This is a genomic window from Streptomyces sp. NPDC029164 (assembly GCF_055563995.1).
Map to the genome: position 1 here is coordinate 1 of NZ_JBVHWW010000022.1, position 57,498 is coordinate 57,498.

Sequence of the window (57,498 nt, forward strand, 5' to 3'; positions counted from 1 at the left end):
CCCCCCCCCCCCCCCCCCCCCCCCCCCCCCCCCCCCCCCCCCCCCCCCCCCCCCCCCCCCCCCCCCCCCCCCCCCCCCCCCCCCCCCCCCCGGCCGCCTTCCCACCGCCGCCCGCCTCCCCCGAACAGCACGGCACGGCACCGCGGCACGAACCGAAGGGGATCGCCCATGGCACGGATGCCGTCGGCCGACCGGCGCCGGCAGCTGACCGAGGCCGCCATCCGAGCGATGACGCGCGACGGGGTGGCCGGGACGACGACCCGGTCGATCTCCGCCGAGGCGGGCGTGTCACTGAGCGTCTTCCACTACTGCTTCGACTCCAAGCAGGCCCTGCTCGAATCCGTGATGACGGCGATCACCGAGCACAGCATCACCGTGGTGAAGGAGGCGATCCAGCCGAAGGCCACCCTCCGCGAGACCGTCCGGGCCGGCTTCCAGGCGTACTGGGACCACGTGTCCGCGCACCCGGGCGAGCACATGCTCACGTACGAACTCACGCAGTACGCCCTGCGCCGGCCCGGCTTCGAGCACCTGGCGCGACGCCAGTACGAACGGTACGCCGACACCTACACCGAGCTCGTCGAGGGGCTCCGCCACCACATGGGCTTCGAACTCCGCGTCCCCGTCACCGTACTGGCCCGCTATCTGGCCGCCATGACGGACGGGCTGACGCTCAACCACCTCGTGCTCGGCGACGCGACGATCTCCACGGCCATCCTCGACACGGTCACCGACCACGTCGCGGGTCTCGTCGGGGACGAGCGCGCCGACGGCGCGCAAGGATCTGAGCCAGCCATGGCGTGAATTGCGTCACCAAGGCGTCGATTGCGTCCCCGTTGTCCGTTTCCGAGATCGAACTTCCTGGTCAGAGCGCTACGTTGCTCCTCTCACACCTGGAGCACCGGAGCACCGGGGCTCACCGACAAGACCGGGGAAGTATGGCCACTCGTTTCTCCGCGGCGTCCCGGTGAGGCCGGGACCGGCCCTGCGGGCCGCCCTCGTCTGCGTGCCGGCCCTCGGCGCGCTGACCGCGTGCTCGGCGGAGCGCTACGCCGACGACGTGGAGTACGCCGGGGACTACAGCAGCCACGCGCCGCTCGCCGTCGTCGGGTATCCGTCCAGGGACACGTTGGGGATCACCCAGCAGGTGGTCTGGCGGATCGCCGACGGCAAGGCCGGCGAGCTGGCGGCCCTGGGCGACGACCGGCAGGACAAGGCCGCCACCCGCAAGACCGCCGAGAACTGGATCACCGCGTTCCGTACGGGCGCGGCCGGGAGGGTCACCGCGGAGTTCTACGACGAGGGTTCGTACCGGCAGACCGTCGTGCTCTACCTGCACGACACCCACCAGATCAAACAGCTCCACGTCCTGCCCGTGAGCGTGGACCGCGAGACCGCCTACCGGGTGAGCATGGCCGAGCCCGACCCGGGTGAGGCCACCGCCGTGGCGCCGTGGGTGCCGAAGACGCCGGGTGAGCTCGGTTCGAAGTCGGTGCCGGTCCGGTGACCTGACCGGGTCCCGGCCGACGGAAAGGGCGCCGCAACCCGCGGATGACGCGGGGGCGGCGCGCTTTCCCGTTCCGGGCCCGGCCGTCAGTACCGGTCCAGCAGGGTGGTCAGGACCTTGTAGAGGACCGATTCCTCGTCCGCCACGGCCTCCTCCGAGCGCCAGGCCACGAAGCCGTCCGGGCGGACGAGGACGGCCCCGGCCGCGGTCGTGCCGTGCGCCTCGGCCCAGTCGCCGCCGCTCGCGGGGATCAGGTCGGCCTCCGGTCCGGTGCCGATGGCGTAGGCGTCCAGGCGCACGTTCATCCGTTTGGCGACGGATCCCGCGGCCCCGCTCCACGGCGTGCCCTCGGAGCTGAGCAGGACGAAGGACCGCTCGTAGAGGTCCACGGTGGACTTCGGCTGCTCCTCCCCGGGGACGTGGAGCCACATGTGCGGCGCGCGCGTGCCCGGTTCGCCGCACAGGCGCATCCGTTCGGGCACCACCGGCTGGTCGGGATCGGTGCCCAGGACCGCGCCCTGGTTGTAGCGGTAGCCCATGGCCACGGACAGGACACCGCCCTGCCGTCCGCCCCCGCCCTGGGCGGGCTCGGGCTGGGCCCCGGGGACGGTCTCGGGGTCGGGCTCGTACCCCGGGTGGCTGTGCTCGGCGGAGCGGGCCGAGGCGCGCTCGCTCGTCGCCCGCGCCACCGGAAGCCGCTCGGCCTCGTACGTCTCCAGCAGCCCGGGGCCGGCCGCGCCGTCCAGTACCGCGGCGAGCTTCCAGGCCAGGTTGTGCGCGTCCTGGATACCGGTGTTGGAGCCGAACGCGCCGGTGGGGGACATCTCGTGGGCGGAGTCACCGGCCAGGAAGACCCGGCCGGCCACGTACCGCTGCGCGACCCGCTCGGCCGCGTGCCACGGGGCCTTCCCGGTGATCTCGACGTCCAGGTCGGGCGCTCCGACGGCCCGGCGGATGTGCTCGACGCAGCGTTCGTCGGTGAAGTCCTCCAGGGTCTCGCCGCGGTCGGGGTGCCACGGCGCGTGGAAGACCCACCGCTCGCTGTTGTCCACCGGCAGCAGGGCCCCGTCGGCGTCGGGCTTGGTCAGGTAGCACACGATGAAGCGCCGGTCGCCGACCACGTCCGCGAGCATGCGGGACCGGAAGGTGATGCTCACGTTGTGGAAGAGGTCCCCGGGACCGGTCTGGCCGATCCGGAGCGCTTCCCGCACCGGGCTGCGCGGCCCGTCGGCGGCGACGAGGTAGTCCGCGCGCACCGTGCTGTGCTCGCCGGTCTCGCGGTCCTTCACGAGAGCGGTCACACCGCCCGGGTCCTGTTCGAAGGAGAGGAGCTCGGTGGAGAACCGCAGGTCGGCTCCGAGCCCGGGGGTCACGGACATCAGGACCGGCTCGATGTCGTTCTGGCTGCACAGGCACCATGCCGACGGGCTGAAACGGGCGAGCGCACCCCCCGGGTCGATCTGCTCGAACAGCCACTCCTGGTCCTCACCGGTGAGGGAGCCGCCTTGCAGGATGCCGTGGTTGTCCGCCAGGACCGAGGCGGCCTCGCGGATCCGGTCCTCGACACAGGCGACGCGGAACAACTCCATGGTCCGTACGTTGATACCGCGTCCTCGCGGGTGCATCGAGGTACCCGCGTGCTTCTCGACCAGCATGTGGCTGATGCCGTGCCGGCCGAGGAACAGCGAGGTGCACAGGCCCACCAGCGAGCCGCCCACGATGAGGACAGGGACGCGGTGGTCGACGTTTTCCTTCATGGCTCTTCCATGCCCTGTACGAGGGCGCTTCCCTCGCTCGTTCACCCGCTTGGTTCTCTCCTCTCGCGCCGAGCGGACTACGGGACAACGATCGGTTCGGGTGGCGCCGCCCCGTGGCGACCGTGTGGTCTCGAAGGAGTGTGAACGATGACAACCTTGTCGGAACGGATATCCCAGTCCGCCTTCGACGGCTCGAGGCTTCGGGTCGTGCTGCTGCTGGATCTGTACGACGGTGCGCAGAACCAGTTCCTGGAGGTCTACGAGCATCTCCGCAAGCAGGTGTCCTCCGTCCCCGGACACATCAGCGACGAGTTGTGCCAGTCGATCGAGAACCCGTCGCAGTGGCTCATCACCAGTGAGTGGGAGAGCGCACCGCGGTTCCTGGCCTGGGTCAACAGCGAGGAGCACGTCGCGTCGGTCCAGCCGCTCCACGGCTGCGTACGGGACACGCGCTCGCTGCGATTCAGCGTCCTGCGGGTGACCGGCAAGGGCTCCGTCCCCGTCGGCTCCCCCTCCCCCTCGGCCGCAGGCGCCGATCCCGGGTTCGGCCCCGACGCCGCCACCGCGCACTTCGGGAACCGGTCCGGGGACCGCCTCCAGGTCGCTCCGCGGCGCGGGGACGGAGTGGTCCGCCACGCCCTGACCTTCACCGTGAAGCCGGGCAGCGAAGCCGTCGTGGCGGAGCTGCTCGCCGGCTACACCTCCCCGCAGGCGCGGGTCGACGAGAACACCAGGCTGCGGCGCACCTCGCTCTTCATGCACGGCAACCGGGTCGTACGGGCGGTCGAGGTGGAGGGCGACCTCCTCGCGGCACTGCGCCACGTGGCCCTGCAACCCGAGGTGCGGGCCCTGGAGGAGGCCATCAACCCGTATCTGGAACAGGACCGGGACCTCAGCGACCCGGGATCCGCCCGGATGTTCTTCACCCGTGCGGCGCTCCCCGCGGTGCACCACGTGGCGGGCGGCGGCCGCGAGCACGCGGACGTCCGGCGGCACGCGCTGTTCTACCCCGCCAAGAACGGGTGCGGCATGGAACTCGCCCGGCTGCTCGCCGGCCAGGACGAGGCGGCCGTGGACGACCCGGCCAACCCCATCGAGGCCAGCACCCTGTTCGAGCGCGACGACATCGTCGTCCGGCTCCTCGACATGCGGGGCCCGCTCGACGCCCGGCCCGCCCTGACGCTCGGCGTCGAGGGCGGCCACAAGGCGGCGGTGCTGGCCCGGCTGCTCGACAGCGCCAAGGACGGCGTCCCCACCACGGACCAGGAGATCTCACGCTTCCTCGCGCGCTCTGAGATGCGCCTGATCACCGACCGGCGTACGCCGGACCAAGCCTGAGGAGATGGCCGTCATGACCCCTCGACTGACCATGGAAGAACTGGCCGCCCTGATGAAGAAGGGGGCCGGCGTGAACGTCGACCCCGCGGCCATGGCGAGCCGCCCCGACTCGGGCTTCGACGAGTGGGGGCTCGACTCCCTGGGGCTCCTCGGCATCGTCGGCGAACTGGAGAACCGGCACAGCCGGCCCCTGCCCGCCGACGCGGACCGGTGCAAGTCGCCGCGCGAGTTCCTGGACCTCGTCAACAACGCCCTGGCGACCAAGGCCTGACGCGTTCGGACGGACGGGCGCCGCCCGTCCGCGTGCCGACGCCCCCGAGACCGGCTCATCCCGCCGGTCTCGAGGCGTTGTGGCGCCCGGGTGGTCCCGTGCCGGTGCTCCCGTGCGGGGTGGGCCGGCTCAGCCGGGCACGGTGCACTCGAACGCGTGCAGGTACGGGTTGACCGGACGGATCTCTCCGATCACCAGCCCCGCGTCCCGCATCCGGGTGCACAGACTGTCCTTGGTGTGCTTGGCGCCGCCCACGTTGAGGAGCAGCAGCAGGTCCATCGCCGTGGTGAACTTCATCGACGGGGTGTCGTCGACCAGGTTCTCGATGATGACGACCCTGGCTCCGGGGCGGGCCACGGAGACGACGTTGTGCAGGGTCCTGCGGGTGCTCTCGTCGTCCCATTCCAGGATGTTCTTGATGATGTACATGTCGGCCTCGACAGGAATGGCCTCGCGGCAGTCCCCGGGGACGATGCCGGCCCGCTCGGCGAGCGCGCCGCCGTCCCGCAGACGGGGATCCGCCTTCGCCACCACGCCCGGCAGGTCGAGCAGGACGCCGCGCACCGCCGGGTGCTTCTCCAGCAGGCTCGCCAGTACGTGCCCCTGGCCGCCGCCGATGTCCGCGACCACGGAGACCCCGGTGAGGTCGAGGAGCTCCGCGACGTCCAGCGCCGACTGCATGCTGGAGGTGGTCATGGCCCGGTTGAACACGTGGGCCGACTCGTGCGCGTCCTCGTGCAGGTACTGGAAGAACCCCTTGCCGTAGAGGTCCTGGAACACGCTCCCGCCGGAACGCACGGCGTCGTCGAGGCGCGGCCAGGCCTGCCAGGTCCAGGGTTCCGTGCACCAGAGGGAGATGTAGCGCAGGCTCTGCGGGTCGTCCTCGCGCAGCAGCCGGGACATCTCCGTGTGGACGAACTTCCCGTCCTCGGTCTCCTCGAAGATCCCGTAGCAGGCCAGGGCGCGGAGCAGCCGTTCCAGAGGCCGGGGCTCGCAGTTCACCGCCGCGGCGAGCTCGGCGGCGGCGGTGGGCTCCGCGCCGAGGGCGTCGGCCACGCCGAGGCGGGCGGCGGCCCGTACGGCCCCGGCGACGGCCGCCCCGAACACGAGCTCCCGCAGCCGCATCGCGGGCTGGGGGGTGTGCGGGGGAACGGGGACGGTGGTGGGGGTGGAGGTGGAACTTACCGTGGTCATACGGCCTCGATTCTTCCGGTGCGGTGGAGCACGGTCAGCACATCCCGGCCGGTACGGAGGTCCCGCACCGGTTGCCCACGAACCGGTTGCCCGTTCCGGTGCCCTGATTGGCCAGGTCGGCCGGCCGGTTGTCCCGCACCACGTTGTCCTGGATGACGTTGTCGGTGTTCGTCGCGCCCACGAAGCTCTTGAACAGCAGGATTCCGCCCGAGAGGGGGGAGGCGCCGACGTTGCCGCGGATGGAGTTGGAACGGATGTCCGTCTCCTCGGCCCCGGTGAGGACGATGCCGACGCCCTGGATGTCGGGGAGGCGGCTGTTGCCCTTGCAGAACTTGTTGTTCTCGTGGATCAGGTTGCCGCGGATGGTCATGGCGCCGGCTCCCGGCTCGCCCTCGTCGCCTACGACGAAGATGCCGCCGCAGTTGCCGGTGAGGGTGTTGCCGTTGACGGAGAGGTTCCGGACCCGCCTGACCGTGACTCCGATCCGGTTGCCGGTCAGCTTGTTGCGCCGGACCACCGCGCCCAGGGTGTCGGTGGCGCCGCCCTCCCGTTGCACCGTGTTGGCGATGAAGATCCCCGACTCGGTGTTGTCGCGGGCGATGTTGCCGCGGAACACGCCGCGGGTGGAGCGCTCCTGGGCGATGCCCCAGGTGCCGTTCTTCTCGGAGATCACCCGCTCGACGCTCAGCCGGTCGGTGTACGAGGCCCAGATGCCGTTCCGCTTGAAGCCCGAGACGGTCAGCGCGCGGATCTTCACCCGGTTCACGCTCTGCTCCGGCGTCCCCATGACACAGATGCCGGTGTCGGCCTGCGAGCAGGCGGTGGCGGCGCGCACGGGGGCCATGGGCGCGCCCGGCCCGGCCTGGGCCGCTCCCGTCGACGCCTCGGGTGCGGCGGGGGCCGCGGGTACGGCGGAGGCCGCGGGTACGGCGGAGGCCGCGGGTGAGGCCGGCCCGGCCTCGGCGGCCGGTGGCCTGATCACCGTACGGCTGCCGTATCCCCGCAGGGTCAGCCGCTTCGTGATCAGCACGTTCTCGTAGTAGGTGCCGGGCATCACGGTGATGATGTCGCCCGGCCGTGCGGCGTCCACCGCGTCCTGGATCGAGTCGCCCGGATGCACTCGGCGTCCGGCCGCGGCGGCGGGTGGCGCGGCCACGCCGAGCCCTGCGGCCATGACGACTGCGATGCACATGAGGGACTTGAGTTGTCGGTTCGTCACCATGCAGAAGTTATGGGCGATTAGGGCAATTCGCCACACCGAGTGAGCGGAAGGACACATGCCGTGCCCAAACGGCGCAATGTGACCTCCTCAGGAGTGGCGCTGAGGCCCGGGCCGACTCCGTCCCGACCCCACGTCGTGACGCCTCGTCACCCGGAGCCGGAGAGCGCGCCACGAGCCGTTGCCCCCGCTGACCCGACCGGGCTGGTCGCAGCGGGTTTCCCGGGCGCTCCGGCAAGGGGCAACGGGCAACCCGTCGACCCCGGAACCCGGCGGCGGCAGGCTGAAGTCGTCCGCAGGAGGCAAGAACCACCAGGGGAAACCATGCACAAGATGTTCCGCGGCCTCGCCGCCCTCGCGACCGCCGCCACCGCCGTCCTCGCGCTCAGCGGTTCGGTCGAGGCCAAGCCTGTCGACGCGTGGGCCGGATGCCCGGAGGGGGCGGTCTGCATCTACCCTCAGAACCAGAACCCCGCCGTCAAGCCGACGCACGTCTTCCACTCGTACGGGGCACACAACCTGCGCAACCAGTTCGGGAACCACTGGGTGCTCAACAATCAGTACGGCGGTGCGACCGCAAACCTGTGCACCGGCTCCAACGGCGCGGGCTGCGGCAGCCCCATCGCCGCCAAGACCGGTGTGTACGCCGACCTCACGCCGGTCAACTCGATCCGACTCAACCGGTAGCACCCCCGCGGCAAGAGCCTCCGGAGCCGCCGCGCGAGCGGCTCCCGGGGTTCCTGTGCTCGTCATACCGGCTGGAAGATCCGGCTTTCCGGCCCACCCTCGCGGTAGCCTGGGCAGCGCCATCTCGCTGCCTGGGCGCGCATTGCCATGGGGGATGTTTTGGGGGATCCGGACCGCCGGCGGAACACCGATCACCAGCACGAATCCGAAGACACCGCGGTGCACTTCCCCGCGCAGCTGAGACGTCTGCGGGTGCAACGCGGCCTGTCCCTCGCGGACCTCGCACGGCAGACGCACTACAGCAAGGGCTACCTCAGCAAGATCGAGACCGGCTCGAAGCGCGTCACCGTCGACGTCGCGCGGCGCTGCGACGACGTCCTGCGGGCGGGGGGTGAACTGCTGCGGATGGTCCGGGAGACGGGAGCGCCCGGGCCCGGCGCCGCCGCCGGCGCGGAACGGCCGGCCGACGCCGGACCGGCGGCGGACGGCGCGTGTCCGTACCTCGGCCTGCCGGCCTTCACCGCGCGGGACGCCGGGTGGTTCTTCGGCCGGGAACGGGCCACGGCCGAGTTGGTCGAACGGGTCTTCGAGCGGATCGGCGTCGGCCCGCTGATGCTGGTCGCCCCCTCGGGCGCGGGCAAGTCCTCGCTGCTCAACGCCGGTCTGGTACCGGCGTTGCGGCGCGCCGGAGGCTTCCCGATGCCGGGCGCCGACAGGTGGCCGGTGGTGCGGTTCACTCCCACCGCGCATCCGGTGGAGGAGCTGCTGGACCGCGCCGCGAAGGCGCTGGGCGGCGATCTCGGCATCACCGCACGGGAGTTGCGGGACCGCCCGCACGCGCTGCTCGAAGCGGTTCACCGGCTCTCGGACCGTCCCCCGGACGGCTCCGGGGACCGGCGGCCGCCTCCCCCTCGTCCGGTGCTGCTCGTCGACCAGTTCGAGGAGCTGTTCACGCTCTGCCCCGACGAGGACGAGCGGCGCGCGTTCGTCCGGGTGCTCTGCGCGCTGGCCGCGTCCGGCCCGGCGCCGCCGGCCGGTCACGCCCCCGCCGTCGTGGTGTTCGGCGTACGGGCGGACTTCTCCGGGAACTGTCTGGACCTTCCGGAGCTGGCCCCGGTCTTCACCGGCGGGCTGTTCGTGCCGCCCCCGATGTCCCTGGCGGAACTGCGGGAATCGATCACCCGGCCGGCCGAGCTCGCCGGTCTCACCCTCGAACCGGGCCTGGTCCCGCTGCTGCTGCGCGACGTCGGACTGCGCGACGATCCGCCGGACCGGACGCCGTCCGGCGCGCTGCCGCTGCTCTCCCACGCCCTCATGGCCACCTGGCGGCAGCGCGAGGGCGCCACCCTGACCGTCGCCGGGTACGAGCGCACCGGCGGCATCCAGGGGGCGATCGCCCGCACGGCCGAGGAGGTGTTCGCCCGCCTGTACCCGGCGGAGCAGCACACGCTGCGCCGCGTTCTGGTGCGGCTGGTGCACGTGGCCGAGGGCACGGGGGCGGCGCGGCGCCGGATGAGCCGGACCGCCCTGATGGAACAACTGGCCGACGCGGGCCCGGCCGCGGCCGCGCTCGACACCTTCGTACGGGCCCGCCTGATCACCATGGACAGCGACAGCGTCGAGATCACCCACGAGGCGCTGCTGCACGCCTGGCCACGGCTGCACGGCTGGATCCACGCCGACCGGGCCGGGCTCCTGATCCACCAACAACTGGCCCACGCCGCCGCCGAGTGGGAGCGCGAGGGCCGGGATCCGTCGGCGCTCTACCGCGGGACCCGGCTGGACACCGCACGCTCCTGGGCCGACGAGCTGGACGGCAGGAGCCGGCTCGGGCCCCTGGAGGCGGCGTTCCTCCGGGCCGGCCAGGAGGCGCACGACAGCCGCGAGCGGCAGGCCGCGCGCCAGGTGCGGCTGCGGCAGCGGATGCTGGCCACGCTCGTCGTCCTGCTGGTGCTCGCGGTGGGCGCCGGCGGACTGGCCTACCAGCAGCGGGCGGGGGCGCTCGGCCAGGAACGCGTCGCGCGTTCGCGGGCGCTCGCCCTGCAGTCGGCGGCGCTGGCCGCCGGCCAGCCGGAGGCTTCGATGCTGCTCGCCGGGGAGGCCTACCGGACCGCGCCGACGAGCGAGGCCCGGGGCGCGCTGCTGAGCACCCAGTCCCAGCCGTTCATCGCCCGCCTGGACGGGCACGGCGGGCCCGTCAACGCGGTGGCCTTCTCACCGGGCGACGGCGCGCTGGCCACGGCCGGTTCCGACGGGACGGTGACCCTGCGCCGGGTGGCCGACCGCCGCGCCCTCGCCACCTTCACGATGCCCGGGCGGGTCCGCGCGGTCGCCGTCAGCCCCGACGGGCAGACCCTCGCGGCCGCGTCCACGGACGGGCCGGCCCGGCTCTGGGACACCGTCGGCCACCGTCCGAAGGGGGTGCTCCCCGCGAGCACGGCGGGCGCCCGGGCCGTGGCCTTCGCCCCCGACGGGCGGACGCTTGCGGTCGCCTGCGCCGACGGGACGGTCCGGCTGTGGGAAACCGCCGGGGACCACCGCGCCGTCGCCTCCCTGGCGGGCCACACCGGGCGGGTCAACGCCCTGGCGTACGCCGCGGACGGCCGGACGCTGGTTTCGGCCGGTGCCGACCGGACCGTACGGCTGTGGGATCCGGTGGAGGCCCTCCCGCTGGCCGTGCTCACCGGGCACACCGACGAGGTGCTGGGGGCGGCGTTCGCCCCGGACGGCCGTACGGTCGCCACGGGGGGCGTGGACCGGACCGTGCGGCTGTGGGACGTGGCCGTCCGGCGGCCGGCGGCGACCCTGACCGGGCACAGCGACGACGTGAACGGCGTCGCCTACACACCGGACGGGACGACGGTCGTCAGCGCGGGCGGCGACGGGACGACGCGGTTGTGGGACGCGGCCGGCGGCCGGCTGACGGCGACCCTGGCCGGGCACACCGACTACGTGCTCGGGGTGGCCGTGGACCCGCGCGGCACGGTGCTGGCCACCGCCGGTTTCGACCAGTCGGTGGTGCTGTGGGACCTGCGGGGCGCGGCGCTGACCTCGCGGCCGTTCACGGAGATCTGGCACGCCTCGTACAGCCCGGACGGAAAGCTGCTGGCGACGGCGGAGGCGGATCACCGGGTGCGGCTGTGGGACGTGGCGGAGCGCAGGGTGCTGGCCACCTTCGAGGGGCACAGCGAGACGGTGTTCTCGGTGGCGTTCTCCCCCGACGGGCGGACCCTGGCCTCGGCCGGCTCGGACGGCACCGTACGGCTGTGGGACGTCGCGGCGGGCGCTCCGTCGGCCACGCTCGCGGGGCTGGGCGGCACCGTGTTCGCGGTGGCCTTCTCCCCTGACGGGCGGACGCTCGCCTCGGCCGGCTCGGACGGCACCGTACGGCTGTGGGACGTGGCGGCGCGCCGCCCGCTGGCCACCCTCACGGGGCACACGGACTTCGCCAACGACGTGGCGTTCAGCCCCGACGGACGCACCCTGGCGAGCGGCGGCGACGATCTGACGGTCCGTCTCTGGGACGTGGCGGGGCGCCGTCCGCTGGCCGCCCTGACCGGACATACGGGCGCCGTGCGCGGGGTTGCCTTCAGCCCGGACGGGCGGACCCTCGCCAGCAGCGGCAACGACGGGACCGTACGGCTGTGGGACGCGCGCGGCCACCGGTTCCGGGCGGCGCTGTCCGGCCACACCGGCTCCGCGCGGGGCATCGCCTTCGCCCCCGACGGGCGCACGCTGGCGAGCAGCGGCAACGACCGTACGGTGCGGCTGTGGGACGTGGCGGGGCGCCGGACGGTGGCGGCGCTGTCCGGCCACACGAGCGCGGTGTGGGGGGTCGTCTTCGCCCCCGACGGGCGGACGGTGGCCAGCAGCAGCACGGACGGCACCGTACGGCTGTGGAACCTGGACGTGGGGGCGCGGCTGGCGGCGATCCGGCGGGTTGCGGAAGGGCCCGACCGGCCGGGGAGTGGCTGAACGGAACCGGAGTTGACGGGGGCGAGGTGCGTACTCGGCCACAGTTTGGCCGAAATTCCTTTGCAGAAAACGTTGCTGCGAACCCCCTTGGCGATAGTACGATTTCCACCGAACATGTGCCCTTGGCAATCATCGACCCGGACCTCGACCATCCTGTTCTGCCGCCAAAGGCCCATGCCGTATTGCTGCTTGCCCACCGGCACCGTCAGGTGCACGGCCGAGGTCACACACCTTGACGGGCGGGATACGGACGACGCGCGCGACATGCGCGTCGGCCGCCCCGTCGGCAACACCTAGGGGAGTATTTTTCGTGTCTCACATGCGCAAGATCGTCGTCGCAGCCATCGCCGTTTCGCTCACCACCGTCGGGATTGCGGCCAGCGCCTCGGCGGACCCCACGAAGGACGCGAAGGCCCAGGTCCCGGCCGCCGAGGCCGGCATCACCGGTACCTGGTACAACCAGCTCGGCTCGACCTTCATCGTGACCGCGAACGCCGACGGCGGCCTCACCGGCACCTACGAGTCGGCCGTCGGCAACGCCGAGAGCCGCTACGTCCTGACCGGCCGTTACGACACCGCCCCGGCCGACGGCACCGGCACCGCCCTCGGCTGGACGGTGGCCTGGAAGAATAACTTCCGCAACGCCCACTCCGCCACGACGTGGAGCGGCCAGTACGTCGGCGGCGCCGAGGCGAAGATCAACACCCAGTGGCTGCTGACCTCCGGCACCACCGCGGCCGACACCTGGAAGTCCACCCTGGTCGGCCACGACACCTTCACCAAGGTGAAGCCGTCCGCCGCCGCCATCGACGCGGCCAAGAAGGCCGGCGTCAACAACGGCAACCCGCTCGACGCCGTCCAGCAGTAGGACGCGTCCGGGCACCCGGCGGCGATACGCCGAACCGAACGCGTGCGGGCCGTCCGGAGGATCCCTCCGGACGGCCCGTCCGGCCGCGGACCCCGCCCCGGCGCCGTCCGCGCGAGATGCGTCTCACGGGCGCGTCCCCGGCGGGCAGGCGGCGTGATCACGACGGCTCGGTACCATCGGCCGGGGGGAAGGTGGGATTGACGTGATGGTGACCATGCCCGTGGGCAGTGTGGATCTGTTCGACCAGGGGTACGCGCTCGACCCCTATCCGGCGATGGCCGCACTCCGCGCGAAAGAACCCGTGAAGTACGACGACAACACGGGCCTTTGGCTGATAAGCCGGTACGAGGACGTGCGCTCCATTCTCCTCGACCCGGAGAATTTCCTGCCGGACAATGCGATCGACGCGATCGGACGCTTCTCGGTGCCGACGCTTCGCGTTCTCGCACGGGTCAGTTTCGACCTCCCGCAAACGCTTGCAAACAACAGCTCGGACAGCCACGCCGGTTATCGGCGCATCATGACGAAGCTGTTCAACGCCCAGGCCGTCAATGCCTCGGTGCCGATGGTCGAGAGCGTCGTGACGGAGGCGCTCGACGACGTCGAGCGGCGGCTCGCCGCCGACGGTGCGTGCGATCTGGCGACGACCCTCGCACGGGACGTGCCCTTCCGGGTGATGCTGCGGCTGCTCGGTCTGGAATCGGCCATCGACGTGGACATCGACACCCTGGCCCGGTGGAGCGACGCGTCCCTGGAACTGTTCTGGGGGCGGCCGCGGGGCGAGCGCGAGGTGGCGCTGGCCCGTGAGGCCGCCGAGTTCTACGCCTGGCTCACGGCGCTGGTCTCCAAACCCGCACCCGAGGAGGCCACGCTGCTCGGCGCGCTCGCCGCGCACCGGCTGCCGGACGGGCAGCCGCTGGGCGTGACCCAGAAGGCCGCGGTGGTCTACTTCATGATCATCGCCGGTCAGATGACGACCACCCAGATGCTCGGCACCATGTATCGCAGGGCCCTCCGGGAGCCCGGCCTGTGGCGGCGGTTCGCCGAGGCGCCGGAGACCGTCGCGCCCTGGACCGAGGAGGTGCTGCGGCGCGATCCGCCCATCACCACCTGGCGGCGGGTCACCGGCCGGCCAATGACCCTGTCCGGCGTGGACCTCCCGGCCGGGGCGCCGCTGCTGCTGATGCTCTCGTCCACCGGCTCGGACACCGAGGTCTTCGAGAACCCCGAGCGGCTCTGTCCGCACCGGGCCAACGTCCGCAGGCACCTGTCCTTCGGCCTGGGCCGTCACCGCTGCTCCGGCGCCGAACTGGCCAGGATGGAGGCCGATGTGGTGATGCGGATGACCGCCGGGCGGCTCCCGGACCTCAGGCTCGCGGACCGGTCCTCGCCCGAGATGCTGGCGCTGCTCTCCTTCCGGGCCCCGCTCCAGGTCCTGGTGGAACGGGGCTGAACAGGGCGCCACCGCGACGACGGGCCGCTGTCCGTCCACATGACCTCCCGCCTCCCGTGAAAGACCGTCGAGGAGGATGCTCCGCACGCGCCCGTGGTCGGACCACGCCCTTGGGCCGGCCGGTGCTTCGGCGGCGCTCCACGCCGGGTCGAGGACCATGACGGGGACTCGGCCCGGGCCGGGCCGGGCCGGGCCGCGTCGCGTCGCGTCGCGTCGGCCCAGGACAACCCCCTTACCAGGGGCTGTGCTTGACCACCACGTCGATCGCGCGGTCGATCTCGGCCTCGGTCAGGTCCGCGCGGGAGGTGAGCCGGATCCGGGAGAACCGGTCGGGTACCGACGGCGGGCGGAAGCACGCCACCTTGACGCCGTCGGCCAGGCAGTCCTCCGCCCACTTCGCGGTCTGGGCGGCGGAGGGCCCGCGGACCGAGACCACGGCCGCCTGTGCCTCGGTCACCGGCAGTCCGGTGGCCGCGAGGCGCTCGGCGAGGGTGACCGCCACGGCCCGGGTCCGGGCCGGCCGGTCCGGCTCGGCGCGCAGCACCCGGAGCGCCGCCAGGGCGCCGGCCGCGGAGGCCGGGGCGAGCCCGGTGTCGAACAGGAAACTGCGGGCCATGTTCATGACGTGGTCGATCACCCGGCGGGGGCCGATCACGGCTCCGCCCTGTGCGCCCAGGGATTTCGACAGGGTGATGGTGGTGACCACGTCGGGGCTGCCGGTCAGCCCCGCGGCGGCCACCGCGCCCTGGCCGCGCTCGCCGATGACGCCGAACCCGTGCGCGTCGTCGACGAGCAGGCCGGCGCCCTGGCGGCGGCAGACGTCGAGGACGGCCCGGAGATCGACGAGGTCACCGTCGACGGAGAACACCGACTCGGTGACCGCCACCGCGCGCTGCTGCTCCCGTTCGGCGAGCACCCGCTCCAGCGCCCGCGGATCGGCGTGCGCGGTGTCGACCACGTCCGCGCCCGACAGCCGGTAGCCGTCGATCAGGGAGGCGTGGTTGAACGCGTCGGAGGCGATCAGCGTGCCGGGGCGGGCCAGTACGGTGACCGCGCCGAGGTTGGCGAGGTAGCCGGAGGAGAAGACCAGCGCGGCCTCCGCCCCGCTGAACTCGGCCAGCTCCCGCTCCAGTTCGACGTGGACTTCCGTGGTTCCGGTGGCCAGCCGGGAGCCGGTCGAGCCGGCGCCCCAGGTCAGGGAGGCGTCGGCCACCGCCCGGACCACGTCGGGGTGGCGGGTGAGGCCGAGGTAGTCGTTGCCGCCGAAGTCGATCACGTTCGGCCGGGCCCCGCGGACCTGGACCCGGCGGGTGAGGCCCGCCCGGTCCCTGCGCCGCGTACTGTCGTCGATCCACGCGAACACGTCGCCCGGATCGCTGTGTCGCTCTGCTTCCATCGCTTCGCTCCGAACGCTATCCGGCAGGGCCGAGGACGAGGACGCCGTTGTGGCCGCCGAAGCCGAACGACTGGGTCAGGGCGGGGCCGGGCCGCCACGTGCGGCCCTCGCCGGTCACCACGTCCACGGCGAGCGCCGGGTCGACCGTGGTGAGGCCGACGGTCGGCGGTATCAGCCGGTGGCGCATGGACAGGAGCACCGCTACGGCCTCCAGCGCACCGCCGGCGCCGAACGCGTGCCCGGTCGCCCCCTTGGTGGAGGTCACCGGCGGGCACTCGTCGAACACCGACAGGATGGCGTTGGTCTCCGCCTCGTCGTTGCGCAGGGTGCCCGTGCCGTGCGCGTTGATCTGCCGTACGTCCTCCGGGCGCACCCCGGCGTCCTCCAGGGCGAGCCGGATGCACCGGGCGGCGTCGCCGCCGCCGGGTGCGGGCATGGTGATGTCGTGGGCGTCGGCCGTGCTGCCGGAGCCGAGCACCTCGCCGTAGAGGGTGGCGCCGCGCGCCACCGCCGTGTCCCATTCCTCCAGGACGAGCACGGCGGCGCCCTCGGCGATGGCGAAGCCGTCGCGTTCCGCGTCGAAGGGCCGGGTACGGCCGGAGGCGGACAGGGCCCGCATGTTGGTGAACCCGGCGACGATGGTGGGCGTGATCGCGGCCTCGGTGCCGCCGGCGAGCACCCGGTCACAGGTGCCGTCGGCGATCATCCGTGCGGCGTGTCCGATGGCGTGGGTGGCCGCGGCGCAGGCGGTTTCCAGGCTCTCGCACGGGCCGCGCCAGCCCTGGCGCATGGCCACCGTCGCGGCGGCGGCGTTGGCCATCATCATCGGCACGAGGAACGGGGAGACCCGGCGGCCGCCGCGCTCGTGGTGGATGACGGTCTGCCGTTCGAAGGTGCTGACGCCGGCCAGCGCGGTGGCGACGACGACGCCGCTGCGTTCGGCGTCCACCTCCGTGAGGCCCGCGTCGCGGCGGGCCATGTCGGCGGCGGCGACGGCGAACTGGGTGAACCGGTCGGTGTGCCGGGCTTCGCGGACGTCCATCCAGGGTGACGGATCCCAGTCCGGCAGTTCCCGGTGGCCGTCGGGCGGCGTCCGGAAGAGGCCTTCCCAGAAGGCCTCCGCCCCGGTGCCGCAGGCGCTCACGACACCGAGTCCGGTGATCGCGACGCGTCGTGCCCCTGTCTCCTTGCCTGCCATCACGCGACCAGCGAGAGGATGAGCCGGTGCAGGTCCCCGACGGTGTGGATGTCCTCCACCGCCTCGTCGGGCACCGAGATGCCGAACTCCTCCTCGACGGCCATGACCAGCTCCACCTGGATGAGGCTGCTGGCGCCCAGGTCCTCGGTCAGGCTCGCGTCCGGGGTCACGGACTCCTGCTTGACCTGCAAGACGTCCACGGCGCAGGTGGTGAGCCGGTCGAAAACGTCGTCGTTAGCCACGGGTGGCCAACCTCCCCCAACATGAGATGAATTGTCGATGTTTCATATTTTTCAAGGTCACTTGTTGTGCGCGGGCTCCGGCAGCGCGTGGGCGGGCGTCTCGGCCCGGCCCTCGCGACCCGCGGAAACCCTCGGGAGGACGACCAGCGCCAGAGCGATCAGCTCCAGGCAGGCGCCCGCCCAGGCGAGGGCGGCCGGCGAGAGCCTGTCGAGCACCGCCCCGCCGACCGCGCCGCCCAGGGCCACGCCGAGGTACGACGCGGAACTGTTGACGGAGATGGCCACGCTCGGGGCGGTGGGGGCCAGGTCCAGCACGCGGTGGATGGCGGTGGGCGGTTCGGCCCAGTAGAGCGTTCCCCAGGCGACCGTGACGGCGAGGAAGGCCGCCACCACGACCGTCGAGTCGGAGGCGAACCAGCTCGCCAGTACCGCCAGCAGTGCCATGGCCGCCGTGACGCCCGACACCGAGGCGGTGAAGGTGCGTTCCGCCCCGATGCGGTCGCCGAGCCTGCCGCCGACCGCGTTGCCGACCGCGCCGGCGACGCCGAACACCAGCAGGACGATGCTCACGCCGGCGTTGTCCATGCCCGTGGTGGCCCGGGTGAAGGCCGCCAGGTAGGTGAAGACGGTGAAGCAGCCGGCCACCGCGAACAGGTTGGCCAGCACGGCCAGCAGGACCGGGCGCTGCGCGCCGATCCGCACCCGGTCGCGCATGCTGATCACCGGCGGCTGCGGCACCGCCGGCAGCACCAGGAACAGCCCGATGAACACGGGCAGGGCCAGTGCCACCACCAGCGCCAGCGTCAGGCGCCAGCTGCCGAGTTGTCCGACCAGCGTACCGCCGGGCACACCGAGCGCCGTGGCCACCGTGAGCCCGCCGATGATCAGGGACACCGCCCGGCCCCGGTACCGCTCCCCCGCGAGCGCCGTCGCGGTGGCCGCGGCGGTGTTCATGTAGAGGGCGGCGCTGATCCCGGCCAGGATCCTGGCCGCCATCAGCACCCCGTAGGTGGGGGCGAGCGCGCCCAGCACGTTGGCGAGCAGGAAGACCAGCATGGAGCCGCGCAGCATGACGCGCCGGGACAGGCCGGCGGTCAGGGTCATCAGGACCGGTGCGCTGATCGCGTAGCTGAGCGCGAAGGCCGTGACGAGCTGTCCGGCCACCGGTTCGGACACGTCCAGTTCACCGGCGATGCGCGGAAGAATGCCGCTGATGACAAATCCGTCGGTGCCGACGGCAAAGGAGCCGACCGCGAGAAGCGCCAGAATCACCTTGTGGGGCACGACGCCTCCCGGGGACCCTGAGCGCGATCACACATGTCAGGATCGTGAATTTCCGAGCTCCCCTTTCAAGTCGAGCCGATCTCGTGAACCGGCTGTACGAACGGGGTTGTTCCGATCAACGTACCAGCAAGCGTGTCCCGGCAAAAACGGCTTTTACGTGAGGGCGATCACGCCGACCATTGGCCGAAAAACGCCGCCCTGCCGACGACTTGATCGGCAAGGATCGCCGATTTTCAGTCACACCCTGGCCCCCACACGTAGCCGTGGCTTAAATGCAATGGACCGATGGTCGCATTCGGATCGTTTGTCAACGCGTGATTCCGACGAAGTGCCCGTCAGCGGGCGCCCGTCAGGCCCGAGGCCGCAGTGGGCTGGGTCACACGAGGGTGCATATTCGGCCCGGCATGACTAGCATCAAACGTTGGAACGACCTTCTCGGACCGCCGCATCGACCGCACGACCATTCTGCGCATCCGAGAAGATCCGAGCAGTGACAGACATGACGGGGGCTTCACATGTCACTTTCATTGGCTTCGCCATGCGCACCCTCCTCTTGAACATGCCGACGCGTGCTCAATTCAGAGCGATCGATTCACCCATGAATCACCACCGATAGAAAAGTCGGTCAGCCGGATCACCGTGCCCAAAAGGCCCGATCCGGCCGTCAAGGAGCTCGACCACATCGTGATAGACCTGCGGATCCTTCTCGTAGACAACTATGACTCCTACACGTGGAACCTCTTCCAGCTGTTATGGAAAGTGGCAGGCGTACCTCCCGTCGTCGTACGCAACGACGAGGCGACGGCGGACGACCTCCTGCGACAGGACTTCACCCACGTCGTGATCTCCCCGGGCCCGGGCACCGCGGCCAGGGAAGAGGACTTCGGGCTCTGCCGGGCCCTGCTCGAACAGGCCACCGTGCCCGTCCTCGGCGTGTGTCTCGGCCACCAGGGCCTGGCCCTGGCCTTCGGCGGCGAGGTCCGGCACGCACCGGAGGTCGTGCACGGGCAGACCAGCGCGATCACCCACACCGGGACCGGGGTCTTCGCCGGCATCCCGCAGGGCTTCCGCGCGGTGCGCTACCACTCCCTCACCGTCACCGAACCGCTGCCGGAGGACCTCGTCGCCACGGCCTGGTCCGAGGGCGGCCTGCTGATGGGCCTCCAGCACCGCGAACGCCCGCTGCACGGCGTGCAGTTCCACCCCGAGTCGGTGGACAGCGAGTACGGCGAGGAGATCATCGCCAACTTCCTGGGCATCACGCCCGCGCTCCGCTGGAGCGAACTGGACGTCGACCTGAGCGCCGAGGACCTGTTCCTGCGCGCCTTCGCCGACAGTCCGTACGGCTTCTGGCTCGACAGCTCGCGCGCGGCGTACGGGATGGGCCGCTACAGCTACCTCGGCTCGTGCGCCGGCGACGGCCTGGAGGTGATCCGGGCGTACGCGGGGGCGAACGTCGTCGAGCGCGAGACCCACGAGAGCGTGGAGCGCGTCCGCGGCACCGTCTTCGAGCACCTGAGGTCCGGTCTCGCGGCCACCCCCGTGCCGGCCGGCGCCTCGCCCGTGCCGTTCGCCGGCGGCTACCTCGGCTATCTCGGCTACGGCGTCAAGGGAAGCGTCGGCATCGGCCGGGCGGGCAGCGGTGAGCGGCCGGACGCGGAGCTGCTCCGCGTCGACCGCTACGCGGCCTACGACCACGAGACCGGCCGGCGCTACCTGATCACGGTGGGGCTCTCCGCCGAGGACCACGACTCCTGGTGCGCGCAGGTGCGCGCGCTGGCCCGGCGCGCCCTGGTGCCCCGGCCCCGGCGGGAGGCCGCACCGGCCGTACTGGAACCCGGCGTCGACCGGGAGACCTACCTGGAGCACTTCGACACCGTCCAGCGGTGGCTGCGCGACGGCGACTCGTACGAGGCCTGCTACACGTACCAGATCACCGGCACCAGCGAGGCCGACCCGCTGGACACCTACCTGCGGCTGCGGGAGACCAACCCGGCGCCCTACGCCGCGTACCTCCGGCTGGGTGAGCGCTCGATCCTGAGCTCCTCGCCGGAGCGGTTCGTCACGGTCGCCGGCAACGGCGAGGTGGAGGCCAAGCCGATCAAGGGGACCGCTCCCCGGCACGCCGATCCGGTGGCCGACGAGGCGGCCCGCAGGGCGCTGGAGACGGACCGCAAGATCCGCAGCGAGAACCTGATGATCGCGGACCTGCTCCGCAACGACCTCGGCCAGGTCTGCGACACCGGCACGGTGCACGTGCCCAAGCTGATGGCCGCGGAGTCGTACGCCACCGTGCACCAGCTCGTCACCACGGTGCGGGGCCGGCTGCGCGCCGACCGGGGCGCGGTCGACTGTGTGGAGGCGCTCTTCCCCGGCGGGTCGATGACCGGCGCGCCGAAGAAGCGGACCGTGGAGCTCCTCGACGCGCTGGAGCCGGAGGAGCGCGGGGTGTACTCCGGCAGCCTCGGGTTCTTCGGTTTCGACGGGACGGCGGACCAGTCCATCGTCATCCGCACCATCGTCTGGGAGGGCGACCGCGTGCGCATCGGCGTGGGCGGGGCGCTCATCGTGCTCTCGGACGGCGAGGAGGAGTTCCAGGAGACGCGGCTGAAGGCCCGTGCGCTGCTGCGGGTCCTCGGCGTCGAGGAGCTGCGCGAGGTCACATCGGGAACGGCTGCGAGGTATCAGGGATGAGCACGGTGGAGTTCGAGACGGGTCCGGCCGAGCCGGTGGAGGCGCAGGCGGTGGCCGAGGCCGTCACCGCCCTCCTGCGGGAGCTGCGCGGGGACCCCTCCCACACGATCCCGGGCCTCGGTGCGGCCGTGGACGAGGCCATCGCCGGCAAGGACGGCTCCGGCGTGCTGGTCGCACGGGACGGGCAGCGGCGCGTGGTCGGCGTACTCGGGTACACCACCCAGACCGCGCTGCGGCTCGCCGCCCCGTACCGCCACGTCCAGGAGCTGTGGGTGGCACCGGAGCTGCGGTCCCGGGGGGTCGCCGCGCTGCTGCTGGAGGCGCTGGACGCGCGGTGCGCCGCGGACGGCGTCCGGCGGGTCGAAGTGTGCCTGCCGGCCGAGCAGTTCCCCCCCTACCCGCGGACCCTGGCGTTCTACGAGCGCTCCGGTTTCCGTGTCATCGGCCCGCGCGTGATCAAGGACCTGTCATGACGCTGCACGTGGTGGTACCCGAGGAGTCCGAGGCGCTGCCCTTCACGGTCGAGCCGGGCGGCGCCCAGGTGGCCAGCAAGGAGACACCCGAGCGGATCCACCGGATCCTGGCCGGTCTGCTCGACGGCGGCGCGGTGGCGGCCCCGCTCGGCGCGGACGCCACGGCCCGCGCGGAGCGGATGGTCGGTGCGGTGCACGAGGCGGCCCTGCTGGAGCACCTGCGCGACGGGGTGCCCGAGGGCCGGGACGCGGTGCTCGACAGCGCGTTCTCGGCCCCCGGTCTGGAGCAGGAGACCCCGGTCACCCGCGGGGTCTGGCCCGCCGCCCTGGGCGCCGCGGCCGCCGCGGTCCGGGCGGCCGAGCTGACGGCCCGCCGGGGCGAGAACAGCTACGCCCTGGTGCGGCCCCCGGGCCACCACGCGGGCCCCGGCTGGTACGGCGGCTACTGCTTCCTCAACAACGCCGTCGTCGCCGCCCGGACCCTGCGCGAGGAGGGCGTGGCCCGGGTCGGCATCCTCGACGTCGACTACCACCTGGGCAACGGCACGCTCGCCTGCGTCCAGGGCGATCCCGCGCTGCCGTTCGCCTCGGTGCACTCCAGCCACACCAAGGACTTCCCGTACGCCTTCGAGCCGGGGCCGGGGCTCTTCGGCGTGGAGTCCGACCCCGGCACGGAGGGGTTCCTGGCGCTCGTGAAGGACGCCCTGTCGCACCTGCTCCGGAACGACGCCGAGGCCCTGGTGGTCTCGGTCGGCTACGACGTGCTCGCGGGCGACCCGCACGGCTCCTGGACGCTCCCGCCGGACGTGTTCGGGCCCGTCGCCGCACTGCTGGCCGAGCAGCGGCTGCCCACCGTCTTCGTCCAGGAGGGCGGATACGGACTCCCGTCCCTGCGCGGCGCGGCCCGCGCCCTCGCGAGGGAGGCCTCCCGGTGAACGCGACCCCCGAAGACATCCTGCGGCCCTTCCGGGAACGGCTGGAGGCACTGGACGGGCAGCTGGCGGAGCTCGTGGCCGCGCGCCTGGCGATCTGCTGCGAAGTGGCCGGGGTCAAGCGGGCCAACGGCATCCCGATGATGCAGCCGCAACGGGTCACCGCGGTGCGCGAGGCGTACGCGGCCCGGGGCGAACGGCTGAACCTCTCGCCCGAGTTCATGCGGTCCCTGGCGACCCTGCTCATCGACGAGGCGTGCCGCCTGGAGGACGAGATCATCGACGCTCCGGCGTCCGCGACGACTGTGGAGGCACGGCGATGACCCTGACGTTCACCACCCTCGGACCCGAGGGAAGCTGCCACGAGAACGCCCTGCGGCACTACTTCGGCTTCCAGGACATCGAGGGCGACGCCAGGATCGACCTCACCATCGACCTGCACGAGGGCCTGGAGCGGGTGCGCCGCGGCGAGTCCGACTACCTCGTGCAGTGCAGCGCGCACCCCGAGGTGCACCTGCTCACCGAGCGGTACTTCAGCGAGGTCCACGTGGTGGACACCTTCGTGTACCCCACCAAGGAGCTGGTGCTGCTGAGCCGGGCCGACGTGGAGCGGCCCCGGTCCCTCGGACTGGTCCCGGCGACCGCCGGCTACGTCGACGTGTCGCAGTGGGAGGAGGTCGTCCCGGTGGCGTCCAAGCCCATGGTCGGCGCCCAACTGCTGGCGGGGGCCTACGACTCCGGGCTCACCCACCTGGAGTACCTGGAGAAGTCGAAGGGCACGCTGCGCCTGGACCGCTACATCGGCGCGGTGACCACCACCTGGGTCGTCTACGGGCGCCGGCCCCGGTTCTCCGGCGAAGTCATCGGCACCAAGTGCCGCGAGTACCTGTTGGGAGAGGGCGCATGACCGGGACCGCATCCGCGGCGAGGAAGATCCTCGTCTGTGACACCACGCTCCGCGACGGCGAGCAGACCTGCGGCGTGGCCTTCCAGGTCGAGGAGAAGGTGAAGATCGCCCGCCTCCTCGACGAGATGGGCGTCGACGTCATCGACGCCGGCTTCCCGGCCTCCTCGCAGGCCGACCAGGACGCCGTGCGCGGTATCTCCGCCCTGGGCCTGCGCGCCCGGGTGGTGGCGTTCTGCCGGCCCAACCGGACCGAGATCGACCTGGCCAAGGCGTGCGGGGCGAACGCCGTCTACACCTTCGTGCCCACCTCCGACGTGCACATGCGGGTCAAGTTCGGCGGTACGGACAGCGCGGTGCGCGAGCGGCTGAAGGCCGAGATGGCCGACGGCATCCAGTACGCCAAGGGCCTCGGCATGTACGTCGGCTGCGGCTCCGAGGACGCCACCAGGACCTCCTACGACTACCTGGAAGAGGTCCTCGTCCTCGCCCAGGAGAGCGGCGCGGACCTGGTCGGCGTCGCGGACACCGTCGGCTCCACCACCCCCGACGCCTTCCGCACCCTCATCTCGCGGCTGCGCTCGCGGATCGGCGTGACGCTCTCGCTCCACTGCCACAACGACTTCGGCCTCGCCACGGCCAATACGGTCGCGGGCATCCTCGGCGGGGCGGACGAGGTCCAGTGCACGATCAACGGCCTCGGCGAGCGGGCGGGCAACGCCTCCCTGGAGGAGGTGACGGTGGCCCTGACCCAGCTGTACGGGTTCGAGACCGACGTCGACCTGTCCCGGCTCAAGCCCATGTCGAACCTGATCGCCGACCTGTCCGGCATCGGGGTCAGCCCCATGAAGCCGATCGTCGGCGGCAACGCCTTCTCGCACGAGTCCGGCCTGCACGTGTCCTCGGTGATGAAGGACTCCACCGCCTACGAGCCGCTGCGGCCCGAACTGGTGGGCCACACCCGGCGGATCGTCATGGGCAAGCACTCGGGCAAGGGCATCATCGCCCACGTCCTGGACGCCCACGGGCTCGCGTACGACGACGAGGTCCTCGGCGCGGTGCTCCTCGACGTCAAGGCGGCGTCCGTGCTGACGAAGTCCAGCGTCACCGAGGCCCAGGTGATCGAGATCCACCGCGCGCGAACGGCCGTACGGGCATGAGCGCGGAGCACGACACCGGCACCGCCGCCGCCGCCGCCCACGCCGCCGACACCTCCGGCTGGTTCGCGGACCAGGCGTTCTGGGACGACTTCTACCCGCACCTGTTCTCCGCGGAGCGCGCCGCCGAGGCCGAACGGATCGTGGAGCACTGCCCGCTGTTCCGCTTCCCCTCCGGTTCCCGCGTCCTCGACCTGTGCTGCGGACCGGGCCTGTTCACGGTGCCGCTCGCGCGGGCCGGCCACGCGGTCACCGGCGTGGACCTCAGCGCGCCCCTGCTCGACCGCGCCCGGACGCGCTGCCGGGACGCGGGCGTCAAGGCCCGGCTCGTCGAGGCGGACATGCTCCGGTTCGCCGAGCCGGAGGCCTTCGACGCCATCGTCAACATGTTCACCTCCTTCGGCTACCTGGACCGGCACGAGGACAACGTCCAGGTGCTGTCCAACGCGCACACCAGCCTGGCCCCGGGCGGGACCCTGCTCGTCGACGTCGTCGGCAAGGAGATCCTCGCGCGGCTCGACGAGCGGGTCTCCTGCTCCGAGCAGGACGGAAGGCTGCTCTTCCAGCGCGACACCGTCCTCGACGACTGGAGCCGGCTGCGCAGCGACTGGTACTCGATAGACGGCTCGCACGCGGCCCGGGGCTCGATGACGCTCCACCTCTACGGCGCCGCCGAACTGCGGGCGATGCTCGCGGCCGCCGGCTTCACCGGCGTCCGCTTCCACGGGGACTACGCCGGCGGACCCTACGACCACCGGGCCGAGCGCCTCATCGCGGTCGCCACGAAGGGCGTGGACGTCCATGGGCACTGAGGTCGTCGTCGTACGGTCGGCATCCGGCGTGGGCCGCGAGGAGTGGGACGCGCTCGTCCCCGACACGCAGGTGTACCTCTCCCACGACTGGCTGCGCGCGGTCGAGGAGTGCTTCGGCTTCGAGCTGGTCCTCTTCCTGCTGCGGGACGGGGCGCGCACCGTCGCCGGCGTACAGGGCCTGCTGGTCCGGGACCCGGACGCGTTTCCGTACCACGATCCGACGGGCGCGCTCTTCGGCGACTACGAGAGGGACCACCTGCGGCAGGCCCTGGCGCGGGACCGGTCGCAGGAGGAGTCCGCCGAGGCCGCGGCGCTGCTCGCCGCCGTCGTGCGCACGGAGGCCGGGCACACGCGTGCGGCCGGCTATCCGGCGCTGGTGATGACCAGTCCGTACGGGTACGCCAGTGACGTCCTCACCCTGCCAGGCGTCGACCGGCAGCGCGCGATCGCCGAACTCCTCGCGGGGGTCGACGAGTTCTGTGCGGCGCAGGAGATCCCCTCGCAGTCCTTCCTGTGGCAGTCCGGCGGGGACGGGGAACTGCACCGCGCCCTCGCCGGCCACGGCTACCTGGGGTTCCTCTCCGATCTGGAGTACGACCTCGACACCGGGTCGCACACCACCCTGGAGGAGTACCTGGGCACCCTGGGCCGCAAGCGGCGTACCGTCGCCCGCGCCGAGATCCGCAAGTTCGCGGAGGCCGGGATGCGGGTCGAGCAGATCAGCGAGCCGGACCCGGCGGTGATCGCCCGCTGCGCCGAACTGTCGGAGGAACAGCAGAAGAAGTACGGGCTGCCGGTCGAACGGGCCGCGATGGAGCGGCTGTTCACCGCGCTCCTCGGGGCCCCGCGGCTGGGCCCCGCGCTGTACGTGGTGCGCGGCCGGCAGGCCGAGGGGCCCGACATCGCGGGCTTCCTGCTGTGCCTGGAGGGCGGCGGCGTCCTGCACCCCAAGTTCCTCGGCTTCGACGCCACGGCCGTCGGGGCCTCCTACGCCTACTTCAACCTCGTCTTCTACCACCTCGTCGAACGGGCCGTCACGGGCGGCGCCCGGCGCATCGCCTACGGCATGGGTTCGGCGGACGCGAAGCGGCTGCGCGGCTGCCGCCCGGCACCGGTGCGCGGCTGGATCCGGTTCTCCTCGCCCGCCGCGCACCGGCGGATCGAGCCGTACGTCACCGTCTTCGACTGCCTCAAGAAACAGCTTCTCGGCGACCAGGATGGACGCGTTCTGCGATGACTCTCGTACGACAGCTCTTCGAGCACAAACTCGGCCGTCCCGTCAGCACCGGCGAGGTCGTGGACCTGCCGTTCGACCTGTGCTGGGGCAGCGAGATGACCGTCAAGTGGGCCCTGGACATCCTCCGGGACTCCGGCTTCGACGACGACTACATCACCGCCGGCCTCGCCGCGCAGCGTGAGAGGACCGCCTTCGTCTTCGACCACGTCGTCCCCACGCACACCGCCTCGATGGCCTCGATCCTCGTCGAGCTGCGGCGCTTCGCCCGCGAGCACGGCATCAAGGTCTTCGACGTGGGCTACGACGGCGGCATCCAGCACAAGATCCTCATCGAGCAGGGCCTGATCCGCCCCGGCGACGTCGCGGTAGGCGCCGACTCGCACAGCTGCACCGCGGGCGCGATCGGCTCGCTCGCCACCGGCATCGGCTCCACCGACCTGGCCATGGCCCTGGTCCGGGGCAGCGTCTGGATGCGGGTGCCCGAGGCGACCCTGGTCCGCTTCCGCGGGAGCCTGCGTCCGCACGTGCAGGGCAAGGACGTGGCGCTGTACCTGTGCGGGCTGATCGGCGTGCACGGCGCGGTCTACCGCAGTCTGGAGTTCGGCGGCCCCGGCCTCGCCTCCCTGGCGATCACCGACCGGCTGTCGCTGAGCAACATGGCGGTGGAGATGGGCGCCAAGTACGGCCTGTTCCCCACGGACGGGGTGCTCGCCGGCTACCTCGGCGACGCGGTGGACTACCCGGAGTTCACCATCGACGAGGACGACGCCGAGTACGTCGACGTGATCGACATCGACCTGGGCCTGATCGAGCCGACCGTCGCGCTGCCGTTCTCCCCGGACAACGCCGTCGGCACGCACCAGCTCCAGCACGTCCTGCGCCACTGGACCGCGTACGCGGGCCGCGAGGACCTGATGACGGGGGTGGCGGCGCTGGCCCGCAGGGCCAACGAGAACGGCGAGATACCGGTCGACCAGGTCTTCATCGGCTCCTGCACCAACGGGCACCTGGAGGACCTGCGGGTCGTCGCGGACGTCCTGCGGGGCAAGCGGGTCCACGAGGGGGTGCGCACCATCGTCATCCCGGCCTCCCAGCAGGCCTACCGGGCGGCGATGAAGGAGGGACTGATCGACGTGCTGATCGAGGCCGGCTGCTACGTGGAGTCCTCCAGCTGCGGTCCGTGCATCGGCATCAAGTCCGGTGTGCTCGGCAAGGGGGAGGTCGCGATCTTCACCTCGAACCGGAACTTCCGCGGGCGGTGCGGGGACGTCGACGCCAGTGTCATCCTGGCCAGCCCCGCCATCGCCGCGCGGGCCGCGCTGAGCGGCGTACTCGCCCCCATCGGCGACCGGAGCGACTACTACGCCGACGAGGAGGCGCTGCGGCGCGGCATCGACGAGCTGTTCGCGCTCCACTCGGCGCGTGAGGGCCGGGCCCCGCTCACGGGCGGTGCGGACGGGCTCCCCGCGGCGGCACCGGGCACGGCGGGCGCCGGGGGCGGCGGAAGCCTCGCCTGGGTCTTCGGCGACCACGTCAACACCGACGTGATCCTGCCGGGCGTGTTCTGCCAGATCCCCGACCCGGCCGAGTACAAGAAGCACATCATGGCCCACGCGGGCAACCAGCCGTTCCTCGACCACTACGCGCGGACCGGGCACGACCTGAGCGGCTCGGTGATCGTCGGCGGGATGAACTTCGGCTGCGGCTCCTCGCGCGAGAACGCCCCGATGGGCATCAAGGCCTCCGGCGCGCCCTTCGTCGTCGCCCACAGCTTCGCGCGGATCTTCTTCCGCAACGCCCTCAACATCGGCCTGCGGCTGGTGGAGGTCGGGGAGTTCGCCCACGAGATCCGGGAGGGCGACCGGCTGGTCGTCGACGACGAGCGCGGCGAGCTGGTCAACGTCACCCGGGGCACCTCCGCGCCGATCACCCCGCCCTCCGCCTTCGAGCGGGAGCTGCTCACCGCGGGCGGCCTCGTCGCCTACGCGGGTGCCCAGGTCCGGGCGGAGGCGTCGGCCTCGTGAGCACCGTCGCGGTCATCCCGGGAGACGGCATCGGCCCCGAGGTCATGGCCGAGGTGCTGAAGGTGCACGCGGTGGTCGAGGACGTCTTCGGCACCGGCCTGAAGACCGAGGTGCTGCCCTACAGCGCCGACTGGTTCCTGGAGCACGGGGACGCCGGCATCGACGTCCAGGCCATCCGCGACGGCTACCGGGCGGTGCTGCTCGGCGCGCTCGGCGACGCCCGGATCCCCGACAACCGGCACGCGATCCGGATCATCGGCGGGCTGCGCCAGCAGCTCGAACTGAGCGTCAACCTGCGGCCGGTGCGCCTGCGCACGCTCGCGCACTGCCCCCTCAAGCACGTGCGCTCGGTCGAGGACGTGGACCTCGTCATCGTGCGGGAGAACACCGAGGACGTGTACGTCGGCGTGGGCGGCACGGTCCGGGGCGGCCGCCCCGGGCACGTCGCGATGGAGGTCGGCGTCCACACCCGCTGGGCCGTGGACCGGGCGGTCACGGCCGCCTTCGCGCTCGCCCGCTCCCGCCGCCGCAGGCTCACCCTGGTGGACAAGAGCAACGCGATGCCGAGCGCCGGCCCGCTGTGGCAGAGCCGGTTCCGCGCCATCGCCGCGTCCTACCCGGACGTGGAGTGCGACCACCTGTACGTGGACGCCGCCGCGATGGAGCTGATCCGCGACCCGGCCCGCTTCGACGTGGTGGTGGCCGGCAACCTCTTCGGGGACATCCTCAGCGACGAGGCCGCCATGCTGGCCGGCGGACTGGGCGTCGCGCCCTCGGCGAGCTACGACCCCGAGGACACGGAGTTCCTCGGCGTGTACGAGGCCGTGCACGGCAGCGCGCCCGACCTCGTGGGCACCGGACACGCCAACCCGCTGGCGTCCGTGCTGAGTTACTCGCTGATGCTGGACCGGATGGGTCTGGCCGAGGCGCACACCGCCGTGGAACGCGCCGTCGACGAGGTGCTGTGCGGAGACCTGCTGACACCCGACCTGGGCGGCACCGCACGTACCGCCGAGGTGGGCGACCTGATGTGCCGGGCGGTCGCCCGGCACGACAAGGACTGAGGAATGAACGAACCAGCGAAGCTCATGTGGTGGCAGGGCGGCGTGGTGCCCGCCGGGGACACCGCGCTGACCCTCGCCAACCACAGCCTCCACTACGGACTCTGCGTGTTCGAGGGCGTCTCCGCCTTCCCCTCCGGGGACGACGGCCACCACGTCTTCCGGCTGGAGGAGCACATGACCCGGTTCGCCGAGTCGTGCCGCCTGGTGGGGACGACGCTCGCCCAGTCCCCCGCCGAACTGGCCGCCGCCTGCCACGAGACGCTGACCGCCAACGGTCTGCGCCGGGCCTATCTGCGTCCCGTCGCCTTCCTCGGCGACGGGGTGCTGGGCCTCGCCGCGCCCGGTGCGCAGGCGCAGGTGGCCGTCCTCGCCTTCGACGTCTCGTCCTTCGACGAGGTCGTCCGCGGGCAGCGGCCCCGGCTGACCCTGTCGCCGGTCGCCCGCCTCAGCCCGCACGCCTTCCCGACCAAGGCGAAGGTCTCCGCCGGCTACGTCAATTCCAGGATCGCCTGGATGGACGCCCAGCGGCGCGGCTACGACGACGCGCTGCTGCTCGACGACACCGGTTTCGTCGCCGAGTGCACCGTGCAGAACGTCTTCGGGGTGCGCGGACGCACCCTCCTGGTGCCCGACTCCCCGGCCGCGCTCGACGGGATCACCGTGGCCTCCGTCATCGAGATCGCCCACGACCTCGGGTACGAGGTGGACCGGAGCCCGCTCACCGCCGCCGGCCTGCCGGCCTGCGAGGCCCTGTGCGTGGCGAGCACCGCGGGCGGCGTACGCCCGGTCCAATGCGTGGACGGGACCGCGTTCGACACGGACAACGCCGTGGTCGCCGAGATCGTGCACACCTACCGGCAGGCCGAGCTGGGGCTGCTCCCCCGCTACGCGAAGTGGGTGTCGCTCTGATGGCCGACGCACGCGTGGTGGACCTGTACGACACTCTTCCCGAGGAGCTGCGCGGGCAGATCGCCGCGCTCGGCCGGGACCACTGGCGCCGGGCGAACGCCGGAGTGCCGCGCGTCGCGGACTCCTGGTGCCCGACCCGGCCCCTGATGCTGGGCCCCGAGGCCCACGCACTGGTCGGCGCGGTGGCGGACCGCGCGGCGGGCCTGGCGCTCGACGCGTGCCTGCGCCGGGCGGGGACGGCCGGCGAACTGCTGGACGCCCTCTCGATGCCCCGGGAGCAGTTCCCGCTCCTCGATCCGGCGCAGCCGCTCACCGAACGGCTGCTGACCTCCCTGCGCGCCGACGTCATGGTCGAGCGCGGCGTGCCCAAGGTCGTCGAGCTCAACATCGACGGGGCGATCGGCGGGGCCATCGAGGCCGACCTCATCGCCGCCCAGTTCCACCAGGTCTACGCCGACCTGCTCCCCGGCGGACCGGACGGCCCGGCGGGCCCGGCGGGCCCGCTGCGCACCCCGCCGTCGGCGGTCGACGCGTTCTTCGCCGAGCTGGTGTCCTTCCTCGGCCTGGCCGACGGCAGCTGCCTGCTCGTCCCCGTCTTCCGCGAGGACGGCCTCGACTCCCTCGCCGACCTGGACGACTTCATCAGCTTCCTCGCCCCCATGGGGGTACGGGGCAAGGCGCACGGCGTCAGCGTCGTCGGGTACCCGCTGGACCGGCTGACCCTCGACGACCGGCAGCGGCTGCGGGCCGGCGAGCGGATCGCGGACGGCGTGTTCCGGCTGTTCATGCCCGTCGAGCAGGCGGGCGCCGGGCTCGACGCGCTGCACCGGGCGCTGCGGGCGGGCACCGTCGCCATGTACACCCCGGAGGCCACCAGTCCGGTCAGTGACAAGCGGGTGCTGGCCTGGATCCGGGAGGACCTGCCCCTGCTGGATCCGGCGGACCGGGAGTTCGTACGCCGGCACATCCCGCACACCACCATGGCCCGGGCGGACGCCCTCGGCGAGGACCGGACCTCCCTGGTGCTCAAGCCCGGCGACGGTTACGGCGGCGCCGGGGTGACGCTCGGCCGCTCGGTGACCGAGGAGGAGTGGCGGGAGCTGCTCCTGGCGGCCGCGGCGCAGGGCGACCACATCCTCCAGCGGGTGGTGGACGCCGACCTCGTCACCCTGGAGTTCGCCCACGACACGACCGGCGAGATCCGCAGCGCCGCCGTGCCCTGCGTGCTGGGGCCGATGATGTACGGCCGCGAGCTGTCGGGCGTCTACGTCCGGCACGCCACTCCCCGGCCCGGTGAACTCATCAACACGCACCAGGGCGCTGCCTCCAACAGCGTGCTGATCGTGGAGAGTGCGACGGTCGGGCGGTGAGCGTCGTCGGCACCCGCGCGCCCACGCTGCTGGCGCCGCTGCGGCAGCGGGACTTCCGCTGCCTGGCGGGGGGCCGGATGGCGACCTACTTCGCCAACGCCATGGCACCGATCGTGCTCTCGTTCGCGGTGCTCGACCTGACCGGTTCGCTGATCGACCTGGGGATCGTCGTCGGGGCACGGTCGGTGGCCAATGTGGCGCTGCTGCTGCTCGGCGGTGTGATCGCCGACCGGCTGCCGCGCCGGCTGGTGCTCCAGGGGTCGAGCGTGGCCGCCGGACTGGCCCAGGCGGTGATCGCGGCGAGCGTGCTGTTCGGCTTCGCCTCGATCCCGGTGCTCGTCGTCATCAGCGTGATCAACGGCATGGTGGCCGCGGTGTCGCTGCCGGCGGCGGCCGCCCTCGTACCGCAGACCGTCCCGCACGAAATGATCCGGCCGGCCAACGCGGTCGTGCGGATGGCCGTCAACGCGGGCATGGTCCTGGGTGCCTCGACCGGCGGGCTCGTCGTCGGCTTCGCGGGCCCCGGCTGGGGCATCGCCGTCAACGCGGCCGTGTTCCTGCTGGCGGGGCTGTGCTTCGCCGGGATCCGGGCCGCGAGGACCGCGCCGCCGGCCGCGGGGCCGGCCCGGCCGCTGGCCGAACTGCGCGAGGGCTGGTCGGAGTTCACCTCCCGCACCTGGGTGTGGGTGGTGGTGCTCCAGTTCCTGGTCATCAACGCGGTGGTCGCGGGCGGGCTGCAGGTGCTCGGCCCCACCATCGCCGACCAGTCCTTCGGACGGACGACCTGGGGGCTGCTGCTCGCCGCGCAGACGGCGGGCGCCTTCGCGGGCGGTTTCGTCGCGGCCCGTACCCGGCCCCGGCACGCCCTGCGGATCGGCGCGGCCGTCGGCGCGTTCGAGGCCGTGCCGCTGCTGGCGCTCGGGACGACCTCGCACATCGCCGTGCTGCTGGCCGCGATGTTCGTCAACGGTGTGGCCCTGGAACAACTGGCGGTCGCCTGGGACGTGTCCCTGCAGGAGAACATCCCTCCGGAACGACTCGCCCGGGTCTACTCCTACGACGCGCTCGGCTCGTTCGTGGCCATCCCGGTCGGGGAGGTCGCCGCGGGGCCGGTCGCGCTCCACGTGGGCCTCGACACCACGCTGGTGGCCGGCGCCGTACTGGTCGTCGCGGCCACCGGTTTCGCCCTGTGCAGCTCCAGCGTGCGGCGCCTGACCGTCAAACCGGCCGGGCCGCACCTGCCCGCCGGGGAACCAACCGCATGAAGCACCACTTCCAGGGGGACCACCATGCCGCACGGCACATCTCTCATCGACAAACCGGAGTGGTACGGAGGGGAGCCGTACCCGCCCGAAGCCCTGAACCACATCGCCGCGCTGCCGGCGTCCCAGCAACCCGACTGGGCGGCTCACGAGGCCCTGGGCGCCGCCGTGGGGCAACTGCGGTCGGCACCGGGGCTCGTCGGCCCCCGCGACATCGACCGGTTCGGCCGGCTCGTCGCCGAGGCCGCGCTGGGCAACGTGGGCATCCTGCAGGCCGGGGACTGCGCGGAGGACCCGGCCGACAGCACGCCCGAAGCCGTGCGCGACAAGGTCCGCATGCTCGATGTCCTCGCCTCGGCCCTCTCGGAGATCACCGGCAGGCCGACGGTGCGGGTCGGCCGGATGGCCGGGCAGTACGCCAAGCCGCGCTCCCGGCCCACCGAGCGGCACCGGGGCCGTGAACTACCGGTCTTCCGGGGGCACATGGTCAACCGGCCGGAACCGGACCCGGCGGCCCGCGCACACGATCCGCGCGGGCTCACGCGCTGCTACCGGGCCGCCCTCTCCGTCCACGCGGCCCTGCGGCCGGACACCGGGTGGACCTTCGCCACCACCTGGACCAGCCACGAGGCCCTCGTCCTCGACTACGAACTCCCGCTGGTGCGCGGGGACGGCGCGGGGCGGACGTTCCTCTCGTCGACCCACTGGCCGTGGATCGGCGAGCGCACCCGCTCCACCGGCGGGGCTCACGTGCGGCTGCTCTCGACGGTGGACAACCCGGTCGCCTGCAAGGTCGGGCCGACGATGACCCCCGCGGAGCTGGTGGAGCTGTGCGGGCTGCTCGATCCCGGCCGCCGGCCGGGCCGGCTCACCCTGATCGCCCGGCAGGGCGCCGACACGGTACGGCGCGACCTGCCGGCCCTGGTGGAGTGCGTACGCCGGGCCGGGCATCCCGTGGTCTGGATGTGCGATCCGATGCACGGCAACACCGTCACCACTGCGAGTGGCCGCAAGACCCGCCTCGTCGAGGCGATCGTCCGTGAGATCGCGGGCTTCCGATACGCCGTGGAGTCCGCCGGCGGGGTGGCCGGCGGCCTTCACCTGGAGGCGACCCCCGACGAGGTGCTGGAGTGCGTGGCCGGAGCCGACGGCACCACCGGTCTCGCCACCCGCCCCGAGCCCCTGTGCGACCCCCGGCTGAACCTGGAGCAAGCCCTCACCGCGGTGTCCGCCTGGCGTGCCTGAACGCCGTACCCGATCACCGGGCTCGCGGGCCGGGCAGCACGACGACCGCGGCCAGGAGCAGCTCGGGGGTGGCCGACCAGCGTCCTTCGTACAGGAGGGGCGGGGGCGGCTCCCGGGTCCCCGTCCGCTCCCCCGCCCGGGCGGCCCGGGCCGCCCCGGCCCCCTCCGCGATCCGGGCGCGGAAGGTCCCGGCCGCCGGGTCGAAGGCGACCGAGGCGTCGGCGAAGCCCAGCCGGCGTCCCGTCATCGGGAACCACGCCTTGTACACGGCCTCCTTCGCGCAGAACAGCAGCCGGTCCCAGTGGACTTGCGGGCAGTCGGCTTCGAGGTCGGCCAGCCGCTCCCGTTCCTCGGGGAGGGTGACGGCTCCCCGTACCCGCCGCGGCAGGGCCTCGTGGGGCTCCGCGTCGATGCCCACGGCCCGTACGTCCGTGCTGCGCGCGACCGCCGCCGCCCGGTATCCGGCGCTGTGCGTCATGCTGCCGACCACCCCGCGCGGCCACACCGGCGCCCCGCGGTCGCCGGGCAGCACCGCCACGGGCGGTACGCCGATTTCCGCCAGGGCGCGCCGGGCGCAGTGCCGGACGGTGGTGAACTCCCGGCGGCGCCCTTCGTGGCGGGCTCCTCCGAGGGCTTCCAATTCCTCCGGGAGAAGCGTGGATTCGGATACGTCGGCAAGGCTCTCGGCACACGCCACGGCGGCCGGAAGGATCAGTTCGAGCACCTCGGGACCCTAACGACCGGAACCGCTCTTCCGCCATTTCTGCCCAACGGCCCTACTGCTAGCGTGAGTCGGGACCAGATTTGCATGCGAACGAAACACAGGGATTCGTTCACCGAGGGGGACTTCCGCAATGACCAGCGGCATTGATGAAGTGTCGACCGCCAAAGGCTTACCCGAGACCGGCTCGACGAAGCGGCCGCCCGGTCTGCGCCTGCCCGCGGTGATCCAGACCCTGCTGTTCGCCCAGTACCGGCACCGGCTGTTTCCGGCCCTCCGCGCCCTCCACGGGGACGTGTTCACACTGCGGCTGACCACTCCCACCCGCCATCTGGTGATCCTCACCAAGCAGGAGGACATCAAGACCGTCTTCGGCGGTCCTGTCGAGGTCCTGCACGCGGGCGAGGGCAACGCGATCATGGGGCCGGCCCTCGGTGACCACTCGGTGCTCCTGACCGACGAGGCCGAGCACCGCAGGTCCCGCCGGCTGCTGATGCCCGCGTTCACCGGTGCGGCGCTGGCCGGCTACCAGGAGATGGTCGGCGAGCTGACCAGGGCGGAGGTGGACGGCTGGCCCGAGGACACCGTCTTCAGCTCCCACGAGCGGATGCAGGCCCTGACCCTGGAGGTGATCCTCCAGGTGGTGTTCGGGGTGACCGACGAGGCCAGACTGCGGCGGATGCGCCCGCTCGTGCGCGGCATCGCGGACATCGGCCCGGTCACCCTGCTCGGCCTCCCCTACCCGCTCCTGCGGCGCTTCGGTCCGTGGCGCCGCCACACCGGCCTCCAGCGGGGCCTCGACAAGCTGCTGTACGCGGAGATCTCCGACCGGCGCCGCGCCGCGGACCTGCACAGCCGGACCGACGTGCTGTCGCGGCTGCTCCAGGCGGCGGAGAACGAGGAGGGCGGCGGGTTCAGCGACGCGGAGCTGCGCGACCAGCTGATCACCCTGCTCCTCGCCGGGCACGAGACCACGGCCACGGGGCTGGCCTGGGCGCTGCACGAACTGGTCCGCGATCCGGCGCAGTTGAGGCGGGCCCAGCGGGCCGCGGACGAGGGCGACGACGCCTACCTCACGGCCGTGGCCAAGGAGGCGCTGCGGCTCAAGCCCGTGGTGTACGAGGTGGCCAGGCAGCTGACCCGGCCGCTCACGGTCGGCGGCTACCGGCTGCCCGCCGGCGCCACCGTGATGCCCGCCATCGGTCTGGTGCAGTCGGACCCGGCCTACCACCACCAGCCGGACGAGTTCCGCCCCGAGCGCTTCCTCGACGGCCAGCCGCCGGCCCACACCTGGATCCCGTTCGGCGGGGGCGCCCGCCGCTGCATCGGCGCCGGTTTCGCGCTGCTCGAGGCGACCGTGGCCCTGCGCGAGGTGCTCGTGCGGTACGAGATCCGGCCCGACCGGGCCGCCCCGGAGGAGCAGAAGGCGCACCACGTCACGCTGATCCCCTCGCGGGGTGCGCGGATCGTGGTGCGCCGCCGCCGCTGATCCCGCCGCGGCGCTGAGACGCCGATCGCGGCCGTCCCGTACGGGGGCGGCCGCGATCGGCGGCCGTGGCCGGCGGCGGCGGTCAGCGGGCGAGTTCCACCAGGACCGGCAGCTTCCCCGCCAGGTAGCGCTCCCGGGTCAGGGCGCGCTGGACCTTGCCGGAGGAGGTGCGCGGGATCGCCCCCTTGTCCAAGGCCACGACCTTGTCGGGGGCGTGCCCGAGGTGCTCGCGCAGCCGCTTCATCACCAGCGCCGCCAGCTCCGCGTGGTCGTCGAAGCCCTTGGCGGTCTCGAAGGCCACGATCATCCGCTCGGTGTCCGGCAGCGCGAAGGCCGCGCAGACCGGCCGTACGCCCTCCACCTTGGCGGCGACGTGCTCGTAGTCCTCGGGGTACAGGTTGCGGCCCGAGACGATGATCATGTCCTTGACGCGGCCGCAGACCACCAGGCCTCCGTCCTCGGTCCGGTAGCCGAGGTCGCCGGTGCGCAGCCATCCGTCGCGCAGGACGGCCGCGGTCGCCTCGGGGTCCTCCCAGTAGCCCTGCATCAGGGAGGGGCTGTGCACCCAGATCTCGCCGACCCGCCGCTCCTCCAGCGGCTTGCCGTCCTCCTGCCTGATCTCGATCCGCACTCCGGGCACCGGTGGTCCGCAGACCGCCAGCGCGCGGGCGTCGGGGGCGCCGGCGGGCACGGCGGTCGCGACGGCGCCCGTCTGGAGCCCTTCCCGGGACACGTGGTCCCAGACCAGCGGCCGGGTCGCCTCTCCCATGGCGACGGCCAGGGTGGCCTCGGCCAGTCCGTACATCGGGGTCATCGCCTGCGGCCGGAGCCCGTACGCGGCGCCCGCCTCCACGAACTGTTCGAGGGTGGCGGCCCGGATCGGTTCGGCGCCGTCCCCGCACACCTCCAGGTGGGACAGGTCGAGGTCCCGCGGGCGCAGCCGCATGCCCTGGGCGGCGAGGCCGTAGGCGAAGTTCGGGGCGACCGTGCTGGTGGCGCGGAACCGGGACAGGGCGTCCACCCAGGAGTCCGGGCGGGCCAGGAAGTCCTCGGGCGGCTGCAGCACCAGCTTGATCCCGTAGGCCATGCCGGAGAGCACGGAGATCAGGCCCATGTCGTGGTAGAGCGGCAGCCAGCTGACGTGCACGCTGCGGTCCCGTACCAGTTCGAGCCGTTCGCAGCAGACCGCGGCGTTCGTGAGCATCTGCCGGTGGGTGAGCGCGACCGCCCGGGGCAGGCCGGTGGTGCCCGAGGTGAACTGCAGGTAGGCGAGGTCCTCGGGCCGGGTCCGGACCGGTCCGCTGATCTCCTCCCGTTCGGCGGCCAGTTCACCGCAGGTCAGCACCGGCCGGCCGCCGGTGATCCGGCCGGTGACGAAGTCACCGAAGGCGTCGGCCACCACCACGCAGCGCGCGTCCACGTGGTCGAGCCGCCGGTTGATCTCGGCGACGAACTCCGGCAGGTCCGACAGCCGGTGCGGCAGGGGCAGGATGACGGGCACGGCGCCCGCCCGCCAGGCGCCGAACAGGCTGAGCAGGAAACCGGGCGAGGTGGAGGAGACGATCGCCACGCGGTCCCCTTCGGCCACGCCGGCCCGGACCAGCCCGCCGGCCACCCGCCGCGCACCGGCGGCTAGCAGTGCGTACGGCATCGGGGCCTGTTCGAGCCGCCGGTTCACCACGGTGATCCCGCGCGGGGTGGTGGCGGCGAGTTCCAGCACCTCGGGCACGGTGACGGCGCCGAACAGGTCCTCGGGACGCGGGTGTTCCATGATCTTCTCTTCCCGGTTCATCCGGCGCTCCGCGCCAGGGTGTGGAGTTCTTCGACGAAGCGGTCGGCCAGGGCCCGGACCGTCGCTTCGGTGTGCAGGTGGGAGCTGTACGTCCACACCAGCCGCAGGGTGCCGTCCGCCACCATCGCCATCAGGTCGAGCGTCCGCGTCCGGTGGCCGAGGTCGCTGCGGTGGTAACCGAAGGAGTCCACCACCGGGCGGGCGTCACCGGTGAAGTACTCGCTGACGTCGCCCCAGTAGTTGAAGCCGATCTCGGGCACGGGGACCTCGGCCATGCGCGCCCGTACCGCGTGGTCGGGATGCAGGTGGCGCAACAGGCCGTAGCCGACGCCCTGGTGGGGCACCTCCCGGATCTGCCCGCGTACGGAGGCGAGGTCGCCGGGGCGCAGCACCAGGGGCGACAGCGTGGAGAACCGGGCGACCGTACGGGAGATGTCCAGCGAGCCGAAGGCCCGTTGGCGGCCGTGGCCCTCGACCTCGACGACGAGTTCCGGCTGTCCCGTCCACGCGGTCACGGCACGGGCCAGCGCGGTCAGCAGCACCTCGCGGATCTCGGCGTCCTGCGTGCGCGGGAGGCCGGTGACCACCGCGTCGAAGGTCTCGCCGGTCACCTCCGTGAAGTGGCGGACGGCGGAGGCCTGCGTGTTGGGGCCGAGGCGGTGGTCGACGGGCAGCGGCCGCGGTGCGAGGTCGGCGAGCCTGCTCCAGTACGGGAGCTCGGCCGTGACCTCCTCGCTCGCCGCGTACGCGTGGAGCCGGGCCGCGGCCTGCGGCAGGGAGGCGGTCTTGGGCGGCAGGACCGGTTCGTCGCCCCGCTCGACGGCGAAGTAGGCGGTGCGCAGGTCCTCGTAGAACACCCGGGAGGAGTAGTAGTCCATGACCAGCCAGTGGGCGCTGACGAGGAGCCGGGGCCGGCGCAGCGGGCCGAGGTCGAACTGGGTGAGCTGGACGGTCATGCCGTCGGCCAGGTCGAGCTCGCCGTTGCGGAGCGCGACGTGCCGGGCGATCTCCGCCTCGACGTCGGCGTCCGCGGTCCCGCCGAGGTCGACCTCCGTGACCCTGGAGTCGGCCGGCGGCCTGACGCCGGGCAGTTCCGCGTACGGTCCCTGCTCCTCGGTGCGGAACCGGGCGCGCAGCCCGTCGTGGTGGGCGAGCACGGTGGCGAGGGCCGCGCGCAGCGGACCGGGCTCCAGCCGCCGGTCCAGCTCGAAGACCGGCCACATGCCGTTCCAGTGGTCGGCCTCGGCGAAGTCCTGCTCGAAGAACCAGAGCTGGCTGGGCGAGAGCCCGGCCCGCCCGGTGATCTCGCCCTGGTCCGCGGCGGCCGTCGGCCGGTCGGTCGCGAGCCCCGCCTGCCCGGCGACGGTCGGGTGGGCGAAGAAGTCCGCCAGCGTGAGGTGGATCCCCTGTTCGGCGGCCTTGGCCACGGCGCGTACGCCGAGCAGCGAATCCCCGCCGAGCGCGTGGAAGTTGTCGTGGCGGCCGACGGTCTTCACCGGGAGTACGGAGGCCCAGGCGCGGGCCAGGGCCTCCTCGGCCGGGGTCGCGGGCGGTTCGGCTCCGGGTGTGACGGGCTCCGGCACGGGCAGTGCGCGCCGGTCGAGCTTCCCGTTGGCTCCCGTGGGGAGCCGGTCCAGGGTCAGGACGACGGCGGGGACCATGTACGAGGGGAGCTTGGCGCCGAGGTGGGTGCGCAGCTCGTCGTCGGCGAAGGCGGCCCCGCTCTCGGGTACGGCGTAGCCGATCAGGCGCTTGGCGTCCTGGGCCACGACGACCGCGGCCTTGACCCCGGGGTGGCTGCCGAGCACGGCCTCGATCTCGCCGAGCTCGATCCGGTGGCCGCCGATCTTGACCTGGAAGTCGTCCCTGCCGAGCAGTTCGAGGGTGCCGTCGGGCAGGTAGCGGCCGAGGTCGCCGGTCCGGTAGAGGCGCTCGCCGGTGACGGGGTGGACGATGAACTGCGCCGCGGTGCGCTCGGGGTCGCCCCAGTAGCCCCGGGCCACGCCCACGCCGCCGATGTGGAGATCGCCGGTGACGTGGTCCGGCTTGTCGGTGAGATCGGCGTCGAGCACGTGGAAGGTCTGGTTGCGCAGGGGGGTGCCGTAGGGAACGCTGCGCCACTCGGGATCGATGCGGTCGATCGGGTGCCAGATCGACCAGATCGCCGCCTCGGTCGCGCCGCCGAGGCTGATCAGCTCGGGCCCGCCGGAGGCGACGGCCCTGACCCGGCCGGGCAGGGTCAGCGGGATCCAGTCGCCGCTGAGCAGGGCCGTGCGCAGTGAGCGCGGGAACCCGCCGCCCTGCTGCTCGCAATGCTCCACGAGCAGTTCGAGCAGCGGCGGGACGGTGTTCCACAGGGTCACCCGGTGTTCGTCGGCGAGCGCGGCCCAGCGCCCGGGGTCGCGCGTCTCGCCGGGCTCCGGCAGCACCAGCGCGCCGCCGGCTCCGAGCACGCCGAAGACGTCGTACACGGACAGGTCGAAGCTGAGCGAGGACAGTCCGAGGATCCGGTCACCGCGGCCGACGGCGAAGCGGGCGTTGATGTCGTCGACCGTGTTCACCGCGGAACGGTGGCTGATCATCACGCCCTTGGGGCGGCCGGTCGATCCCGAGGTGAAGATGACGTACGCGAGGTCGTCGGGGCCGGTGGCCGGGGCCTCGACCGGTCCGTCCGGCACGTCCGCCCACGGCTGCCGGTCCACGGCCAGGCCCGTGACGCCCGCCGGCACGTACGCGCCGGGCTGGGTGAGGGCCACCGTCACCCCGCCCGCCCCGATCAGCTGGTCGATGCGCTCCTGCGGCAGGCCGGCGTCCACCGGCAGGTAGGCCGCGCCGGCGCGGAGCACTCCGAGGACGGCCGGGACCTGCTCCCACCCCTTGTGCATGAGGACGGCGACCAGGGTGTTCGGCGCCGCACCGAGCTCGCGCAGCCGCCGGGCGATCTGGTCGGCGCGGCGGTCGAGTTCGCCGTAGGTGAGCGTCGCGCCGGCGGTGATCACGGCCGGTGCCTCGGGGTGCGCGGCGGCCCGCCGGCCGACGGCCGCGTGCAGGAGCTCGCCGGGCAGCGGGCCGGCGGTGTCGTTCACCGCCGCGCGCACGGCGAGCTGCCGGGACGGCAGGGTGACCGGGGCGGGCGTCTCCTGCTCCGCGATGCGTTCGACCAGGTCCAGGTACGCGGCGAACATGTCGTCGAGCACGCCCTCGGGGAACATCTCCTCGACGGCGTCCCAGCTGATCAGCAGATCGCTGCCGCGGGCCACGACCTGGTTGTCGAGGTACACCTGAGGGGTCTGGGAGATGGCGTACACGGTCTCGAAGACCATGCCTTCGAGGGAGCCGAGGCTGTCCTGCTCGCGCAGCAGGCTGGTGAAGACGACGGGCATCCGCGCCTGCGTGCCGTCGCCGCGCCGGGCCAGCTCGCGCTGCACCTCGACCCCGCTGAACCGGGCGTGGGCCAGGTCCTGCCGCAGCTGCGTCTGGAGCCGGCCGGCGGCCGTGGCGAGGTCCGGGGCGCCGCCGAGGTCGCACTCCAGCAGGATGGTGCCGGTGAAGTCGCCGATCACCCGGTCGATGTCGGCGTGCCGGCGCGGCCGGTCGGCGAGCGTCAGGTTGAGGGTGAAGCGGGAGGTCCGGCTCCAGGTGCGCAGCACCTGCGCGTAGGCGGCGCACAGCAGGACGGACGGCGTGACGCCCAGGGTGTTCGCGCGGTCCCTGATCTGCCGCCACACCCGGCCGGGCAGGCGGCGCTCGCGGCGTACGAAGGCCGGGGCCCGGGTGTCGGCGAGGGTGCGGACGGGCAGTTCGGGGGCCTGCGGCAGCGAGTCGAGGCGGTCGGACCAGTACGCGCGGGCCGTCTCGTGGCCGGGCTGCGTACGGTCCGCGGCGACGCCGTCGAGGTAGTCGCGGAAGGTCACCGCGGGGGCCGGGCCGAGGGAGTCGGGGTCGAGGACGAGGCGGATCCACTCGGCCAGCAGGACCTGGATGCTGCCGGCGTCGGCGAAGAGCAGGTCGATGCTGATGTGGAGGCGGAGCCGGCCCGCGTCCAGCTGGTGGGTGCGTATGTCGTACAGCGGCCAGGTGTGCGGGTCGAAGACCTGGGCGGCCATCTCCTCGCGGGTCTCGTCGAGACGACATCGGCCGTCGGCTTCCGGGAGCCCGCTCAGGTCGCCGTGGCGGAAGCGGTAGTAGGGCACCTCGGGGGCCACCTGCTGGCGGCCGTCGGGCAGCAGCGCCGCCCGGAGCATGCCGTGGCGGCCGATCAGGGTGTTGAAGGCCTCCTCGACGCGTTCGCGGTCAGCGGCGAGCAGGTCCAGCTCGACGTAGAAGTGGGCGGAGCGCCCGCCGAGGTCGAATCCGCGGCTGCCCAGCCAGTACGCCTGCTGGACGTCGGTGAGGCCGAAGGGCTCGTGGGCGCGCTCCGGTGCGGGAACCAGCTGCGGGACGGACCCGCCGTCCGTACCGTGGTTGAGCAGCGCCCCGGCGAGCGTTTCGAGCGTGCAGTGGCCGAAGAACATCTCCAGCGGGAGGTCGACCGTGCAGGCGGTGTCGATGGCGGTCTTCAATCGGACGGAGTCCAGCGAGTCGAGGAACAAGGGCTCCTGCGGATCGACCCGGCGGTCGTAGTCGCTGTTGACCTCGGCCAGCAGGTCTCGGATCTGGTTCAGGCCCTCGTCCTGGTCGGGAAGGGGCGCAGTGGATTTCTCGGACATCAGTCCCCCGTATCAACCGGCGGATCATGCCGGTTCAGAGTGTTATCGCGGTGTGGCCTGCGCATCGGCGACCTTGCGCAGGTAGGAATAGATGCCGCCGTTCCGGGCGATCCAGGCGGTGAGCCGCGGCGAGAGGGCGCTGACCACGTCCGCGACCTTCTCCATCACGGGAGCCACGGTGATCTCCACCTTGTTCTCCCTGACGCACTTCAGCACCGCGCGCGCGACCTCGTCGGGCCCGACCCGGCCGAGCAGCGGCGGCCGCCGGCCCGCCTCCCAGCCCGCGGAGATGCCCACGTCGGCGATCAGCGTGGGGTACACCGCCGACACCCCCACCCCGGTCCCCCGCAGCTCCTCGCGCAGGGACCAGGTGAAGCCGACGAGACCGTGCTTGGCCGAGGAGTTGATCGTGGCGTAGGGATAGGCCGTACGCCCGCCCACGGAGCCGATGTTGACCACGTGCCCGCGCCCGGCCTCGAGCATGTGCGGCAGCACCAGTCTGGTCATCGCCTCGGCACCGAAGAGATTCACCATGAGAACCCTTCTGATGCTCTCCACCGAGGCGTCCTGGAACCGGGTGATGTGCTCGATGCCGGCATTGTTGACCAGCAGTCCGGGCGGGCCCAGTTCACGGCGAACCGTTTCGACGACCCGCCGCTGCGCCTGTTCGTCGGAGACGTCGGCGGGCACCACGAGCGGTTTGGGTCCGAAACGGCCGGCCCTTTCCGCGGTCGCCCGCAGACCTTCCTCGGAGCGGGCGACGAGTGCCAATCGGACACCGGCCTTCGCCAAATGCTCGGCGATGTGCGCGCCGACGCCCCGCGAGGCCCCCGTGAGGATTCCCACCACATTGTTCAATTCGCGCACGGGCGTCGTCCTTTGCCGAGAGGGAGAGAGCTACCGGGACGGCTGCAGAGCGGAACGCCGGCCGGAAAGCACCTGGAGCACGACCGCCACGCAGCACAGCAGCGCTCCGGTGAGCGTCACCGCGCCGATGCCGACGTGGTCGAGCACCGCGCCGCCGAGGACACCGGACAGTCCGATGCCCAGGTACAGCGCCGACGCGTTGAGCGCGAGCAGCAGGCTGCCGGCGCCCGGCGAGAGTTCGAGCAGCCGGCGCTGGACGGGCGGGTTGAACCCCCAGCTCGACACGCCCCACAGGAACAGCAGCGCGGCGGCCATCGCCGTGCTGTGCACCACGGACAGCGCCGACAGTGCGATCACGCTGCCGGAGACGGCCACCAGCAGCGGCATCCGGTAGCCGTACCGGTCGGCCGCGACGCCGCCGAGGACGTTGCCGATCGCACCGCCGATCCCGTAGCCGAACAGCAGCAGGCTCAGCCCGGTGCCGTGCGCGCCGACGGTCTCGGCCAGCACCGGGGCCGCGTACGTGTACACGGTGAACACCCCGAGGCTGGCGGCCAGGGTGATCCCCAGGACGGTGAGCACCCTCGCGTCCGAGGCGACTTCGAGACGTTGGCTCAGCGTCACCCGCGGGGGCGCCGCCACCGCGGGCACGGCCACCGCCACGGCCGCCGCGGAGGCCGCGCAGAAGGCGGCCACCAGCCAGAAGACCCCCCGGTACCCGAGCGGTCCGACGAGCAGCGTCCCCGCGGGCACGCCGACGATGGTGGCCGTCACCAGGCCGCCGAACACCCAGGCCGCCGCGCGCGCCCGGCGCTCGGGCCCGCTCAGCTCGGCGGCGACCGCGGTGGCGGCCGGGGTGAACACCGCGGCGCCCACGGCGGTGACGATCCGGGCGGCCATCAGGACGCCGAAGTCCGGTGCCACCGCGGCGAGCGCGTTGCCCGCCGCGGCCACCAGCAGGGCGGCGACGATCAGCGGGCGGCGGCGCCATCCGCCCAGGGCCACGGCCAGCAGCGGCGAGCCGATCGCGTAGGCCACGGCGAAGGACGTGGTCAGCAGTCCCGCCGTGGAGAGCGGGACCGACAGTTCCGCACTCAGCTGTGGCAGGACGCCGGTGACGACGTAGCCGCTCGTTCCCACTGCGAACGCGCCGAGCGCCAGCGTCAAGATCTTGCCCAACACGAAACGAACCCCCTGCCCCGGCTGGTCAGTGCCGAAAGTGATCACGGCACGGGTCCCGAAGGCCACGCGAACCGGAGTTGAAACCACACTCCCACAACAGAAGTTGCAGGCCAACAGGGGTTTTTCGCCAAGATCACCTGGCTGGGCGGAGACGTGCGCGACCCGCCCACCACGGGAACCTCATCGCTGCGGGCGGATCACACGCTCGGCCGAGCGGCCGGATCACTCCCCGTCGGAGGCCGGCGGATTCGCAGAGGTGACGCCCGACCGGCGCGCCTTCTCGATGTCGGCGGCGGAGGGCTTGACCCGGGTGAACTCGTCGTGACCGAGGATGGTCGACTTCCACTGGTCGGCGGGGGTCGTGCCGTAGCTCAGCAGCCACTGGGTGACGATCCGCTCCTGGCCGCCGCCGGCGTACTGGCCGCTCCAGGTGGCGACGGAGTGGGCGTTGCGGTGGGCGTTGCGGTAGGCGACGGTCCAGCCGACGGCGGTCCCGGTGCCGTCGGCGGGCGCGCTGTCGTAGCGGCCGGTCATGACGTAGCGCTTCTCGGCGTTGCCGACCGCGGACTCATAGGTACCGGTGAACCCGCCGTTCGCGGCCCGCGTCACGACCATGGTCGAGCCGAGCTGGTTGTACCAGGTACCCAGGATGCCGGGGCGGGAGTCCGTCGCGGACCCCGATTCAGCGGCGTCCGCGGCGTCCGCGGACACGGACCCCCGGGTGTCCGCCGAAGCGCTCGCGGATACGGTGACGAAGGTCAGGGACAGGGCGCACAGTGCGACCGAGGCTTGGCGTAAACGCGTCACGAGATCATTCCCCCTGTGAGGGCCGAAGGGCCCGCCGTCGCCCGTGGTGGTGGAAGGACACGGGCGCTTCCGGGATGAGCGTAGGGGCGTGACCGGTGGTAAGCCGGGGTTGGTCCCGCGAATTGTCGGACTTCATGCGCAGACTCGGCGTGATGTGTTCGCCCGCCGGCCTCCGGGGAACTCCGGAGGCCGGCAGTCCGTCGGTCAGCTGTCGCGGACCGCGACGATTCCGTTGAAGACGCCGACGTACGCGGTGCCGTCGGGGCCGAGGGTGATCGGGGCCCAGTTGTTGTCGTAGAGCGGGCCGGTTCCGACCAGCTGCCGCCAGCGGCGTTCACCGGTGCGGAAGTCCACGGCCGTGAGGTACCAGCCGTCGATCCCCCAGAAGTTGGGCTCCTTCTCGTAGAAGTAGAGCAGCCCGTTCGCGGTGGAGAGCTTCGGGACCACGGAGGGAGCGCGGATCGCGCTCTCCCACACCGTGTCGCAGCCGCTGCCGTCGGCCCGGACGTCGATGCGGGTCACGCCGCCGACGACCGACTTGCCCAGCAGCAGGGTGGTGGGGTTCTCGTAGCCGTAGTTGTTCTCGACGACGATGCTGTTGCCCCAGGTGATCAGGGAGTTGTCGGTGGTCGAGGCGCCGGATCCGAAGACCGGCACCTTGCAGACCGGCCGCTGGTCGGCGGGGACGTCCGCGCCCCGCTTGTAGACCAGGACGTTCATCCGGTCGTCGGCGTTGTCAGTGATGGCGACGTAGCCGTTGCCGAAGAGGTCCGGGGTGGTTCCCGAACCCTGGTTGACGGAGCCGGGCTTGGCGGCGGTCCCGCGGTCGTACGTCTGGCGCCACTGCACCTCGGGGGTGCCGTCGGCGGCGGCGCGGAAGCTGTAGAGCGCGTGGTCGGAGACGATGGAGACGCCGTCCTGGGCGACCGAGAAGGAGTTCTGGATCTCCTCGCCCGGCAGCCGGACGGAGCGGATCACCGAGGTCGCCGGGTCCACGGTGCCGACCCGGCCCTGGCGGGTGACCCACCAGATGCGGCCGTCCCAGTCGGGCATGACGGAGGTCACGGGGTCACAGGTGCCGCTGGGCCACAGGTTGGTCCAGGTCACGCAGTCGTGCGGGACCTGGCCGGTGAGGTCCCAGTCGTTGTCGACCGTGAACCTCCAGCTCCCGTCGGGATTCTGGGAGTGGGCCAGGCGCAGGATGTGCTGACGGGAGTCGGCCAGCACGGCCCGGTCCTGGGCGTCCAGGTAGAAGTAGGCACCGCCCGAGGTGTCCTTGAAGATCTTCGCGAAGTCGAGCGAGGTGATCGCCTCGACCGTCGAAGAGCGCTGCGGGAGCTGGTACTCCGCGAGCGTGGCGAGCGTACGGGGCTCCAGGAGCTTGACCTTGAAGCCCGAGAAGGTGCCGCACACCGTGACGAGCCTGCCGCCCGTGTCGAAGGTGGCGGTGGCGCATTCGCCGCCCAGTGCGGCGATCTTCTCGCTGGTCACCCGGGGGTTCTTGCCGAGCGGTCCGGACCAGGGCGAGGTGGCACTGCCGGCCGCGTCGGAGTGCATGCCGCTGCGGCCGTTGGGCGCGAGGTGGGGGTGCTGCGGCGGGGCCTGGCCGGGCAGCGGTGCGGCAGTCGCGGGGCTGCCGTCGTAGTGGCTGATCAGGCGGTGGCCGGGGGCCTTGGGTATCTCCTCGGCCTGGGCCGGCGAGCCGCCGTACATCACCGTGAAGGCGGCGACGACCGGCACCACGGCGCAGTTCAGCGCTCTTCGGAACATCCGGACTTCCTCCCTGTCTCTTCGGTCTTGTTGACATTGCGTCTGACATCGCGCCGCGGCCAGACGCTAGATCGCAGTGCCCGAGGAGTCCATGGATGCGCCGGATGATTCACGAAGGCGCAACAGTCGATCAAGGTCAGGGGCGGAGGCTGGAGACCACGTTCGCGGTGGCCGTCAGTCCGTCGTGGATGGTCGCGGCCATGCTGCTGCTCGCGAGGTAGAAGCCGAGCAGCACGCAGACGACGGCGTGCGAGAACTTGAGTCCGCCGCTGCGCAGGAAGATCCAGGCGAGGATGAGGAGCAGGACGACCACGGAGAGGGAAATCACCATCGAAACCTCCTTACTCGCCGCCATGGTGGCGCAGGAGGGGGTGCCTTCGGGCGAAACGCGTGTCCGCCGTACGGGTGTTGACCGTCCGTGACGGGTGGTCAGTCCTTGACGATCTCGTGCCAGTGGGTCGTGCGGCCGCACCAGCGGCCGAGGAGCACCGGATCGTGACCGACGGCGAGGAGCCCGGCCCCGCTCTCGGCGCGGTACTCCTCGACGACCGCGACCAGGGCCGCGGCGGTCGAGGCGTCGAGCATCGCGGTCATCTCGTCGCAGACCAGCCAGCGCGGACGCAGCACCAGGGCCCGCGCCAGGCAGGCGCGTTGCAGCTGGCCGTCGCTGACCTCGTGGGGGCGCCGGGCGAGCAGGTCCGCGCCGAGGCCGACCCGCTCCGCCAACTCGTGCACCGCCGAAGCCGCTTCCCCGCGCCGGCCGGTCGCGCGGAGCGGTTCGGCGACGAGGTCGCGTAGCCGCAGGCGGGGGTCCGCGGAGAGCCGGGGCTGCTGGAACACCACGCCGACCGCGGTCCGCAGGGAGCGCGGGGCCCGGTGGGAGAAGCCGGTCACGGGACGGCCGTCGAACGCCACGGTCCCGCGGTCGGGGCGGTGCAGCAGGGCAGCGACCCGGGCCAGGGTGGACTTGCCGCAGCCGCTCGGACCGAGCAGGCCGAGGGACTCGCCGGGCCGCAGGGTCAGGTGCGCGCCCCGGACCACGGGCGCGCGGCGGCCGTAGCCCGCGGTGATGTCCTTGAGCTCAAGCACGGTGGCAGGCCACCCCTTCGGTGAGCACGGGCCGCCGGCTGCGGCAGATCTGGTCGGCGGCCTCACACCGGGCGGCGAAGGCGCAGCCCGCCGGGAGCGCGCCCAGCTCGGGCGGCGTCCCGGGGACCGGGGCGAAGGCACGTTCGGGGAGGGCGTCGAGGAGGCCCCGGGCGTAGGGGTGACGGGGACCGGGACGGCCGAAGAAGGCTCCGGCCGGGCCGATTTCGACGATCCGCCCGGCGTACATGACGGCGACGGTGTCGGCGATCCGCTCGGCCGCCGCGAGGTCGTGCGTGATCATCAGCAGCGCACGGCCGGCCTCACGGGTGTGGGCGCGCAGCTCGTCGACGGTCCGCACGACCAGATCGCGGTCGAGGCCGGTGGTCGGCTCGTCGGCGAGGAGCAGCGGCGCGTCACCGACGAGGGCGAGGGCGGTGGCGGCCCGCTGGGCGAGTCCGCCGGAGAGTTCGTGCGGGTGGCGGTCGAGGTGGGTGGCGGGGAAGGCGGCCCGCTCCCCGGCCGCCTCCGCCGCCGCGCGCAGGGCGGCCTTGCCGAACCGTTTGCGAGGGGCGGGCCGGTCGGACCCGCCGGCCGCGGGGGCCCGGCCGGCGCGGCCGGCCAGTTCGCGAACGGTTTCCTCCAGATGGGCGCGGACGGTGCGGACCGGGGTGAGGTGCGCGGCCGGGCTCTGTGGGACCAGGCCGATGCGCCGGCCCCGTACGGACCGGGCCAGGGTGCGCTCGTCGGCGGCGAGCACGTCCAGTCCGTCGGCGAGCCGGGCCGATCCGGCGGTCTCGGCATTGCCCGGGAGCAGGCCGAGGAGGGCGGAGGCGAGCACGGACTTGCCGCAGCCGCTCTCGCCGACGAGGGCGAGGCACTCGCCGGGCGCCAGGGAGAAGGTGGCGTCGCTGACGGCCTCGACGTACCGGCCCGCGGGCATGCGGAAGCGGACGGAGAGCTGCTCGACGCTGAGCACGGGCGGCGCGGTCACAGGGTCAGCTCCGAGCGGCGGCGGGGGTTCAGGCGCTCGCGCCAGGCGCCCGCGAGGCCGGCGATGGCCAGCGTCGGAACGATCAGGAGGAGGCCGGGGAAGAGGGTGGGCCACCAGTCGCCGGCGAGCAGCGAGCCGCGGGCGCTCTGCACGAGGTTGCCCAGGCTCGCCTGGTGGGCGGGGAGGCCCAGGCCGAGGAACGACAGGGCGGACTCGTGCCACATCGCGTGCGGGATCATCAGCACCGCGGCCAGGCCCGCCTGGGGCAGGACGCCCGGCACCAGGTGGCGTACGGCGACCCGCCACCGCGAGGCGCCGCCGGAGACGGCCGCGTCCACGTAGGGGCGGCCGCGCAGGGACAGGACCTCCGCGCGGACGACGCGGGCCGTGGACAACCAGTGCGTCACGGCCACGGAGACCACCACCGGCCACACGCCCGGCCGGAACAGCGCCACGATGAAGATGCCGAGGAGCAGGTGCGGGATCGACGACAGGGTGTCCACGGCCCGCATCACCACCCGGTCCGTCCAGCCGCCCAGCGCGCCCGCGGCCGCGCCCACCGCCGTACCGATCACGGTGGCGACGAGGGCGGCGACCAGGCCGACGAGGAGGGAGACCCGCAGCCCGTAGACGCACCGCAGCAGCAGGTCGCGTCCGACGTCGTCCGTGCCGAAGGGATGCGCCCACGAGGGCGGTCGGAGCCGGGCCGACAGGTCGACCGCCTGCTGGTCCAGCTGCGCCAGCGGCGGAACGATCAGCACCGCCAGCACGATCACCGCCATCACGAGGGCCGACGTGCGCACGCGCAGGGTGCGGGTGGAGCGCCGGGTGCGCCCGGCCGGCCGCCACTTCACCTCAGCCATCGAAGCCCACCCTCGGGTCGGCCAGCCCGTACAGCAGGTCGGACAGCAGGTTTCCGGCCAGCACCGCCGCCGTGGCCAGCACCGTGAGGGCGGCCAGCAGCGGGAAGTCCACCGAGGTGGCCGCCTGTACGGTCGCCGCCGCGATGCCCGGCCAGCTGAAGACGGTCTCCACCAGCAGCGCACCGGTGATCAGCTCGGGTACCCGGGAGCCGATCAGCGTCAGCATCGGCAGCATGCCGGAGCGGAGCCCGTGCCCGAGCAGGACGCTCCGCTCCGCGAGACCGCGCGCGCGGGCCCCGCGTACGGGGTCCTCCGCCAGCGCGTCGGCCACGCCCTGGCGGACGTACAGGAAGAACCACGGCAGTTGGGAGACGCCCAGCACCAGCGCGGGCAGGACCAGGTGCGAGGCGACCTGCCCGAAGGTGACCGTGTCGCTGCCGGCGTCGGTCAGCCCGCCCGAGGGCAGCGCCCCGAGCCGGACCGAGAAGAACCAGATGGCCAGCAGGCCGAGCCAGAAGGCCGGGGCGGCCTCCAGGGTGTACGCGAGCGAGGACACGAGCCGGTCCAGCGGGCCGCCCGGCCGGCGGGCGGCCAGCACCCCGAGCACCGTGCCCGCCAGCACCGCCACGGCGAACGCGCACGCGGCCAGCAGCGCCGACCAGCCCACCCGCTCCCCGATGACGTCGGCGACGGGCTGGCGCATGACGGAGGAGGTGCCGAGGTCGCCGGTGACCGCCGAGCCGAGCCAGTCCCACCAGCGCGGGACCAGCGCCTGGTCGGCGCCGAGGTTGGCGCGGAGCTGGTCGAGTCCGGCCTGCGAGGCGGTGAGGCCCGCGGTGCCGGCGTAGGCCTTCACGGGGTCGAAGGGGGAGAGCGCGGCGATGGCGAAGACACCGAAGGTGACGGCGAGCAGGACCGGGGCGGCGAGGAGGGCCCGCCGCCCCACCATGCGCGCCATCGGCCCCCAGGGGAGGGTCACTTGGCCTTCGGCTTCCAGCTCTCGACGTTCCACCAGGGGCCGGAGCCGAGGCCGTGGTCGTGCGGCTCGACCTGGGTGGTGAGCCCCTCCCAGCGGTCGTTCACGACGTACAGGTGGTCGATGTGGGTGAGGAAGACGTAGCCGGGGTTCTTCACGAGCTCGCGCTGCACGGTGTCGTACGCGGCCTTGCGCACGGCCGGGTCGCCGCTCCTGCGCGCCTCGTCGAGGGCGCGGTCGACGCTCTGGTTGTCGTACCGGGCCATGTTGTTGAAGCTGTCGCCGCCGAGGGAGGAGGTGAGGAGGAGGTACTGGTCGAAGTCGGGGTCGGCCGGGGAGCCGCCGCCGGCGAGGACGGCGTCGGTCTTCATCCGCGGCTCGATGACCTCCCAGGTCCCGCCCTGCGTCCTGACGTCGATGCCGGCCTTCTTCGCGTCGGAGGCGAAGGCGAGCGCGTGGTCCTGGCGGATCTTGTCGCCGGAGGTGTACCAGAGCGGGAAGGAGGCGCGGACCCCGTCCTTGACGCGGATGCCGTCCCCGCCCGCCTTCCAGCCGGCGTCGTCGAGGATCTTCTTCGCCCGGTCGAGGTCGTGACGGCGCTCGGTCCCGGCCGTGAACCACGGGCTGTCGGTGGGCACCGGGCCGAAGGCGGGCTTGCCCGCGCCCTCCAGGAGCTTGTCGACCATGGCCGTGCGGTCCACGGCGATGTCCAGCGCCTGCCGGACCACCAGGTCGCCGGTGACCGGGTGGTGCGTCGGGAGGGTCACGTTGCGGTAGTCGAAGGTCTTGGCCGCGTACATCCCCCAGCTACCGCTGGGAGGTGCCCCCAGGCGCGCGGCGTCCTTCTCGAAGCCCTTGGCGAGGTTCGGCGGGAGGATCGCCCCGTCCAGCTCGCCGGAGCGCAGCCGGGTGGCGCGTACGTCGTCGTCCTTGACGACGGCCATGGTGAACCTCTTCACCGCGGGCTCGCCGCCCCAGTAGCCGGGGTTGGCCTTGAAGCTGAGCTTCTCGCCCCTGGACCAGCCTGCGAGTACGTACGGGCCGGTGCCGACGGGCCTGGTGGTGAAGTCACCGCTGTTGACGTCCTGGCGGGCCGCGATGTGCTCGGGGGCGATGGACAGCACGGTCCGCTCGGCGAAGGGGGCGTAGGGGTACTTCAGGGTGAAGACGACGGTGTCCTCGCCGCGCGCCTCGACGCCCTCGATCGCGTCCAGCTCGGTCTTGGAGGCGTTGTTCGTCTTCGCGTCGAGGATCGTCCGGTACGTGAAGACGACGTCCTTGGCGGAGAAGGGCGCTCCGTCGCTGAACTTCACGCCCGTGCGCAGCTTGTAGGTGTACGTGCGCCCGTCGGCGGAGACCTCCGGCAGGGCCTCGTTCAGGGCCGGCTTCAGCTGCATGTCCGCGTCGTGCGTGAGCAGCCCGTCGAAGATCTTCGAGTTGCCGTCCTTGCCGTAGCCCAGCAGCGGGCTGAGGCTTTCGGGCTCGGTCGCTACGCCCACCACCACCGCGTCGGCGGCCGCGCCGGTGGCGCCGGGGCCGGAACAGGCCGCCACGCACGTGATGAGTGCGGCGGCCAGCGTCGCGCCGGCCACTCCCCGTACTGTCCGGGCCGTCATGCTCTGCACATCCCTGTTCAAAATCATCTGTTATTGCAAAGAGCTGGCAATAATGCCAGACAGGATCGGAAGAAGACGAACCGGGGCACATCGCCGGCGACCGGCTGCAGGGGTCTTGCCGGGCTCCCGCCCTCCGTGCCATATATGTCTAGACCTTTACGGAGCGGAGGAAGGCACCCCGTGCGACGCAGCACCGCCCCCACGCTCGCCCTCTGCCTGGCCCTCGGCGGCCTCACCGGTCTCACGGGCCTGACCGCCTGCACCGCGCCCGACACCCGGCCTCCGCCCGCCCCGGCCGGACTGACCGCGCAGGCCGGCAGCGCCACCACCGTGCACGTGATGTGGGACGCGGCGGCGGACCGGGACGGGGTGAGCGGCTACCGGGTCTTCGAGGGCGACCGGCTGGTCCGCGAACTCCCGGCCGAGAAGACGATGGTGGACGTCACCGGCCTCGCCCCGCAGACCGGTTACGCCTTCACGGTCCGGGCCGAGGACGCCGCCGGGAACCTCTCCGAGCCCGCCCCGGCCGCCCGCGCGACCACCCCGGCGGCCAAGGCCGAGGACCGCGCCGCGCCCACCGCCCCGGCCGCCACCACCGGCCGCGCGACCGGCCCCCGGGCCGCCTGGGTGTCCTGGACGCCGGCGACGGACGACACGGGCGTGACGGCGTACGACGTCTACCAGGGCGGCGTCCGGATCCACACCGCCGGCCCCGGCGAGAGCGGCACCGCGCTGAGCGGCCTCCAGCCGGACACCGTCTACACCTTCACCGTCCGGGCCCGGGACGGGGCGGACAACTCCTCCCCCGACGGACCGGCCGTGGACGTGACGACCCCGCCCGCCTCCGGCGACGGGCCCGCCACCGCCCCCGCCGCGTTCATCGCGACCGCCTCACCCGGGGCGGTCACGCTCGCCTGGACCGCCCCGGACACCGGCCGCGAGACCACCGAGTACGAGCTGTACGTCAACGGACGCGCCACCACCGTCATCCAGTTCGGCGCGGGCGCCGTACCCAGCGGCCGGGTGGAGCACCGGCTCACGGTGGCGGAGCCCACCGGCACCGAATGGGCCGTAAAACTGCGGGCCAGGCTGCCCGACGGCAACTGGGGCGCCTTCTCCGCGGAACGGCGGATCACCCTGGTGGCGTGAAATTAAGGCACCGATCCGGCCCGAACGGCACGGTCGGATAAGAAGCTCACGCACAATACATCCGTGTTCGGTGAGTACTCGGTCAATGACAATCAGGCAGAATCCGCGGACGACGACCCCCCACCGGGTTCCCGCACGCCGGGGAACCTGCCTCCGGAACCGGCGAGCTTCGTCGGCCGGGAACGCGAACTCCGCCTCCTCGGCGACCTGTTGCGCGAGCGGCGGCTGATCACCCTTACCGGGGTGGGCGGGGTCGGCAAGTCCCGGCTCGCCCTGCGGGCCGTCGCCGATCGCCGCCAGTCCCGGCCCGACGGCGTCTGGTGGGTGGAGCTGTCGCCGCTGCGCGATCCCGGCCTGCTCACCGCGACCGTCGCGCACGCCGTCGGCCTCGCCGACCACTCCCCGCGCCCGCTCGACGAGGAGTTGTGCGCGTGGATGGCCGACCGACGGCTCCTCCTGGTCCTCGACACCTGCGAGCACCTGGTGGCCGCCTGCCGCCACCTCGTCGGCGAACTCCTGCAGTCCGCACCGGGGCTGACGGTCCTGATCACCTCCCGGGAGCCGCTCGGCTCCCCCACCGAGGAGGTCGTCGAGGTCCGGCCACTGCCCTGCGAGGGACCCGACAGCGACGCCCTCGCCCTCTTCCGGGCCCGCGCCCTCGCCGCGACCCCGCAGGCGGCGGCCGTCTTCACCGACCCCGTACGGACCGCGCTCGCGGCCGAGGTGTGCCGGCGCCTGGACGGCATCCCGCTCGCCCTGGAACTCGCGGGCGCCCGGCTGCGGTTGTGGACGCTGGAGCAGACGGCCGAGCGGATCGGCGAACGCTTCGAGATGCTGTCCGGCGCCCGCGCCGCCCTGCCGACCCGGCACCAGACGATGCGGACCACGATCGGCTGGAGCCACGAACTGTGCGAACCGCTGGAGCGGTTGCTGTGGGCCCGGCTCTCGGTCTTCACCGGGGACTTCGACGTGGCCGCGGCCCGCGCGGTCTGCGCGGGAGGCCCGCTGCCCGCCGCGCGGGTCGAGCGGGTCCTCGCGGGGCTGGCCGCCAAGTCGGTGGTCCTGCGCACCGACGAGCGGGGCGCCGGCGCCCGCTACCGGATGCTCGACACGATCCGCGAGTACGGGCAGGACTGGCTGGGCGAGCTCGGCGAGGCGCGGCTCGTGAGCGACCGGCACGCCCACTGGTACGCGGCGCTCTGCCAGGCCGCCGACCGGGGCTGGCTGGGCCCGGGGCAGGTGGACTGGTACCGCAGGATCACCGCCGAGCACGCGCAGCTGCGCACGGCCCTGGAACACCTGCTCACCGCCGACCCGACGGCGGCCCTGGAGATGACCGGGGCGCTGTGGTTCCACTGGTTCGCCTGCGGGCACCTGCACGAGGGCCGCGGCTTCCTGGAACGGGCCCTGCGGGCCGCTCCGCCCACGGGGGCCGCGTACAACCAGGCCCAGTGGGCCCTCGGGCTCACGCTGCTGCTCCAGGGCGACATGGACACGGCCGGGCGGATCGCCGAGGAGTGCACGCGGGACGCGGCCCGGCTCGCGGACCCCGAACGGGAGCTGCGCGCGGCCTATCTGCAGGCGGTGGCGGTCCTCATGCCCGGCGACCCCGTAGGGGCGCTGGGGCTGGCGGGTCCACGGGCCAGGGCGGGCCACGGCGGGCGGACGAGCGGTCCGGGCTGGCTGCTGTGCAAGCTGGCCACCGGCTACGCCCTGTGCGACCAGGGGCGGTTCGAGGAGGCGACCGATGAGGCACGGGCCCTGCGGGAGGCGTGCGCGGAGCTCGGCGAGCGCTGGCTGCGGGCCTACGCGGACTACATCCTGGCGGTGGCCGCGCTGGGCCTGGGCGACCACGGGGAGGCGGCCCGGCACGTGCGGGCGATGCTCTCCGGCAAACGGCTGCTGGGCGACCGCTTCGGCATCGCACTGGGCCTGGACGTGCTGGCCGCGGCGGTGGCCGGGCTGGGCGACGGGGAACTGGCGGCGCGGCTGCTGGGCACCGGGCACGCCTGGTGGCGCACGGTGGGCCGGCCGCAGATGGGCTCGCCCTCGCTGACGGCCCTGCGGGACCAGGGCGAGCGGCAGGCCCGGGCCGCGATCGGCGACGCCGCGTACGAGACGGCGTTCCTGGGCGGCGCGGCGACGTCCACCGGCTGAGCGGCGGCCGGTGGACGCTGTGCGTACTGGATCGGCTTCGTCGGGGCTCCCGTCAGTACGGGAGGGGTCTGCCCGACGGTGTGCGCAGGTCCAGGTCTCGTGGGGCGGGCTTGGGGACGGGCTTGCGGATCAGCTGCTGGCGCATGCTGCCTCCTCGCTCAGACCAGGGCCGGGCGGCGGGGTTCCACCGTGCGGCTGTCGGGGAGCAGTTCACCGGTGTCGTCGAACATCACGACCCCGTTGCACAGCAGGCTCCAGCCCTGTTCGGGGTGGGAGGCCACGATGCGCGCGGCGTCGTGATGGGCGCTGTCGGCGGATGGGCAGGGGGGCTGGTGGGAGCACATGGCGCACCTCCTCGCAAAGTGGGGCGGGAGGGCCGGTGGTCACCCGGTCGATTCCGCGATCCACGGTGGCTGGTGAGTATTGCCGATCGCCACCCCCGGACGGAACCCATATTCGCCGTCCAGTTCAGGGTGTGTATGCCCGATTACCATGCGCTCATGCCCGGTATCCGGATCGTTCACCGTACGTCCCGCCCGCCCGCCGAGACCTGGCTGCGGCTCACCGACTGGGAGCGCCACGGCGCGCAGGTCCCCTTCACGCGGACGATCATCGACACCGCGTCCCCGACGCACGTCGGAACGGTCTTCACCGCCCGCACGGGTGTGGGCAGGATCACTTTCGACGATCCCATGGAGGTCGTGCTCTGGCAGCCCCCGGTGGACGGCTCGCCGGGGCGCGTCCGGCTGGAGAAGCGCGGCCGGTCCGTGACGGGCTGGGCGGAGATCGAGGTCCGGCCCCTCGCCGCGGGCGGCACGGAGGTCCACTGGCACAAGGAACTGCGCGTG

Annotated in this window: 47 protein-coding genes (1 of these 47 only partly in view); 26 read left to right on the top strand and 21 right to left on the bottom strand. The window is 72.7% G+C overall.

Annotation, left to right across the window (positions count from 1 at the left end; translation table 11 throughout):
* The first annotated feature begins 168 nt into the window (after positions 1-168).
* Together ACZ4VT_RS21545 and ACZ4VT_RS21550 are read left to right on the top strand one after the other, a co-directional pair.
* Entirely contained in the window at positions 169-804 is a 636-nt protein-coding gene (locus ACZ4VT_RS21545) for a TetR/AcrR family transcriptional regulator (RefSeq protein WP_467951775.1), read from the top strand.
* 163 nt (positions 805-967) lie between these two features.
* Complete coding sequence (locus tag ACZ4VT_RS21550; protein WP_467951777.1) at positions 968-1,507, top strand: hypothetical protein; 540 nt, start codon at positions 968-970, stop codon at positions 1,505-1,507.
* Positions 1,508-1,593: 86 nt separating this feature from the next.
* Here the strand turns inward: ACZ4VT_RS21550 and ACZ4VT_RS21555 are convergent, their stop codons facing one another.
* Positions 1,594-3,309: an FAD-dependent oxidoreductase gene (locus tag ACZ4VT_RS21555; protein ID WP_467951779.1), complete on the bottom strand. Its 1,716-nt coding sequence runs from the start codon at positions 3,307-3,309 to the stop codon at positions 1,594-1,596.
* A gap of 102 nt (positions 3,310-3,411) precedes the next feature.
* Between ACZ4VT_RS21555 and ACZ4VT_RS21560 the strand changes: the two genes are divergently transcribed.
* On the top strand, positions 3,412-4,602 hold the full coding sequence (locus ACZ4VT_RS21560; RefSeq protein WP_467951781.1) for a SchA/CurD-like domain-containing protein: 1,191 nt from the start codon (positions 3,412-3,414) through the stop codon (positions 4,600-4,602).
* 13 nt (positions 4,603-4,615) lie between these two features.
* Positions 4,616-4,873 carry an acyl carrier protein gene (locus ACZ4VT_RS21565; RefSeq protein ID WP_361765685.1) on the top strand — a complete coding sequence of 86 codons (258 nt, stop codon included), beginning with the start codon at positions 4,616-4,618 and terminating at the stop codon, positions 4,871-4,873.
* Between the two features lie 129 nt (positions 4,874-5,002).
* On the opposite strand, the gene ACZ4VT_RS21570 is transcribed toward ACZ4VT_RS21565, so the two are convergent.
* Positions 5,003-6,067, bottom strand: coding sequence for a methyltransferase (locus tag ACZ4VT_RS21570; RefSeq protein ID WP_467951782.1), 1,065 nt, complete (start codon positions 6,065-6,067; stop codon positions 5,003-5,005).
* Between the two features lie 34 nt (positions 6,068-6,101).
* Complete coding sequence (locus tag ACZ4VT_RS21575; RefSeq protein WP_467951783.1) at positions 6,102-7,289, bottom strand: right-handed parallel beta-helix repeat-containing protein; 1,188 nt, start codon at positions 7,287-7,289, stop codon at positions 6,102-6,104.
* Positions 7,290-7,610: 321 nt separating this feature from the next.
* On the opposite strand from ACZ4VT_RS21575, the gene ACZ4VT_RS21580 reads away from it, so the two are divergent.
* The 4 genes from ACZ4VT_RS21580 to ACZ4VT_RS21595 all read left to right on the top strand — a co-directional run bounded on the left by ACZ4VT_RS21580 (position 7,611) and on the right by ACZ4VT_RS21595 (position 14,269).
* A complete protein-coding gene (locus ACZ4VT_RS21580; protein ID WP_467951785.1) occupies positions 7,611-7,973 on the top strand; it encodes a hypothetical protein in 363 nt (120 codons plus the stop codon).
* A 147-nt stretch (positions 7,974-8,120) separates the two neighbouring features.
* Positions 8,121-11,948, top strand: coding sequence for an nSTAND1 domain-containing NTPase (locus tag ACZ4VT_RS21585; protein ID WP_467951787.1), 3,828 nt, complete (start codon positions 8,121-8,123; stop codon positions 11,946-11,948).
* 319 nt (positions 11,949-12,267) lie between these two features.
* The gene (locus ACZ4VT_RS21590) at positions 12,268-12,816 is read left to right on the top strand and encodes a streptavidin (RefSeq protein ID WP_467951977.1); all 549 of its coding nucleotides are present in this window, start codon (positions 12,268-12,270) and stop codon (positions 12,814-12,816) included.
* 205 nt (positions 12,817-13,021) lie between these two features.
* A complete protein-coding gene (locus tag ACZ4VT_RS21595) occupies positions 13,022-14,269 on the top strand; it encodes a cytochrome P450 (RefSeq protein WP_467951789.1) in 1,248 nt (415 codons plus the stop codon).
* A 232-nt stretch (positions 14,270-14,501) separates the two neighbouring features.
* On the opposite strand, the gene ACZ4VT_RS21600 is transcribed toward ACZ4VT_RS21595, so the two are convergent.
* From ACZ4VT_RS21600 to ACZ4VT_RS21615, 4 genes are read right to left on the bottom strand one after another with little or no spacing between them, the layout of a single operon-like run.
* Positions 14,502-15,665 (bottom strand): 8-amino-7-oxononanoate synthase, encoded by a 1,164-nt coding sequence (locus ACZ4VT_RS21600; RefSeq protein WP_362807894.1) that lies wholly within the window; start codon positions 15,663-15,665, stop codon positions 14,502-14,504.
* 16 nt (positions 15,666-15,681) lie between these two features.
* Positions 15,682-16,863, bottom strand: a complete 1,182-nt coding sequence (locus ACZ4VT_RS21605; RefSeq protein ID WP_467951791.1) for a beta-ketoacyl-[acyl-carrier-protein] synthase family protein — start codon at positions 16,861-16,863, stop codon at positions 15,682-15,684.
* Positions 16,863-17,105 carry an acyl carrier protein gene (acpP, locus tag ACZ4VT_RS21610; protein WP_362807891.1) on the bottom strand — a complete coding sequence of 81 codons (243 nt, stop codon included), beginning with the start codon at positions 17,103-17,105 and terminating at the stop codon, positions 16,863-16,865. The genes ACZ4VT_RS21605 and acpP overlap by 1 nt, the downstream gene beginning before the upstream one ends.
* Before the next feature lie 57 nt (positions 17,106-17,162).
* The gene (locus ACZ4VT_RS21615; RefSeq protein ID WP_467951794.1) at positions 17,163-18,389 is read right to left on the bottom strand and encodes an MFS transporter; all 1,227 of its coding nucleotides are present in this window, start codon (positions 18,387-18,389) and stop codon (positions 17,163-17,165) included.
* Positions 18,390-19,028: 639 nt separating this feature from the next.
* Between ACZ4VT_RS21615 and pabB the strand changes: the two genes are divergently transcribed.
* Genes pabB through ACZ4VT_RS21685 form a run of 14 tightly spaced genes read left to right on the top strand, consistent with a single transcriptional unit; the run spans position 19,029 to position 34,472 of the window.
* Positions 19,029-21,083 (top strand): aminodeoxychorismate synthase component I, encoded by a 2,055-nt coding sequence (pabB, locus tag ACZ4VT_RS21620; RefSeq protein ID WP_467951795.1) that lies wholly within the window; start codon positions 19,029-19,031, stop codon positions 21,081-21,083.
* On the top strand, positions 21,080-21,556 hold the full coding sequence (locus tag ACZ4VT_RS21625; protein WP_467951797.1) for a GNAT family N-acetyltransferase: 477 nt from the start codon (positions 21,080-21,082) through the stop codon (positions 21,554-21,556). The genes pabB and ACZ4VT_RS21625 overlap by 4 nt, the downstream gene beginning before the upstream one ends.
* The gene (locus tag ACZ4VT_RS21630) at positions 21,553-22,491 is read left to right on the top strand and encodes an arginase family protein (protein ID WP_467951799.1); all 939 of its coding nucleotides are present in this window, start codon (positions 21,553-21,555) and stop codon (positions 22,489-22,491) included. Before ACZ4VT_RS21625 ends, ACZ4VT_RS21630 begins: the two co-directional genes overlap by 4 nt.
* Positions 22,488-22,811 (top strand): chorismate mutase, encoded by a 324-nt coding sequence (locus ACZ4VT_RS21635; protein WP_467951801.1) that lies wholly within the window; start codon positions 22,488-22,490, stop codon positions 22,809-22,811. Before ACZ4VT_RS21630 ends, ACZ4VT_RS21635 begins: the two co-directional genes overlap by 4 nt.
* Positions 22,808-23,395, top strand: coding sequence for a hypothetical protein (locus tag ACZ4VT_RS21640; RefSeq protein ID WP_467951803.1), 588 nt, complete (start codon positions 22,808-22,810; stop codon positions 23,393-23,395). The genes ACZ4VT_RS21635 and ACZ4VT_RS21640 overlap by 4 nt, the downstream gene beginning before the upstream one ends.
* Positions 23,392-24,552 (top strand): LeuA family protein, encoded by a 1,161-nt coding sequence (locus ACZ4VT_RS21645; protein ID WP_467951805.1) that lies wholly within the window; start codon positions 23,392-23,394, stop codon positions 24,550-24,552. Before ACZ4VT_RS21640 ends, ACZ4VT_RS21645 begins: the two co-directional genes overlap by 4 nt.
* Entirely contained in the window at positions 24,549-25,361 is an 813-nt protein-coding gene (locus ACZ4VT_RS21650; protein WP_467951807.1) for a class I SAM-dependent methyltransferase, read from the top strand. The genes ACZ4VT_RS21645 and ACZ4VT_RS21650 overlap by 4 nt, the downstream gene beginning before the upstream one ends.
* The gene (locus ACZ4VT_RS21655) at positions 25,351-26,598 is read left to right on the top strand and encodes a GNAT family N-acetyltransferase (RefSeq protein WP_467951809.1); all 1,248 of its coding nucleotides are present in this window, start codon (positions 25,351-25,353) and stop codon (positions 26,596-26,598) included. Before ACZ4VT_RS21650 ends, ACZ4VT_RS21655 begins: the two co-directional genes overlap by 11 nt.
* Positions 26,595-28,622: a LeuD/DmdB family oxidoreductase small subunit gene (locus tag ACZ4VT_RS21660; RefSeq protein ID WP_467951811.1), complete on the top strand. Its 2,028-nt coding sequence runs from the start codon at positions 26,595-26,597 to the stop codon at positions 28,620-28,622. The genes ACZ4VT_RS21655 and ACZ4VT_RS21660 overlap by 4 nt, the downstream gene beginning before the upstream one ends.
* Positions 28,619-29,686: an isocitrate/isopropylmalate dehydrogenase family protein gene (locus ACZ4VT_RS21665; protein WP_467951813.1), complete on the top strand. Its 1,068-nt coding sequence runs from the start codon at positions 28,619-28,621 to the stop codon at positions 29,684-29,686. The genes ACZ4VT_RS21660 and ACZ4VT_RS21665 overlap by 4 nt, the downstream gene beginning before the upstream one ends.
* Before the next feature lie 3 nt (positions 29,687-29,689).
* Positions 29,690-30,595, top strand: a complete 906-nt coding sequence (locus tag ACZ4VT_RS21670) for an aminotransferase class IV (protein ID WP_467951815.1) — start codon at positions 29,690-29,692, stop codon at positions 30,593-30,595.
* Positions 30,595-31,965 carry an ATP-grasp domain-containing protein gene (locus tag ACZ4VT_RS21675; protein ID WP_467951817.1) on the top strand — a complete coding sequence of 457 codons (1,371 nt, stop codon included), beginning with the start codon at positions 30,595-30,597 and terminating at the stop codon, positions 31,963-31,965. The genes ACZ4VT_RS21670 and ACZ4VT_RS21675 overlap by 1 nt, the downstream gene beginning before the upstream one ends.
* Positions 31,962-33,230, top strand: a complete 1,269-nt coding sequence (locus tag ACZ4VT_RS21680) for an MFS transporter (RefSeq protein ID WP_467951819.1) — start codon at positions 31,962-31,964, stop codon at positions 33,228-33,230. Before ACZ4VT_RS21675 ends, ACZ4VT_RS21680 begins: the two co-directional genes overlap by 4 nt.
* A 24-nt stretch (positions 33,231-33,254) precedes the next feature.
* Positions 33,255-34,472: a 3-deoxy-7-phosphoheptulonate synthase gene (locus ACZ4VT_RS21685; protein WP_467951821.1), complete on the top strand. Its 1,218-nt coding sequence runs from the start codon at positions 33,255-33,257 to the stop codon at positions 34,470-34,472.
* Between the two features lie 13 nt (positions 34,473-34,485).
* Here the strand turns inward: ACZ4VT_RS21685 and ACZ4VT_RS21690 are convergent, their stop codons facing one another.
* On the bottom strand, positions 34,486-35,196 hold the full coding sequence (locus tag ACZ4VT_RS21690) for a 4'-phosphopantetheinyl transferase family protein (protein ID WP_467951823.1): 711 nt from the start codon (positions 35,194-35,196) through the stop codon (positions 34,486-34,488).
* Between the two features lie 151 nt (positions 35,197-35,347).
* On the opposite strand from ACZ4VT_RS21690, the gene ACZ4VT_RS21695 reads away from it, so the two are divergent.
* A complete protein-coding gene (locus tag ACZ4VT_RS21695; protein ID WP_467951825.1) occupies positions 35,348-36,682 on the top strand; it encodes a cytochrome P450 in 1,335 nt (444 codons plus the stop codon).
* 82 nt (positions 36,683-36,764) lie between these two features.
* Here ACZ4VT_RS21695 and ACZ4VT_RS21700 read toward each other — a convergent pair whose 3' ends face one another.
* From ACZ4VT_RS21700 to ACZ4VT_RS21755, 12 genes are all read right to left on the bottom strand, one after another.
* A complete protein-coding gene (locus ACZ4VT_RS21700; RefSeq protein WP_467951827.1) occupies positions 36,765-38,474 on the bottom strand; it encodes an AMP-binding protein in 1,710 nt (569 codons plus the stop codon).
* The gene (locus ACZ4VT_RS21705; RefSeq protein ID WP_467951829.1) at positions 38,471-43,183 is read right to left on the bottom strand and encodes an amino acid adenylation domain-containing protein; all 4,713 of its coding nucleotides are present in this window, start codon (positions 43,181-43,183) and stop codon (positions 38,471-38,473) included. The genes ACZ4VT_RS21700 and ACZ4VT_RS21705 overlap by 4 nt, the downstream gene beginning before the upstream one ends.
* 42 nt (positions 43,184-43,225) lie before the next feature.
* Positions 43,226-44,050: an SDR family NAD(P)-dependent oxidoreductase gene (locus tag ACZ4VT_RS21710; protein ID WP_467951830.1), complete on the bottom strand. Its 825-nt coding sequence runs from the start codon at positions 44,048-44,050 to the stop codon at positions 43,226-43,228.
* 30 nt (positions 44,051-44,080) lie between these two features.
* Complete coding sequence (locus ACZ4VT_RS21715; protein ID WP_467951832.1) at positions 44,081-45,232, bottom strand: MFS transporter; 1,152 nt, start codon at positions 45,230-45,232, stop codon at positions 44,081-44,083.
* A gap of 222 nt (positions 45,233-45,454) precedes the next feature.
* Positions 45,455-46,039, bottom strand: coding sequence for a streptavidin (locus ACZ4VT_RS21720; RefSeq protein ID WP_467951834.1), 585 nt, complete (start codon positions 46,037-46,039; stop codon positions 45,455-45,457).
* A gap of 204 nt (positions 46,040-46,243) precedes the next feature.
* Positions 46,244-47,809, bottom strand: a complete 1,566-nt coding sequence (locus tag ACZ4VT_RS21725) for a hypothetical protein (RefSeq protein ID WP_467951836.1) — start codon at positions 47,807-47,809, stop codon at positions 46,244-46,246.
* A gap of 136 nt (positions 47,810-47,945) precedes the next feature.
* On the bottom strand, positions 47,946-48,140 hold the full coding sequence (locus ACZ4VT_RS21730; protein WP_362807827.1) for a hypothetical protein: 195 nt from the start codon (positions 48,138-48,140) through the stop codon (positions 47,946-47,948).
* A 98-nt stretch (positions 48,141-48,238) separates the two neighbouring features.
* Positions 48,239-48,898, bottom strand: coding sequence for an ABC transporter ATP-binding protein (locus ACZ4VT_RS21735; RefSeq protein WP_467951837.1), 660 nt, complete (start codon positions 48,896-48,898; stop codon positions 48,239-48,241).
* Positions 48,891-49,838: an ABC transporter ATP-binding protein gene (locus tag ACZ4VT_RS21740; RefSeq protein ID WP_467951979.1), complete on the bottom strand. Its 948-nt coding sequence runs from the start codon at positions 49,836-49,838 to the stop codon at positions 48,891-48,893. The genes ACZ4VT_RS21735 and ACZ4VT_RS21740 overlap by 8 nt, the downstream gene beginning before the upstream one ends.
* Positions 49,839-49,885: 47 nt before the next feature.
* Positions 49,886-50,752, bottom strand: coding sequence for an ABC transporter permease (locus ACZ4VT_RS21745; protein WP_467951838.1), 867 nt, complete (start codon positions 50,750-50,752; stop codon positions 49,886-49,888).
* Positions 50,745-51,710: an ABC transporter permease gene (locus ACZ4VT_RS21750; RefSeq protein WP_467951840.1), complete on the bottom strand. Its 966-nt coding sequence runs from the start codon at positions 51,708-51,710 to the stop codon at positions 50,745-50,747. The genes ACZ4VT_RS21745 and ACZ4VT_RS21750 overlap by 8 nt, the downstream gene beginning before the upstream one ends.
* Before the next feature lie 17 nt (positions 51,711-51,727).
* Complete coding sequence (locus tag ACZ4VT_RS21755) at positions 51,728-53,344, bottom strand: ABC transporter substrate-binding protein (RefSeq protein WP_467951842.1); 1,617 nt, start codon at positions 53,342-53,344, stop codon at positions 51,728-51,730.
* A gap of 180 nt (positions 53,345-53,524) precedes the next feature.
* On the opposite strand from ACZ4VT_RS21755, the gene ACZ4VT_RS21760 reads away from it, so the two are divergent.
* Entirely contained in the window at positions 53,525-54,493 is a 969-nt protein-coding gene (locus ACZ4VT_RS21760) for a fibronectin type III domain-containing protein (RefSeq protein WP_467951843.1), read from the top strand.
* A gap of 63 nt (positions 54,494-54,556) precedes the next feature.
* Positions 54,557-56,650 carry an ATP-binding protein gene (locus ACZ4VT_RS21765; protein WP_467951845.1) on the top strand — a complete coding sequence of 698 codons (2,094 nt, stop codon included), beginning with the start codon at positions 54,557-54,559 and terminating at the stop codon, positions 56,648-56,650.
* Positions 56,651-56,808: 158 nt separating this feature from the next.
* On the opposite strand, the gene ACZ4VT_RS21770 is transcribed toward ACZ4VT_RS21765, so the two are convergent.
* Positions 56,809-56,994, bottom strand: coding sequence for a DUF5999 family protein (locus ACZ4VT_RS21770; protein ID WP_467951846.1), 186 nt, complete (start codon positions 56,992-56,994; stop codon positions 56,809-56,811).
* A gap of 156 nt (positions 56,995-57,150) precedes the next feature.
* Between ACZ4VT_RS21770 and ACZ4VT_RS21775 the strand changes: the two genes are divergently transcribed.
* Positions 57,151-57,498 carry the 5' portion of an SRPBCC family protein gene (locus ACZ4VT_RS21775; protein ID WP_467951848.1) on the top strand. 90 nt of this gene lie beyond the right edge of the window, so only the first 348 of its 438 coding nucleotides appear in the window; it begins with the start codon at positions 57,151-57,153; the stop codon falls past the right edge of the window.

Bases quoted from the DNA above. Each gene is read 5' to 3' on its own strand.
- ACZ4VT_RS21750 (WP_467951840.1), bottom strand. From the start codon at position 51,710: ATGGCGCGCATGGTGGGGCGGCGGGCCCTCCTCGCCGCCCCGGTCCTG.
- ACZ4VT_RS21575 (WP_467951783.1), bottom strand. From the start codon at position 7,289: ATGGTGACGAACCGACAACTCAAGTCCCTCATGTGCATCGCAGTCGTC.
- ACZ4VT_RS21725 (WP_467951836.1), bottom strand. From the start codon at position 47,809: ATGTTCCGAAGAGCGCTGAACTGCGCCGTGGTGCCGGTCGTCGCCGCC.
- ACZ4VT_RS21580 (WP_467951785.1), top strand. From the start codon at position 7,611: ATGCACAAGATGTTCCGCGGCCTCGCCGCCCTCGCGACCGCCGCCACC.
- ACZ4VT_RS21590 (WP_467951977.1), top strand. From the start codon at position 12,268: ATGCGCAAGATCGTCGTCGCAGCCATCGCCGTTTCGCTCACCACCGTC.
- ACZ4VT_RS21605 (WP_467951791.1), bottom strand. From the start codon at position 16,863: ATGGCAGGCAAGGAGACAGGGGCACGACGCGTCGCGATCACCGGACTC.
- ACZ4VT_RS21745 (WP_467951838.1), bottom strand. From the start codon at position 50,752: ATGGCTGAGGTGAAGTGGCGGCCGGCCGGGCGCACCCGGCGCTCCACC.
- ACZ4VT_RS21640 (WP_467951803.1), top strand. From the start codon at position 22,808: ATGACCCTGACGTTCACCACCCTCGGACCCGAGGGAAGCTGCCACGAG.
- ACZ4VT_RS21645 (WP_467951805.1), top strand. From the start codon at position 23,392: ATGACCGGGACCGCATCCGCGGCGAGGAAGATCCTCGTCTGTGACACC.
- ACZ4VT_RS21545 (WP_467951775.1), top strand. From the start codon at position 169: ATGGCACGGATGCCGTCGGCCGACCGGCGCCGGCAGCTGACCGAGGCC.
- ACZ4VT_RS21705 (WP_467951829.1), bottom strand. From the start codon at position 43,183: ATGTCCGAGAAATCCACTGCGCCCCTTCCCGACCAGGACGAGGGCCTG.
- ACZ4VT_RS21700 (WP_467951827.1), bottom strand. From the start codon at position 38,474: ATGAACCGGGAAGAGAAGATCATGGAACACCCGCGTCCCGAGGACCTG.
- ACZ4VT_RS21560 (WP_467951781.1), top strand. From the start codon at position 3,412: ATGACAACCTTGTCGGAACGGATATCCCAGTCCGCCTTCGACGGCTCG.
- ACZ4VT_RS21565 (WP_361765685.1), top strand. From the start codon at position 4,616: ATGACCCCTCGACTGACCATGGAAGAACTGGCCGCCCTGATGAAGAAG.
- ACZ4VT_RS21755 (WP_467951842.1), bottom strand. From the start codon at position 53,344: ATGACGGCCCGGACAGTACGGGGAGTGGCCGGCGCGACGCTGGCCGCC.
- ACZ4VT_RS21600 (WP_362807894.1), bottom strand. From the start codon at position 15,665: ATGGAAGCAGAGCGACACAGCGATCCGGGCGACGTGTTCGCGTGGATC.
- ACZ4VT_RS21570 (WP_467951782.1), bottom strand. From the start codon at position 6,067: ATGACCACGGTAAGTTCCACCTCCACCCCCACCACCGTCCCCGTTCCC.
- ACZ4VT_RS21595 (WP_467951789.1), top strand. From the start codon at position 13,022: ATGGTGACCATGCCCGTGGGCAGTGTGGATCTGTTCGACCAGGGGTAC.
- ACZ4VT_RS21685 (WP_467951821.1), top strand. From the start codon at position 33,255: ATGCCGCACGGCACATCTCTCATCGACAAACCGGAGTGGTACGGAGGG.
- ACZ4VT_RS21660 (WP_467951811.1), top strand. From the start codon at position 26,595: ATGACTCTCGTACGACAGCTCTTCGAGCACAAACTCGGCCGTCCCGTC.
- ACZ4VT_RS21625 (WP_467951797.1), top strand. From the start codon at position 21,080: ATGAGCACGGTGGAGTTCGAGACGGGTCCGGCCGAGCCGGTGGAGGCG.
- ACZ4VT_RS21585 (WP_467951787.1), top strand. From the start codon at position 8,121: ATGGGGGATGTTTTGGGGGATCCGGACCGCCGGCGGAACACCGATCAC.
- ACZ4VT_RS21670 (WP_467951815.1), top strand. From the start codon at position 29,690: ATGAACGAACCAGCGAAGCTCATGTGGTGGCAGGGCGGCGTGGTGCCC.
- ACZ4VT_RS21770 (WP_467951846.1), bottom strand. From the start codon at position 56,994: ATGTGCTCCCACCAGCCCCCCTGCCCATCCGCCGACAGCGCCCATCAC.
- ACZ4VT_RS21740 (WP_467951979.1), bottom strand. From the start codon at position 49,838: ATGCCCGCGGGCCGGTACGTCGAGGCCGTCAGCGACGCCACCTTCTCC.
- ACZ4VT_RS21675 (WP_467951817.1), top strand. From the start codon at position 30,595: ATGGCCGACGCACGCGTGGTGGACCTGTACGACACTCTTCCCGAGGAG.
- ACZ4VT_RS21630 (WP_467951799.1), top strand. From the start codon at position 21,553: ATGACGCTGCACGTGGTGGTACCCGAGGAGTCCGAGGCGCTGCCCTTC.
- ACZ4VT_RS21730 (WP_362807827.1), bottom strand. From the start codon at position 48,140: ATGGTGATTTCCCTCTCCGTGGTCGTCCTGCTCCTCATCCTCGCCTGG.
- ACZ4VT_RS21650 (WP_467951807.1), top strand. From the start codon at position 24,549: ATGAGCGCGGAGCACGACACCGGCACCGCCGCCGCCGCCGCCCACGCC.
- ACZ4VT_RS21655 (WP_467951809.1), top strand. From the start codon at position 25,351: ATGGGCACTGAGGTCGTCGTCGTACGGTCGGCATCCGGCGTGGGCCGC.